Here is a 42,856-nt window from a genome sequence, read left to right as displayed (position 1 = left end):
GAGCCGACCACCCTACAAAACCCATCAACGCTGCGTGCGGAAAAAGCGCAGCATCTCCCGGCTCGCATCCGGCCCCTTCCCGTCCGTATAGCTGCCGCGCGCATTCCCGCCCGACCAGGCGTGGCCGGCGCCGTGGATCACCCAGTGCTCGGCGTGCACGCTGCCGTCGTCGTGGTGGTGCACGGTGCGCGTGAAGGCGTGGCCGTTCGGGACCTGGCCCGGTTCGACCGCGGTCTTTCGGGCGCGGCTGCGCGCCACCAGTTCCTCGCCGTTCGCGGGGTGGACCGTGGTGTCGCGGTCGCCGTGGAAGACGATGATCGGCAGGCTGCGTCCCGGCGCCTGGCTGCGCCGGAAGTCCCCTTTCATCGCGGCCAGCGCGGAGGGCAGGTCGTTCGCCGAGGCGAAGGGCAGGCCGGAATGCACGCCCACCGCCGCGTACAGCTCCGGATACAGGGTGCCCATGATGATGGCCATCGCGCCGCCGGCCGACAGGCCCGCCACATAGACCTGGCGCGAATCGACCGCATGGGTTTCCATGATGGCGCGGGTGATGCCGGCGATGATCGCGGGCTCGCCCTGGCCGCGGCGCTGGTCGCTTTCATTGAACCAGTTCCAGCAGCGCGAAGGATTGGCCGCCTGCGACTGGGCCGGGTAGACAACCAGGCAGCCCATCTCTTCCGCCAGCGCATTCATGCCGGTGCCGTGGGCGAAATCGTCCGGATCCTGGGTGCAGCCGTGCAGCATCACGATCAGGGGCGCGGCGATGCCATTTTCCTGGTACGTGCTCGGCACATAGAGCTTGTACTGGCGCGTGCCCGCCGGCGTGGTGTGGCTGCCTGCGGTGAAGCTGCCGGGCCAGGGCGTGGGCTGTTCCTGTCCGGGCAGGCCGCCGAACTGCTCGCGTACGGCGTCCATGCTGCGCTGGAGCTCGGCCAGCATGTCGGGCGCGGCCTTCGCCGCCGGGCCGCCGTGCTGGAAGGCGCTGGCCTGCTTCATCGCTTCCTTCACGATGGCGGCGGTGTCCACCGGCGTCTGCTTCAAGAGCTTGCGGGTGGCCTTGCGCATCTGTGACAGCAGGTGCAGGTTCATTTTCATGGGTTTTCCTTCAGCGGATACGTTCCGCGAGTGCGGTCTTGACGGCGCTGCTCGCATGCAGGGCGCCGAGGACGACGATCGATTCGATGGTCTCCAGCGCCAGCTCGGCCGGCACGTCGTTGGCGATGCTGGCCATGCCGAGCACCTGGATCTGCAGCCGCTCGCCGGCTGCGCGGGCGCGCTCGAGGTCGGCGCGCGTGTAATGGTGCATGCCCAGCACCAGGCTGCGCCGTGCGACAGTCTGGCGCACCACCTCGGCGTGCGCCTGCAGCTGGTTGCGGATCGCGGTGCGGATCAGGTCCGAACGGTTCGCATAAAAGCCTTCGCTCACCAAGAGGTCGATCTGGCCGAGGTCGATCGGCCCCAGGTTGATCGTGATCTTCTCGAGGTCCCCCGGCCGTATCAATTCCTGTTTCATGATGCCTTCCGATTCCTTACGCCACGCTTGCACCATCCAGCTGGATGGTCTCTGGAGTGTACGCCTGTGATTTCGCAGGTCAAGCGGAATCCACCCAAATGCGCCGGGCTGCGTTAATCTGCGCACATGCGTGCAGAAATACAACTCGGCCATTGCTTCGAATGGCAATACACCATCCCCGCACGGGCCACCGTGCCCGAGCTCTACCACGACACGCCCTTTTGCCGCGACATGCCGGAGGTGCTGGCCACCGGCTACCTGGTCGGCATGATGGAACTGGCCTGCCTGCATGGCCTGATGCCCTTCATGGACTGGCCGCGCGAGCAGAGCTTGGGCACCATGGTGAATTTCCGCCACCTGGCGCCCACGCCCCCGGGCATGCGCCTGACCATCCGCGGCGAGGTCCTGGCTGTCGAGGGCCAGCGGGTGCGTTTCCGGGTCGAGGCCTGGGACGAGGCGGAAAAGGTCTGCGAGGGCGAACACGAGCGCTGCCTGATCGATCCTGTCCGTTTCGCGGCACGGGTGGCGCGCAAGGCGGGCCCGTCGGAGGCCGCATAGGCAGGGCGACGCCGATCAGCGATAATGTTGACTTGTAGTTTCTTCAACCCAGAGCGAGCCAGCCATGCCGGATCCCCAACAGGCGAACCACGCGCCATCCACCTCGACCATCCCGCTGGTGGTCGACCTCGACGGCACCCTGACCCCGACCGACACCCTGGTCGAATCCGTGCTGCTGCTGGCCAAACACGATCCGCTCGCCCTGCTCAGGCTGCCCTTCTGGCTGCTGCGTGGGCGCGAGACGATGAAAAGCGAAATCGCGCGCCGCGTCACCATCAGGCCCGACGAGTTGCCCTACCGCGAGGACCTGCTCGACTACCTGCGCCATGAACGCGCCGGCGGACGCGAGCTGGTGCTGGCCACCGCCGCGCACCGCTCGATCGCCGAGGGCGTGGCGGGCCACCTGGGCCTGTTCGACCGCGTGCTCGCCACCGACGAAAGGCGCAACCTGAAGGGGCCGAACAAGCTGGCCGCGATCCGCGCAGAAGTCGGCCCCGATTTCGCCTATGCCGGCGACTGCGCGGCCGACCTGCCGGTATGGGGAGGAGCACAGGCCGCCGTGCTGGTGGGGGCGTCGAACGCCGTGGCGCGCACCGTGCGCGCCCGCCATCCGGTCGAACGCGAATTCGCGCAGCCCGCGGCCGGCCTGGCCGTGTGGCGAAAGGCGCTGCGCATGCACCAGTGGGCCAAGAACCTGCTGCTCTTCGTGCCGATGCTGACCGCGTTTTCCTTCCTGCCAGGGGACCTGGCTGTCATGGCGCTGGCTTTCCTGTGCTTCTCGCTCGCCGCCTCCGCCACCTATATCGCCAACGACCTGTGGGACCTCGGCAACGACCGCAAGCACCCGCGCAAGCGCCAGCGGCCCTTCGCCAGCGGCGCCCTGCCCATCACCGCGGGCGTGGCGGCGGCCGTGCTCCTGCTGGGAACGAGCTTCGCGCTGGCCTTTCTCGTGAAACCCGCTTTCGCCGCCATGCTGCTGGCCTACGTGGTGCTGACCACGGCCTACTCCTGGTCACTGAAGGAGCGCGTGCTGGTCGACGTGCTGGTGCTTTCGCTCCTGTACACGATGCGCATCGTCACCGGCTCGGTGGCGGTCGGCATCCACACGAGTTCCTGGCTGCTGGCCTTCTCGCTCTTCCTCTTCCTCAGCCTGGCGCTGGTCAAGCGCTGCTCCGAGCTGCAGCTGCTGCAGGCGCGCGGCCAGGCCAGTGCGCATGGACGCGACTACCGCGTGGTCGACCTGGCGGTGCTGTGGCCGATGGGACTGGCCTCGGCCTTGTGCGCGGTGGTGGTGCTGGGCCTCTTCATCAACGCGCCGGAAACGCAGGAGCGCTATGCCAGCCCGGCGCTGCTGTGGGGCCTGGTGGCCCTGATGATCTACTGGCTCGGCCGCCTGTGGATCAAGACCGCGCGCGGCGAGATGGACGACGATCCGGTACTGTATGCGCTGAAGGACCGCGGCAGCCGCTACGTCGTCGTGGCGATGGTCGGCGTCGCCCTCTGTGCTTATTTTTCCGGCATCGCCGCCCATCTTTGACCTCCTGCTTGATGAACCCCGAAGAACAGACTCCCGTCCCCTCGCCCTGCATCAACGTGTGCCGGATGGTCCCCGAAACCGGCCTGTGCCAGGGTTGCATGCGCACGATCGAGGAGATCGTCGCCTGGGGCAAGGCCGATGACGCCTACAAGCGCGCCGTCTGGGCCGAGATCCGCCGCCGCGAAGCCGAGATCGACTGGGGCTGAGATGACGATCCGGCTGCCCACTTCCATCCAGGTCTTCGAGCGCGGCTGGCTGTCGTCCAACAATGTGCTGTTCACCGGGCCGGACGAGACGGCGCTGGTCGACAGCGGCTACGTCACGCACGCGCCGCAGACGCTGGCGCTGCTGCGCCACGCCCTGCAGGGCCGGCCCCTCGGGCGCCTGCTCAACACCCACCTGCATTCCGACCACTGTGGCGGCAATGCGCTGCTGCAGGCCCATTACGGCTGCCACACCGCGATTCCCGCCCTGGATGCGCCCAAGGTCGCGGCCTGGGACGAGGAGGCGCTCAGCTACCGCGCCACCGGCCAGCAGTGCGCGCGTTTTACCTTCGACGCCACCTTGGCGCCCGGCGATGGCGTGCAGCTGGGCGGCCTGCGCTGGGATGTGCTGGCGGCGCCCGGCCACGACCCGCACGCGCTGCTGCTGTTCTGCGCGGAAGAGGGCATCCTGATCTCGGGCGACGCACTGTGGGAGAACGGCTTCGGCGTGATCTTCCCGGAACTGGCGGGGGAACCGGGCTTTCTCGAGGTCGGCGCGACCCTCGACCTGATCGCGGCCCTGGGGCCGCGCGTCGTGGTGCCCGGGCATGGCGCCGTGTTCGAGGACGTGGCCGGCGCCTTGGAACGGGCGCGCGCGCGGCTCGATTACCTCAGCAGCGACCCCGTGCGCAATGCCGAAAACGCGGTCAAGGTGCTGCTCAAGTTCCTGCTGCTGGAGCGGCGGGAACTCGCGCTGGAATCCCTGCCGGGCCTGCTGGGAGCGATTCCTCTGGTGGAGCGAGTGCGTACTCACTACCTCGGCCGGACCGCAGAGGAGCTGGCGCAGTGGCTTGTGGCCGTCCTGGTGCGCGCCGGCGCCGCCCGCATCGAGGGGAGGCTGCTGCGCGACGCTTAGGAGGAATTTAGAGGCCAGAATCTAGCACGATCGTTCTTTTTTCAGGGCTATAATGCCTGACAGACCGTTCACCAACCTGATCATCGAAAGCTGCCCATGACCTTGCCACCCGTGCTGCAAGACCTGACCCTTCCCGTCATCGCTTCGCCGATGTTCATCGCCAGCGGTCCCGCCCTGGTGGCGGCCCAGTGCAAGGCCGGCATCGTCGGTTCCTTCCCGGCCCTGAACGCGCGTCCGGCCGAGCTGCTCGACACCTGGCTCACCGATCTGCAGGCCGAGCTGGCCGACTACCAGGCCGCCAATCCGGGCAAGAAGGTCGGCCCGATCGCCGTGAACCAGATCGTGCACCAGTCGAACGACCGCCTGGCGCACGACGTCGAGGTCTGCGTGAAGCACCAGGTGCCGATCATCATCTCCTCGCTGCGCGCGCCGCCGAAAGAGATGCTGGACGCGGTGCACGCCTACGGCGGCATCGTGATGCACGACGTGGTCTCGATCCGCCACGCGGAAAAGGCATTGGAGGCGGGCGTGGACGGCCTGATCCTGGTGGCGGCCGGCGCCGGCGGCCATGCGGGCGCGCTGTCGCCCTTCGCCCTGGTCGGCGAGGTGCGCAAGTTCTTCAAGGGGCCGATCGCGCTGTCCGGTTCGATCGCCACCGGCGACGCCATCCTGGCGGCCCAGGCCATGGGCGCCGACTTCGCCTACATCGGCTCGCGCTGGCTGGCGACGAAGGAGTCGAACGTCAGCGACGCCTACCGCGACGCCATCGTCGACTCGACGGCGGCCGACGTGGTCTACACCAACCTGTTCACGGGCGTGCACGGCAACTACCTGAAGAAGTCGATCGTCGCGGCAGGCCTCGATCCGGACAACCTGCCGGAATCGGACAAGAGCAAGATGAGCTTCGGTTCCGGCAGCGCCAAGGCCTGGCGCGACATCTGGGGCGCCGGGCAGGGCGTGGGCCTGATGGACGACGTGCCGACCGTGGCGGAGATGGTGGAGCGGCTGAAGGCCGAATACGCCGCGGCGCGTGCGCGCCTCGGTTTGTAGGGTGGTCGGCTCTGCCGACCGCGCGTTCAAATCCTGTTTGAGCTCCCGCTGCGCTTCCGGGAGCTGAACGCGCGTTCGGCGAAGCCGAACACCCTACTTAATCGAGCTTCTTCGCGTCGGGGACGGGAAACTCCGGTTCCGGCTCGGCCGCGCTCAGGTCGGCCTGGCTGATCGACCACAGGCCCGGCAGGTTGCGCCAGTAGTTGTACACGTCCATGCCGAAGCCGACCACGAACTCGTTCGGCAGCGTGAGGCCGATGAGGTCGGCCTTGATCGGCTTGGCGCGCTTGAGGTCCTTGTCGGCGAATACCGCGATGATGACTTCGGCCGCGCCCATGTCCAGCAGGCGCTGCTTCACGTGCGCCAGGGTCTCGCCTTCGTCGAGGATGTCGTCGACGACCACGATGGTGCGGCCGGTGACGTCCTGGCGCGGGATGACCTTCCAGACGATCTGGCCGCCGCGGTCGGCGTCGCCGTAGCGGCTGACGTGGATGTAGTCGAATTCGAGCGGGAAGTCGAGCTGGGGCAGCAGGTTCCCGGTGAAGACGACGGCGCCGCCCATCACGCCCAGCACCAGCGGGAAGGATTTCTCCGCGTTGAAGCGGGTGTTGAGCTGCACGGCGACGCGCTTGACGGCGGCCTGCACTTCTTCCGGCGTGACGATCTGGGTGGCGTTGGCCAGCAGGGCGCGGGCACGGTCGTGGTGGTAGTCTTGCATGTTCACTCTTGGTTCAGGTTCTGAGGAAGGGCGGGTCGATTATGCGCCCGCCGAGCGGGCGGGGGTGTTCCGCTTGCAATCAGCCGGTGATCTCGCGCTGCAGCTTGCGGGTGAGCCTGGCGAAGACCAGCTCGTATGAGCGACGCAGCAGGGCGGCCAGCTCGTCGTCGTCGAGCCGGGCTTCTGGCGTCACATGGACCCACTTGGCGCGCGCCAGGTAGGGCGCGGGGATGATGCCGGGCCGGTCGGTCAGTTCGAGGAAGCGCTCATCGTCGACCTTGAAGCTGAAGCCCTGCGCGGGCAGGTCCTTGCTGGTCACGGCGAACATCCTGGCGCCCACCGAGAAGACGGTGTCGTTGTCCCACTTGGTATCTTCCGTGCAGCCGGGCAGGCTGCGGCAGATATCCTTGGCCGCTTCGAAATCCATGTCGGTCTCCTGTTCTTTCGAACATTGTAGCGGATGATGTCCTGGCGCAATATGTGGACGCGCCACGTTGGCGCATTGCGGCGTATCATACGTGGCTTGGAAAACAACCTGAACCACCAAGCCATGTCCTCTCCAGTATTCGAACAAGCCCCGGTTTCCACGATTGCCCAGCGGCTCGCCGCACTGCGCGGCGCGATGGCGCGCGCCGGCATCGACGCCTATGTCGTGCCCTCGAGCGACCCGCACCTGTCGGAATACCTGCCCGGCCACTGGAAGGGACGCGAGTGGCTGTCCGGCTTCACCGGCTCGGTCGGCACCTTCATCGCCACCGCGAACTTCGCGGGCGTGTGGACCGACGGCCGCTACTGGACGCAAGCCGAGACCGAACTGGCCGGCACCGACATCGCCCTGATGAAGATCCCGGGCGCCGCCAGCCAGCTGCACGTGGACTGGCTGGCCGCGAACCTGGCCGCAGGCCAGACCGTGGCGGTCGATGCGCGCGTGCTCGGCCTGGCCGGCGCCCGCCTGTTGGCGGACGCGCTGACGGCCAGGAACATCCGCCTGCGCACGGACATCGACCTGCTCGACGAAGTGTGGAGCGAGCGCCCGGGCCTGCCGGCCGACGCCGTCTTCGAACACCTGCCGCCCTATGCGACCATGGCGCGCGCCGACAAGCTGGCCGCCACCCGCGCCGCGATGGAGCAGCACGGCGCCGGTTTCCACTTCATCTCGACGCTGGACGACATCGCCTACCTGTTCAACCTGCGCGGCGCCGACGTCAGCTTCAACCCGGTGTTCCTGGCCCACGCCCTGATCGGCCGCGCCGATGCGACCCTCTTCGTCGGCGAGGGCAAGGTGCCGGCGGAGGTGCGCGCCCGCCTGGAAGCGGACGGCGTGCACCTGGCGCCGTATGCGAACGCCGCCACCGCGCTGTCCGCGCTGCCGGACGGCGCCACCCTGCTGCTCGACCCGCGCCGCGTCACCGCCGGGATGCGCGCCGCAGTAAGCGAGGGCGTGAACGTGGTCGAGGCGATCAACCCGACCACCTTCGCCAAGTCGAAGAAGCTCGATAGCGAAGCCGTCAACGTGCGCGCCGCCATGGAGCAGGACGGCGCGGCGCTGTGCGAATTCTTCTCCTGGCTCGAGCCCGAACTCGAGAACGCAGCCCGTGCTCCGCTCGACGAAGTCGCGATCGACACCCACATCACCGCAAGCCGTGCGCGCCGTCCGAACTTCATCAGCCCGAGCTTCTCGACCATCGCCGGTTTCAACGCGAACGGCGCGATCATGCACTACCGCGCCGCGCAAGAGACTTGCGCCACCATCGAAGGCGATGGCCTGCTGCTGATCGACTCCGGTGGCCAGTACCTGGGCGGCACCACCGACATCACCCGCGTGATCCCGGTCGGCACCCCATCGGAAGCGCAGAAGCGCGACTACACCCTGGTGCTCAAGGGCCTGATCAACCTATCCAGCACGCGCTTCCCGCGCGGCACCCGCGCGCCGCTGCTGGACGCCATCGCGCGCGCGCCGATCTGGGCCGCCGGCATCGACTACGGCCACGGCACCGGCCACGGCGTCGGCTACTTCCTGAACGTGCACGAAGGCCCGCAGACGATTTCCCCGGCCGTGCCGCCGGACCCGCACACCGCGATGGAGCCGGGCATGATCACCTCGATCGAGCCGGGCATCTATCGCCCGGGCCGCTGGGGTATCCGCATCGAGAACCTGGTGCTGAACCAGATCGTCGACAGCACCGAGTTCGGCGAGTACCTGGGCTTCGAAACGCTCACCCTGTGCCCGATCGATACCCGCCCGCTCGATCGCTCGCTGCTGCGCGAAGACGAAATCGCCTGGCTGAACGCCTACCACGCCACCGTCCGCGCACGCCTCGAGCCGCATGTAAACGGCGCGGCACGCGACTGGCTGATCAAACGCACGGAGGCAATCTAGTGGCCAGCTCACGTTCCACCCGCGCCAGTGCGGCGGTCGAGCGCCTCAAGAAGCGCACCGGGAATACCGGCTACTCGATGGCACGCACCGGCGACGGGCTGTTCTTCCTTTCCGAGGCGCCCGGCGCGCCGGCGCTGAATGCCCCGCTCGAGCTGGACGACTTCGTGGCTTTTGTCAACGGCCTCGGTCCCCAGGAGGTCAAGCGGATCAGCAAGAACGACGTCGAGTTCGAGAAGCAGCTGGTGCGCAAGAAGCCGGGAAGCTAGAAACACCCATGCCTTCGCACCACCTCTTCGCCACCTACTGGTCCGAGAACCAGCTCTACACCAACGGCCTGATCCTGCTGCACCTGGCCGGGGCGCTGGCGCTGGGCCTGCTGGTCGGCTACGAGCGCGCCTACCACGGCCGCGCGGCCGGCATGCGCACCTACGGGCTGGTGTGCATGGCCTCGGCGGCCCTGACGATCCTGGCCGGCTACCCGGACTTCTGGTACGGGGGCCATGGCGGCGTGCTGGCGCCGGTCGACCCGACCCGCATCATCCAGGGCGTGGTGACCGGCATCGGCTTCCTGGGCGCCGGCGTCATCATGCGCGAAGGCTTCAACATCAGCGGCCTGACCACCGCCGCGTCGATCTGGGCCTCGTCCGCGATCGGCATCCTGGTCGGCGTGGGCTTCTACATGGCGGCGATGGGCCTGGCCTTTTTCTCGGGCATGATCATGATCTACCTGAACCGGCTCGAATCCTTCCTGCCCTCGCGCCACGCGGTGGCGGTGCGGATGCGCTTCAAGCCCGAGGTCATGCCGCGCGAGGACGTGCTGCGCGCGGCGGCGCTCGAGCGCGGCTACGAGATCGCCGGCAGCTCGCTCACGATCAGCAGCGACGAAGGGCGCCAGGAATGGCGTTTCGTCGCGCTGGCGCTGTCCAGGAAGAGCGGGGCGCCGCTGTCCGAGCTGGCCGACGAGCTGGCCAAGTTCGAGGGACTGGAGGCTTTCCAGCTCTCCCACGCACGCAACTAACAACAACACGCTATCCAAAACGGGGTTGACCCATGCAAGCACAAGACGTACTCGATTTCTGGTTCCTGCCCGAAGGCAGCGAAGGACATGGCAAGCAGCGCATCGAATGGTTCAGGAAGGACGACGCCTTCGACGCGCAGATCCGCGAGCGCTTCGGCGCCCTGATCCACCAGGCCGTGGCCGGCGGCCTGCGCGAGTGGGACGAGATCGGCCCGCGCGGCACCCTGGCCCGCCTGCTGGTGCTCGACCAGTTCACCCGCAACGCCTTCCGCGGCAAGCCGGAATCCTTCGGCGGCGACTTGCTGGCCCTGGGCGCGGCGCGCCAGCTGGTGGAGTCCGGCGCCCACCTGACCCTGCTGCCGGTGGAACGCCAGTTCGTCTACATGCCCTTCGAGCATGCCGAGGACGCGCGCATGCAGGAGCAGGCCGTGACCCTGTTCACCGCGCTGGCGCAGGAACACGAGGGCTTCAACGAGGCCCTCGATTATGCGCACCGCCACCGCGGCGTGATCGCCCGCTTCGGCCGCTTCCCGCACCGTAACGCCATCCTGGGCCGCGCTTCGAACCCGGAAGAGCTGGCCTTCCTGGAACTGCCCGGCTCCAGTTTCTGAGGTGGCGCCTTCATTGAACCTGGTCGGCGCCGGCCACGTCGGCCGCGCGCTGGGGCGCCTGTTCGCCGCCACGAGCGCCCTGGTGGTCCAGGATGTCCTGACCCGCAGCCGGCGCAGCGCCATGGAGGCCATCGCCTTCATCGGCGCCGGCCGCGCCTGCGACGACATGGCGCAGATGCGCCCGTCCCGGGTCTGGATGGTGGCGGTGGGGGACGACGCCATCGCGCCCGCCTGCGCGGCCCTGGCAGCCAGCCAGCCGCTCGCAGGCAGCATCGTGTTCCACTGCAGCGGCGCCAAGGCATCCACCGAGCTCGCCGCCGCGCGCGCCGCCGGCGCCTTTGTCGCCAGCGTGCACCCGGTGCGCAGCTTCGCCGACCCGCAGGCGGTGGCCGGCGCCTTTGCCGGCACCTGGTGCGGCGTCGAGGGCGACCCCGAGGCGCTGGCCGTGCTCGAACCGGCGTTCGAAGCGATCGGGGCCCGGCCGGTGCGCATCGATCCGGCCGCCAAGACGGTCTACCACGCGGCGGCGGTGTTCGCCTCCAACTACCTGGTGACGGTGCTGGACGCCGCGCTGCGCGCCTATGCCGCGGCCGGGGTGCCGGAAAGCGTCGCGCGCGAGCTGGCGCGTCCGCTGGCGAGCGAAGCCCTGGCGAACGTGTTCCGCATCGGGCCCGAGGCGGCGCTGAGCGGCCCGGTGGCGCGCGGCGACTTCGCCACCGTGGCGCGCCAGCAGGATGCCGTCACACGCTGGGATCCCGCCACCGGGCGCCTGTACGAGGCGCTGGTGGCGCCCACCAGCGAGCTCGCGCGCCGCAAGCGCGGCGCCTGATCATCATGGAAGGAGTTCCAATGTTCTTTACCGCCTGGGCCACGCTGGCCGCCCTCGGCGTCTATTTCTGGACCGGCGTGAATGCCGGCCGTTCCCGCATCCGCCACAACATCCCCGCACCCTCGATGGACGGACCGGAAGCGTTCCAGCGCAGCCAGCGGGTGCAGGCCAATACCCTGGAGCAGCTGCCCCTGCTGCTGGTGCCCCTGTGGATGTGCGCCTGGTTCCTGGGCGACCTGTGGGCGGCGGCGGGCGGCATGCTGTGGTGCCTGGGCCGCATCGCTTATGCCCTCGGCTACTACCGCGATCCGGCGCGGCGCGAATTCGGCTTCATCACGGGCATGGTCGCCTGTGCGTTGTTAATTTGCGGCACTATTTTTGGTCTATTGCTGCGATAAACCAAAAAAAGTCAGACAAAGGGTGACAAAGTTCCCGGGTGGCAATAAGCTAGAAGTTGACCAGACAAGCACTCCGCCGCGCCTTCCTGCCGCGCCGCGCGGACAAGAGGAAAAAAGGAAAAACCATGCTGTTCCTGAAGAGCACCAGCGTCACCAAGGCCCCGGGTATCTATGAAGTGGACGTCGCCGCGAAACCGCCCGGCAAGACCTTTGGCGTCTTCCTGGCGACCGATCCGGACAATCCGCCGCAGACCGTGCTGGCGGGCCTTGCCGAACTCGGCTTCAAGAATACCCACCAGCAGGGCTATATCCACAAGGACAAGGGCAAAGTGCTGGACCTGCATTTCCAGAAGGACGGCACCGACCTGTTCAACGGCTGGAAGGCCGAAGAGTGCGCCGCCAACCTGGCCGCCATCGAGGCGCTGTTCGGCAACGTCGGCGTCACCGTGACGCCGCGCGTGATGAGCCTGGCCGAAGCCTACGCCTGAGGCGCCGATCCCACCCCAGCCTCAGGCCTGTACCTCGATGTGGTACAGCGCCCAGGGGCAGGCGCCGAAACGCTCTTTGACCGGCCGCGCCGCCATCTCCGGCACGCGGTCCGCATCGTAGACCGCCCACAAGGGACCCAGACCACCCAGCGCCATCGGCTGGCCGTCCAGGTGCGTCGCCACGATCATCTTCCACATGCGTACCTGCGCCATCGGAATGGCGGCCGCATAACCGTCCACCGCACGCAAGACCACCTTCGCCGCGTCCGGCGGCTGCGCGCCGGCGAGCGCCAGCACGTCCGCCAGCAGCGGGCCGCGCAGGGCATGCGGCTTGCCGTCGTATTCCAGGGTGGGCCGGATGGTGCGCGCCGGCAGCGCCGCGACCATTGCGAAATCGAGGGCAAAGGCGCGCGGGAAGCTTAGCTTCTGCTTGAACATCATCTGGTCGCGTACCGGATCCAGGGCCCCCCGGTTGCTGCGCCGGATCTCGCCGCTGATCGTCAGCAGGGCCGGACCGATTGGTGCTTTCGGTGGCGGGCCGGCCAGGGCCGGGAGACTGCCGGCAGCCAGCGCGGCGCCCAGGAAGTGACGTTTGTCCATGAGAAAATAAGATAACGGTGTAGCCGCCATCTTAGCCATGAAACTTGCACAATGGACTTATTTTCTTCAAGCACCAGCTTGACGCCGATTCCGGTCCGCGACGGTGAGCTCGGCTGGCTGGCGCAACTGCCCCTGCCCTGGCCGAACGAGGAGGTGCTGGCGCGCCTGGTCGCGGAAACGGACTGGCGCCAGGAGACCATCGTCGTCTATGGCAAGCGCCACCTGCAGCCGCGCCTGAGCGCCTGGCATGGCGAGAAGGGCTACCGTTATTCCGGCCTGCAGCTCGCCCCCTTGCCCTTCACCCCCTTGCTCGATACCCTCCGCCGCGCCGTGGAAAACGCCACCGGGCGCAGCTATAACAGCGTGCTGCTCAACTATTACCGCGACGGCCGCGACAGCATGGGCATGCACAGCGACGACGAGCCGGAGCTGGGCAAGGAGCCCGCCATCGCCTCGCTCAGCTTCGGCGCCACCCGTTCCTTCATCCTGCGCCACAAGGTCACGAAAGAGACCCTCAAATTGCCGCTCGGCGATGGCAGCCTGCTTTTCATGGCCGGCGCCCTGCAAACCCATTGGTTGCACGGAATCAATAAGTCGAGCCGCCCGCTCGGTGCGCGAATCAACCTAACTTTCCGTAAAATCGACTAATCAGCACGCTTTATTCGATATCTTTAGAGAAAATATCTAACCGATGAGTCATTAAGTTACACTTGCTTACAGTTCTTACGGCTTTGGGACGGTTTTTAGATTGCTTGAGTGCTATCTTGAGACATCGCGATTCACTGGGAATCGTGAACCAGTCAAGTAAAGGATTCACGCATGAACAAGCTCATCGTTGCACTGATCGCATCCGTCGCCGCCATGTCGGCAGCGCAGGCCCAGCAGACCGCACCGCGTGCCTATATCGGCGCCGGCATCGCCAGCGCCGACCATGATTACAAGCTCTCGGGCGCGTCGAACGTCGACACCGAAGGCTGGAAGGCTTCCGGCAAGATCTTCGGCGGCTACGAGTTCAACCAGACCTGGGGCGTCGAAGCCGGCTACACCGATTTCCGCAAGGCCGACGTCAACTACAGCATCGGCGGCGCCAATGTGCGTGGCGAAACCGAAGGCCATTCGGCCTACCTGGCCGCCAAGGCGACCCTGCCGGTGAACGAACAGTTCTCGGTGTACGGCAAGCTGGGCGCAGCCCGCAACAAGAGCGAGCTGCACCTCGTCAACGCTGCCGCGAGCATGAGCCGCAGCAAGACCGAAGCCTACGGCGCCGTGGGCGCGCAATACAATCTGAACCAGGACGTGGCCCTCGTCGCCGAGTATGAACGCTATGGCAAGAGCAAGGACTTCGGCCAGAAAGCCGACGTGCTGACCATCGGCGCGAAATACAGCTTCTAAGCGCTTTGCCCGTCAAAGACAAAAAGGCCCTGCGGGGCCTTTTTGCTTTCCTGGGACGCGCCGGCCGCTAGAGGCGGGCGAAACCCTGGGACTGGGGGCGGTGGACCCAGGGCGGCACGACCAGGCCGGGCCCGGGCACGGCATGGCCGGCGCTCACGAAGCGGTGCAGCGAGGACCAGGGCCAGTCGCCGGGATGGAGGCAATGGCCGTGGCGCACGGGGTCGGTATGGGTGTAGTCGACCAGGGCCGCGTATTCATCGTCGTCGCCGACCCGGTAGTGCTGGTAGTGGCGCTCCCAGATGGCGCCGTCGTTCGCATCCGGCACGCAGGCCTTGCGCAGCGCCTTGGAAAAGGCGATCTTGACGGCGCGCCAGCGGCTGGCGCAGTCATGGTCGCCCGGCGGCAGCGTCCACATCGCATGCGCATGGTCGGGCAGCACGGCCCAGGCATCGACGTGGAAGGGCTTGCGCACGCGCGCCAGGCGCATCGCTTCGCCGAAGGCGGCAAACTGGTCGGTCAACAGGGTGCTACCTCGTTCGAGCAGGCGCACCGTGAAAAAAAACGTCCCGCCCGGGACGCGGTTGTCGCGGTAATCTGTCATGTGGTCTAGCAGTCCGCGCCGCGTATGCGGCTAGGGACATCCCCGGCCTACCGGCCCAATCGGGACGATTCTACACACGACATCCGCCGGAGCGCGTTCCGTTTCCGCTAGAAAAAAGCCCCCGACTCGCGGGGGCTTTCCTTTACGAAACAAGTACTTAGTTCGACAGCGGCTTGTAGCGGATACGCTTCGGCTTGGCGCCTTCTTCGCCGAGACGCTTCTTCTTGTCGGCTTCGTATTCCTGGTAGTTACCGTCGAAGAAGGTGACCTGCGAATTGCCTTCGAAGGCCAGGATGTGGGTCGCGATGCGGTCCAGGAACCAGCGGTCGTGGGAGATCACCATCACGCTGCCGGCAAATTCCAGCAGGGCGTCTTCCAGCGCGCGCAGGGTTTCGACGTCGAGGTCGTTCGACGGTTCGTCCAGCAGCAGCACGTTGCCGCCCTGCAGCAGGGTCTTGGCCAGGTGCAGGCGGCCGCGTTCACCACCCGACAGGTTGCCGACGATCTTCTGCTGGTCCGCGCCCTTGAAGTTGAAGCGGCCGAGATAAGCGCGCGAAGGCATCTCGAAGCGGCCCACGCTCAGCATGTCGGCGCCGCCGGTGACGTCTTCGAACACGGTCTTGTTGTTGGCCAGCTCGTCGCGGCTCTGGTCGACCAGCGAGACCTTGGCGGTCTTGCCGATCACGACTTCGCCGCTGTCCGGCTGTTCCTTGCCGGCGATCATCTTGAACAGGGTCGACTTACCGGCGCCGTTCGGGCCGATGATGCCGACGATCGCGCCCGGCGGCACCGTGAAGGACAGGTTGTCGATCAGGAGGCGGTCGCCGAAAGCCTTGGAGACGTTCTTGAACTCGATGACTTCGTTGCCCAGGCGCTCGGCCACGGGGATGAAGATCTCCTGGGTCTCGTTGCGCTTCTGGTATTCGTATTCGCTCAGTTCGTTGAAGCGCGCCAGGCGGGCCTTGGACTTGGCCTGGCGTGCCTTCGGGTTCTGGCGCGCCCACTCGAGTTCCTTGGCCAGCGCCTTCTGGCGTGCCGACTCGGTCGCCTCTTCCTGCTTCAGGCGGGCTTCCTTTTGTTCCAGCCAGGACGAGTAATTGCCCTTCCAGGGGATGCCGTGGCCGCGGTCCAGTTCCAGGATCCATTCGGCGGCATTGTCGAGGAAGTAGCGGTCGTGGGTGATGCCCACCACGGTGCCCGGGAAGCGCAGCAGGAACTGCTCCAGCCACTCGACCGATTCGGCGTCCAGGTGGTTGGTCGGTTCGTCCAGCAGCAGCATGTCCGGCTTGGACAGCAGCAGCTTGCACAGCGCCACGCGGCGCTTCTCGCCGCCCGACAGCACGCCGATCTTCTGGTCCCAGGGCGGCAGGCGCAGCGCGTCGGCGGCCATTTCCATCTGCAGGTTCAGGTTGCCGCCATCGGCCGCGGCGATGATCGATTCGAGGCGCTCCTGCTCTTTCGCGAGGGCGTCGAAGTCCGCGTCTTCTTCCGCATAGGCGGCGTAGACGGCTTCCAGCTTGGCTTGCGCTTCAAAAGCTTCGCCCAGGCCCGATTCCACTTCCTGGCGCACGGTCTTTTCCGGGTCGAGCTGCGGTTCCTGCGGCAGGTAGCCGATGTTCAGGCCCGGCATCGGGCGTGCTTCGCCCTGGATGTCGGTGTCGATGCCGGCCATGATCTTCAGCAGGGTCGACTTGCCCGAGCCGTTCAGGCCCAGCACGCCGATCTTCGCACCCGGGAAGAAGGACAGCGAAATATCTTTCAGGATCTGACGTTTTGGCGGGACGATTTTGCCCACGCGGTTCATGGTATAGACGTAATTGGCCATGCTTTAACTCTGGTGTTGTTTAAGGTGCACAGGATACCCGGAACCCGCAGCGCGGGACACAGGTTTTTGTGTGCCGCGCCGGGTTCGCTCAGGTTTTGCTTGTCATGCGACTGCGCCACAGTCCTTCGCCGGCAAACAGCGCCAGTGCGGCCCAGATCATCAGGAAGCCGACCAGGCGGTCGCTGCTGAATGCTTCATGGAACAGCCACACACCCAGCAGGAACTGGATGGTCGGCGACAGGTATTGCAGCAGGCCGAGGATGGACAGCGGAATCTTGCGCGCGCCGGTCGCGAAGAGCAGCAGCGGGATCGCCGTGATCGGTCCGGCCGCGACCAGCAGGACGCGCGTCGTGTCGAGCGGTGCATTGACGAAGGCGTTGTCGCCATTCATGGTCAGCCAGCCGACGTAGGCGGCCGCGAAGGGGAACAGCACCATGGTCTCGAAGGACAGCCCCTCCAGTGCGCCGAGCGCCGCCGTCTTGCGCAGCAGGCCGTAGCCGCCGAAGGATGCGGCCAGGAAGAGGGCGATCCAGGGCACCGAGCCCGACTGCCAGGTAAGCCAGCTCACGCCCAGCGCGGCGATCGCGATCGCCCCCCATTGGGCCGGGCGCATGCGCTCCTTGAGCAGCAGGAATCCGAACATGATGTTCACCAGCGGATTGATGAAGTAGCCCAGGCTGGCCTCGATCACGTGGCCGTTCTTCACCGCCCAGATGTAGACCAGCCAGTTTGCCGAAAGCAGGAAGGCGGACGCGACGAAACTCCAGAACACGCGCGGCTGGCGTACCAGCGCCATCCATTTCCACTGGCGCCGCAAGGCCAGTATGACCAGCAGGAAAGCGAGCGACCACAGCACCCGGTGCGCCAGGATCTGCATCGGCGGGACCTCGCCGATGGCATGGAAATAAATGGGGAACAGGCCCCAGCACAGGAAGGCGAGGGCCGCGGACAGGATACCGGAACGCATGGGAAGACGGGGTGGATTGCTGGGTTGGCATTATCCCAGATGCGCAATTTCCCTGCTGGCGCTGGCCGATTTTGCGCAGGTGTATGATGGGATACGAAATGTTCTTGCAATTTTCTTGTTGTTATTTTATGGTGCGCCGCACCAGAACAGAACAATGGTGCAACCTTGAGTTCCGAAAACAAGAAGAGCAGCGTCGCGGCGCTGACGCTGGCAGCCATCGGCATCGTCTACGGCGACATCGGCACCAGCCCCCTCTATACGCTGCGCGCGATCTTCGACGACGAGCACGGCCTCCCCCTCACCACTCCCAACATCCTCGGCGTCATTTCCCTGATCTTCTGGGCGCTGACCATCATCGTCTCGCTCAAGTACGTCACCCTGGTGCTGCGCGCCGACAACCGCGGCGAGGGCGGCATCATGGCGCTGATGGCGCTGGCCACCAACTCCGTCACGAAACACTCGCGCTGGCACTTCCCGCTCCTGGTGATCGGCGTGCTGGGCGCGACCATGTTCTATGGCGACAGCGTGATCACGCCGGCGATCTCGGTGCTGGGCGCGATCGAGGGCCTGGAAGTGGCGGCCCCGGGCATGTCGCACTACGTGGTGCCGCTGGCCGTCGTGGTGCTGGTGGTCCTGTACAGCGTGCAGCGCCACGGCACCGCCGGCATCGGCCGCTTCTTCGGGCCCGTCATGCTGGTCTGGTTCCTGGCCCTGGCCGTGATGGGCATCATCAATATCATCGAGGCGCCGGTGATCCTGAACGCGCTGAACCCGTATTATGCGCTGCGCTTCATGCTGGAGAACAAGCTGCTCGCCTTCGTCGCCCTGGGCGCCGTGGTGCTGGCGATCACCGGCGCCGAAGCCCTCTACGCCGACATGGGCCACTTCGGCCGCAAGCCGATCCGCATGGCCTGGTTCATGATCGCCTTCCCGGCCCTGGTGCTGAACTACCTGGGCCAGGGCGGCCTGCTCATCATGCAGCCGGATGCCGTGGAAAATCCCTTCTTCCACCAGCTCGGCACCTGGAGCGTGATCCCGCTGGTGATCCTGTCGACCATGGCGGCGGTGATCGCCTCGCAGGCGACGATTTCCGGCACCTATTCGATGACCAAGCAGGCGATCGCCCTGGGCCTCCTGCCGCGCATGCGCATCCTGCACACCTCGGCAAGCGAGATCGGCCAGATCTACATCCCGGTCGTGAACTGGCTGCAGCTGGCCGTCGTGCTGATCGCCGTGATCGGCTTCGGCTCCTCGGACGAACTGGCCGGCGCCTACGGCATCGCCGTGACCGCCACCATGATGGCCACCACCATCCTGACCTTCTTCGTCACCCGCTACCGCTTCCGCCTGCCGCTGGCGGTCTGCCTGGGCGCGACCGGCTTCTTCCTGGTGATCGACATCATGCTGTTCGCGTCGACCACCCTGAAGCTCTTCCACGGCGGCTGGTTCCCGCTGCTGCTGGGCACCATCCTCCTGACCCTGATGCTGACCTGGAAGCGCGGCCGCGAACTGGTCTTCGAGAACCTGGAAAAGCATGCGATCCCGCTGGAAGCCTTCATGGAATCGCTGTTCGTGGCGCCGCCGGCGCGCGTTCCCGGCACGGCGCTGTTCCTGCGCGGCGAAAGCGACGGCGTGCCGCATGCCCTGCTGCACAATCTCTCGCACAACAAGGTCCTGCACGAACGCGTGGTCTTCCTCACGGTGCACATCCGCGAGGAACCCTGGGTGCCGGCGCAAGAGCAGGTCGAGGTGGTCGAGCTCGGCCACAACTGTTTCCAGGTGAATGTGCAGTACGGCTTCAAGGACGAGCCCGACATTCCGGGCATCCTGCACCAGTGCGCCGGCCTGGGCCTGCCTTTCGAGATGATGGAGACCTCCTTCTTCATCGCGCGCCAGACGGTGGTCTCGACGCCGGGCCGCGGCATGGCGCCGTGGCGCGAACACGTGTTTGCGATGTTGTCGCGCAATGCGCGCGCGGCGGCGGACTACTACCAGATCCCGCCGAACCGGGTCATCGAGCTCGGCACGCAGGTCGAGATCTGAATACAAAAAAATACAATCGCCGTACACATCTATACGGACGGCTGAGGTAAGGTGCGGGGTTACGTTGTATTAACTTTTTCCCCGTCACTTCCCGTATCTACCTCGCAAGGATTGTTCCATGAAGCTGAAGTTTCCCCTGATCGCCGCCTTCGTCGCCGTGTTGAGCCTGACCGCCTGCGGCGGTGGCGGCGGTGACGATTCCCCGGGCGGCAACACCTCGGTCAGCAGCCCGGCCACCCTGACCAAGACCGACAACACCGTCGGCACCGGCGCCGAAGCGGTGAGCGGCAAGACCGTCAACCTGACCTACACCCTGTGGCTGTACGACGCCTCCAAGAGCGACCACAAGGGCACCCAGATGGAATCCGGTCCCTACAGCTTCAAGCTGGGCACCAATGCCGTCATCCCGGGCTTCGAGCAGGGCGTGACCGGCATGAAGGTCGGCGGCAAGCGCACCGTCGAAGTGCCGTCGAGCCTGGGTTATGGCGTGGCCGGCAGCCCGCCGAAGATCCCGGGCAACTCGGGCCTGGTCTTCGAGATCGTCCTGAACAGCGTGCAGTAAGCGGATCCGCTTTACAGGAACCGGGGCCCAGCGCCCCGGTTTTTTTTCGCGCATACGCCTGCGCTGGCGCAGGCGCTGCAGGGTCCGGATGGCCGATGCTGCGAGGTTCCGACCATCCGACCTCCCTGCCATGCGTGCCTTTCTACTACTCATTGTTTTTGCGACCAATGCCGCCAGCGTGACACCGCCGAACGCCATGCCTGGAAGCTGCCAGGCGGCCGAGATCCGGCCGCAGCAGCCAATCGACCCGGACGGCTGGCTCCTGCTGGCCGCGCTCGTCGTGTGCGCGGCCGGACGCTGGTCGCGCCAGGGCGGGTACTGAACTTCAGCGCAGCATGTCGATGTGCATGATGCCGTCTTCGTCGTAGGGCGCGGAGACGGTCTCGAAGCCGAAGCTCTGGTAGAACTTTTCCAGGTACTGCTGGGCGCCGATGCGGATGCGGTGGCCCGGATGCAGGCGTTCGGCGCAGGCGATGCCCTCCGCCAGCAGGGCGCGGCCCGCGCCGCTGCCGCGTGCGGCGCTCGTGGTGATGACGCGCCCCAGCGACATCTCCTCGTATTTCACCCCGGGTCCGAGGATGCGCAGGTAGGCCGCCAGCTGGCGCCTGCCGTCGACCGTGCGCCAGCCGAGCAGGTGGTGCGCCACCGGGTCGAGGCCGTCGATGTCGGGATAGAGGCAGGTCTGCTCGAGGATGAAGACGTCCTGGCGCTGGGCCAGGACCTCGTACAGGTCGGCGGGAGTGAGGTCGTTGAAATGGGAGAGCTGCCAGTCGATCATGATGCTTGTGGATGGGTTGCGGGCGCCGCGCGCGATAGGCTAGGCGGCGGTTTCGAAGCCTTCGAGGACGTTCACCAGGTGGGTGCCGGCGGCGGCATCCACGTGGTCAAGGCCCTCGAAGACGAAGACGGCCGGCAGGCCGAGGTGGGCGATGCGTTCGCCGATGCGCAGGAAGTCGCCGCCGTCGAGGGCGAAATGGGCGGCCAGCTCGCCGCCCAGCGAGACTACCAGGGCTTCGGGACGGAACATGGCCAGCTTGACGCAGCCCGTTTCGAGCGCGGCGAACCACTGGGCGCCGCCCGTCCCTTCGGCCAGCGGCAGGTTCATGGTGTGATGCAGGCCCGCTCCGGCGCCGGTTTCATTGGCGTAGCCGGCGTACCAGGGCCAGGCGGCCTGCGGGTCGAGGTGGATGGACGCGAACAGCACGTCGGCGCGGTGGTAGAAAATGTGCTGGGTGCCGTGGCCGTGATGGGGCCCCAGGTCGAGGATGGCGACGCGCTGCAGGCCGTCGTCCAGCAGGTGCTGGGCCGCCAGCGCGGCATTGTTCAGGTAGCCGCCGCCGCCGCACCAGTCGGCGCCCGCGTGGCGTCCCGGCGGCTGGGTCAGGGCGAAGCTGCCGCGTTCGCCCACGCGCAGCGCATGGGCGGCATTCACCGCGCAGTCGGCGCCGGTCTTGGCGGCGGTCCAGCTGCCTGCCGTGAGCGGGGTGCGGGTATCCGAGCAATACAGCCCGGCGCGGGCGCCTAGGTCGAGCGGCTCGACGTCCTCGCGCATGCCGCGCAGCGGCCAGTGTGAAGGCAGCAGCTCGCGGCCGGCGTTCCGGGGATCGCGCGCCAGCCACTCGCTCCAGGCCGTGCGGAGAAAATGCAGGTAGCGCGGCGTGTGCACCCGCTCGAGCGACACCAGCGGCACGCCGTGCGGGGTGACGATGCGTCCCAGGCCGCGCCGCTCGAGGGCGGACAGCACCGGGGCAAGCGCACCCGCGTGCTCGCGGCCGGCCAGCGCGTGGTGTTCGTTGTAGAAGGTGAGCACGGGCTCCCCGGTCGGCGCAGGATTAGTGGTGGTTACCGCACAGGGTGCTGCTGTTGTAGGCCGCGACGAAGTCGTCGAAGCTGCCGGTATCCGTTTTCTCGATTCGATCCTGCTCGGCCAGCGAATTCGCGGCCATCTCTTCGAACAGCGCTTCCTCGGCCGGCATCAGGGGGCTGTCGCGGAAGCTAGCCGCATGCAGCTCGCTCTGGCGCAGGCCGAAGGCGCTGGCCGAACCGAGCGCGCGGATCTCTTCCAGCACGCGCGCCGACGGGGTGAGGGCGGGGTTGTCGATCTTGGCCTTCTGCAGGCCGAGCGAACTTGCGTGCACGCCGCCTTCGTTGTGCTCCACGTCCAGCAGCTCGGCCACCGGACGGATGCGCTCGATCAGTTCCAGCGCCCAGTCCTTGAGCAGGACTTCGGCGCCATCGCGGGTCAGCGTCAGGTCCGGGCGGCGGCCTTCCTTGACGGTGCGCGCGAAGTTGCGGGCGTGGACCTGGCCTTCATGGGCGCTGATCATCGGGCTTTCCTCCAGCGCGCAGAAGAGCAGGAAGGCGTCGAGGAAGCGGCCGGTTTCCAGGCTGATGCCGACCGGCTCGAAGGGGTCGACGTCCAGGCAGCGCACCTCGATGTACTGCACGCCGCGGTTGCACAGGGCCTGCACCGGACGCTCGCCGGTGCGGATCACGCGCTTCGGGCGGATCGTCGAGTAGTACTCGTTCTCGATCTGCAGCACATTGGTGGACAGCTGCACCCACTCGCCATCCTTCTTGGTGCCGATCGCCTGGTAGGGCTCGTAGGGCGTGTTCACGGCCGTCATCAGGCTGGTGACGTAGCTTTCCAGGCTGTTCTCGTGGGGGCGCAGGCCGGCCTGGGCGTCGTTCTGGTAGCCCAGGTCGCTCATGCGCAGGCTGGTGGCGTACGGCAGGTAGAGCGTGTCGCTTGATAACGTCTCCAGCCCGTGCGGGCGGCCGCGCAGGAAGCTGGTGGTCAGGGCCGGGGTGGCGCCGAACAGGTACATCAGGAGCCAGCTGTAGCGGCGGAAATTGCGGATGGTCGCGATATAGCTCTCGGACTGGAAGTCGCGCAGGGCGTTGCGGCGCTCTTCGACGATGCCTTCGCTGGCGGCGACCAGCTGCCACAGCTTTTCCGGCAGCGAGTAGTTGTAGTGGATGCCCGAGATGCACTGCATCGCCTTCCCGTAGCGCAGCGCCAGGCCGCGGCGATAGACGTGCTTGAGCATGCCGATATTGGATTTGCCATACCAGGCGATCTCGATGTCTTCTTCCGAAGGCAGCTCGCCCGGCATCGACACGCTCCACAGGATTTCATCGGGCATGCGCGCATGGGCGAAGCGGTGGATGGCGTCCAGGCGGTTCAGGGCCAGCGAGATGTCGTGCTCGGCCGGGGTGATGAATTCCAGCAGGGCTTCGGCATAGTCGGTGGTGATGAGCGGATGGGTCAGTGCCGAACCGAGCTTGACCGGGTGCGGGGTGCGCGCCAGGTGGCCCTGCCGGTCCACGCGCAGGGTTTCGCGTTCGATGCCACGCAGGCCCTGGCCGAGCAGGGCGCGGTGGTCGTCGTCGTCGAGCAGGGCGAGGCGGCGTTGTAGTTGATTCGACACGGGTGTTTCCTTTCTTATACTGCCAATGCGGATTGGAGCAGAGAGTAACCGAAAAACGCGGAGCGCGTCGGGGACCCCCTCATTCCTGCCCGGCAGCGACGGCAGCTGCAGTTGCCTCTTTTTCGCGCACGATCCAGGCCTCGACCCGGCGTCCCAGCAGGTCCAGCGGCAGTGCGCCGCCCCCGAGGATCACGTCGTGGAAGCGGCGCAGGTCGAAGCGCGCCCCCAGGCGCTTTTGCGCCATCTCGCGCAGCTCCACGATGCGCAGCTGGCCGATCTTGTAGGCGAGCGCCTGCGCCGGCCGCGCGATGTAGCGGTCGACCTCGGCCTCGTTGTCCTGCGGCGGATTGGCCGTGTTGGCGTTCAGGTAGTCGATCGCCTGGCGCCGCGTCCAGCCCTGCGCGTGGATGCCGGTGTCGACCACCAGGCGCGCGGCGCGCAGCATCTCTTCGTTGAGCCGGCCGAAGCGCGAGAAGGGATCGCCGAAGAAGCCGAGCGCCTCGCCCAGCCCTTCGGCATAGGTGGCCCAGCCTTCGCCGTAGGCATCGAACCAGCCGTGGCGGCGGAAGGCCGGCAGGTTCAGGATCTGCGCGCGCGCCACCTGCAGGTGGTGGCCGGGCAGGCCTTCGTGCAGGGCCACGCTGTCGACCTGCCACAGCGGCCGCGTGGCGAGCTGCGACACGTTCACCACCAGCGCGGCCGTGCGTTCGTCGCTGCCGGCCTCGTAATAGGCGACCGGCTGGCCCGGGCCTTCCTGCGACATCGGCTTGACCGCGAGGCCCGCTTCGGGAATCGCCGTGACGACCCGCGGCAGTTTGGCCCGGGCGCGCGCCACGGCCTTGGCGTAGCGCGCCAGCAGGCTTTCTGCGTCCTTCGGGAACAGGCGCGGGTCGCTGCGCGCGAACACCAGGAAGCGCGCCAGGTCGCCGCGAAAGCCGGTGCGCGGCACCAGGCTTGCCATCTGGGCGCGGATGCGCGCGACTTCCTTCAGTCCGATCGCATGGACCTCGCCTGGCGTGAGCGCCGTGCCGGTGCTGGTGCGCACCAGGAAGGCATACCAGTCGGCGCCGTTCGGCAGCTGGGCCGCGCCGATGCTGTCGCGCGCGGCGGGCAGGTATTCCTCGCGCAGGAAGCTGTCGAGCCGGTGCAGGCTGTCGGCCGCCCTGGCCAGGGACGAGATGCCGTCCACGACGAGCGCTTCGCGGGTGTCCGCATCGATCGTGGCGGGCATGCGGAGAAACGGCGCGAACAGGGGACCTGTCGCGATGTTCTCGTGCAGGCTGTGCAGGGCGATCGGGACCGGCTCGAGCACGACTTTCGGCACCGTCCAGCCGGCGCGCATCCCCGCGCGCATCTGTTCGATCAGGCCGTCGACGTGGGCGGGCAGGGCGTCCACGCGGCCGAGGTAGTTGCGGTAGTCGGCCTCGCTCATGAACGGCATCTGGGCGACCAGGCGCGGCAGGCGCAGCTGCAGGCCGTCCCAGGCGCTGATCGGCTGGGGATCGAAGGCGGTGAAGGCGCCGGCCGCCAGCTGGCGCTCGCGGGCGGCAATGAAGAGGTCCAGGGACAGCTGTTCTTCTTCGGCGAGCTGGCTGCGGTCGATGCCGCGCGCATCGAGCAGCGCCTGGCGCGCATGCTCGAGCATGGCGCTTCTCGCCTCCAGCGAGGTATCGGAAAGAATGGCGTCGTAGCGGTGCTCGCCGATGGCGGTCGCATACTCGGGTTGCCGGCGCAACTGCCACTGCCACTCGCGCTCGAACAGGCGGCGCGCCTCGAGCGAGGCGGTGTCGGCGGCGCCGCACACGAGGGGGGCAAGCAGGACGATCGAGGCGAACAGTTTACGCATGCGGCGCACGCAGGGCGGGTAAAAGTTGGCAGACTGGCCATTTTAGCAAGGCCACCCGATACGCCGCGCAGGCTAGGAGAGCCGTCCGCCGCTGACCCGTTCGATGCCGGGCAGGTCGCGCCAGCTCTGCACCTCGGTGAAGCCGCGCGCCGCCAGCAGGGCGCGCACCGCCGCGGCCTGGTCGTAGCCGTGTTCGAGCAGCAGCCAGCCGCCGGGCAGCAGGTGGGCGGGGGCGCCGTCGACGATGGCGCGCAGGGCCGCCAGGCCGTCGGCATGGTCGGTCAGGGCGCCGGCGGGCTCGAAGCGCAGGTCGCCCTGGGACAGGTGTTCGTCGTGCGAGGCGATGTAGGGCGGGTTGGAGGCGATCAGCGCGAAGCGCTCGTCGCCGACCGCGCCGAACCAGTCGCTGCGCAGGAAGCGCACTTGCACGCCGTTGGCGGCGGCATTGGCGCGCGCGATCTCGAGCGCGTCTTCGCTCACGTCGAGGGCGGTCACGCTCGCGTCCCGGCGGCTGTGCGCGCAGGCGACCGCGATGGCGCCGCTGCCGGTGCCCATGTCGAGCATGCGGCCGCCCTGCGGCAGGCGCTCGAGGGCCAGTTCGACGATCAGTTCGGTGTCCGGGCGCGGGATCAGCACGGCCGGGGAGACCTTGAAGGGCAGGCCGAAGAACTCGCGTTCGCCGACGATGTAGGCGATCGGCTCGCCGTCCAAACGACGCTGCACCAGCGCAGCCAACCGCTGCGCTTCGTCGGCACTGAGGACGCGTTCGGACTGGGTGATCAGGCCGACGCGCGAGATGCCGAGCGCGTGGCAGAGCAGGATGCGGTTTTCCAGCGCATCGAGGGGCAGCGTGGCCTGCAGCCGGCCTATGCTGGCGCCGGCGTCGACGGAAAAGCTCATGCGGGCTTCTTGCGCAGCAGGACGAAGACCAGCAGCAGGGTCAGGATCACGAACCAGACCGCCGACCATTGCGGGATCGCGAGGCCCAGCAGCGAATCGGTGGCGCCTTCGCACAGGCCGTTGGCGCGGAACAGCCAGGGCAGGTATTCGGCGGTCGGGATCTTGTTGAGGAAGGTCTCCATCGGGTCGATGCCGCAGCTGAAGCCCGGGTTGGCGATCACGTACAGGTGCTTGCCGACCGTGACCAGGCCGCCGATCGCCGCCAGCAGGGCGAGGATGCTGCCTTCGCGGACCTTGCCGCTGATCGCCGCCACCAGGGTGCACACGCCGATGGCCAGGAACATGTAGCGCTGGATCACGCACAGCGGGCAGGGCATCATGTCCTGGATGTGCTGGAGGTAGAGGGCGACCGCGATCAGCGCGAAGCTGATCGAGGAGATGGCGAACAGGATCTGGCGGGTGGAGGGCAGCATCGTCGGGTTCTTATGGGTGTTGTTCGGAACGGGTCATTCTCGCATGAAGGGCGAATTGCCACTTAATCCATGCTTAACCCCGCACATCAATCGCCCAGCGCCGCCAGCAGCTCGGCCTGGTGCTCGGCCGCCAGCGCATTGGTCAGCTCCGACAAATCCCCGTCCATGATGAAGTCCAGCTTGTACAAGGTCAGGTTGATGCGGTGGTCGGTCAGGCGCCCCTGCGGGAAGTTGTAGGTGCGGATCCGTTCGCTGCGGTCGCCCGAGCCGATCAGGCTCTTGCGGGTGGCCGCCTCCTTCGATTGCTGCTCGCGCAGCTGCACGTCCTTGATGCGCGCGGCCAGCACCTTCAGGGCCTGGGCCTTGTTCTTGTGCTGGCTGCGGTCGTCCTGGCATTCGACCACGATGCCGGTCGGGAGGTGGGTGATGCGCACCGCCGAATCGGTCTTGTTGATGTGCTGGCCGCCGGCGCCGGAAGCGCGGTAGGTGTCGATGCGCAGGTCGGCCGGGTTGATGTTCACGTCCTCGACCTCGTCGGCTTCCGGCATCACGGCGACCGTGCAGGCCGAGGTGTGGATGCGGCCCTGGGTTTCGGTGGCCGGCACGCGCTGCACGCGGTGGCCGCCGGACTCGAACTTCAGCTTCGAGTACACGCCGTTGCCGATGATGCGCACGATGACTTCGCGGTAGCCGCCCAGGTCCGAGGGCGACTCCGACACCACCTCGACCTGCCAGCGGTTGCGTTCGGCGAAACGGGTGTACATGCGCAGCAGGTCGCCGGCGAACAGGGCCGATTCGTCGCCGCCGGTGCCGGCGCGGATCTCGAGGAAGATGTTGCGCTCGTCGTTGGCGTCCTTCGGCAGCAGCATCTTCTGCAGCTCGAGGTCGAGGGCGGCCAGGCGCGCTTTCGCATCCTCGATCTCTTCCTGCGCAAACTCCTTCATTTCCGGATCCTGCGCCATCTCCTGGGCGGCCAGGATGTCGTCCTGCGCCGTGCCGTACTGCCTGTACAGGGCGACCAGGGGCGAGAGCTCGGCGTGCTCGCGCGTCATCTTGCGGTAGCTGTCCATATTCGCGGTCGCGCCTTCGGACATCAGGAGTTCGTCCAGTTCGACGAGTCGGTTGGCCAGTTGGTCCAGCTTGGCCAGCATGGATGGTTTCATGGGGTGCTCGGTAGATTCGGGTAGCCGCAATGCGGCCGGGACACGCTTTTCGAAAAAAGCGTACGACGGAAGGGGAAGGGCCGCTAACGGCGGCCGCGGAACAGCTGCGGCAGCAGGGCTGCCAGGCGGGCGCGCTCGTCGCCCTGGGCATGGTGCAGGGCCTGTTGCGGGCCGTGCAGGAACTTGGCGGCGAGGCCTTTGGACAGCGCTTCGAGCACGGCGTCGATGTCGTCGCCGCGCGCTAGGAGCTTACGGGCGCGTCCGAGTTCGGCCAGGCGCAGGGCCTCGCTGGATTCGTGCAGCTCGCGGATGACCGGCACCATGGCGCGGTCGCCGACCCAGCTCATGAAGGATTGCACGCGCGCGTCGATGATGGCTTCGGCCTGGGCCACGGCGGCCTGGCGGCTTTCCATGCCGGTCTGGACCACCTGCGCGAGGTCGTCCACGGTGTAGAGGAAGACGTCGTCCAGGCGCGCGACTTCCGGTTCGATATCGCGCGGCACGGCCAGGTCGACCATGAACATCGGACGGTGGCGGCGCGCCTTCACGGCGCGTTCCACGAGACCGAGGCCGATCAGGGGCAGGGTCGAGGCGGTGCAGGAGATGACGATGTCGAACCCGTGCAGGCGATCCGGCAGCTCGGCCAGGCGGATCGCGCTGCCGTTGTAGCGGGTGGCCAGCAGCTCGCCGCGCTCCATGGTGCGGTTGGCGATGGTGACCGACTTCGGATTCTGGGCCGCGAAGTGGGCCGCGCACAGCTCGATCATCTCGCCGGCGCCGATGAAGAGCACGTGCTGGTCGGCGATGCGGTCGAAAATCCGCTGCGACAGGCGCACCGCGGCGGCGGCCATGGAGACGCTGTGGGCCCCGATCTCGGTGGTGCTGCGCACCTCTTTTGCGACCGCGAAGCTGCGCTGGAACAGCTGGTGCAGGTAGGTGCCCAGGCCGCCGGCTTCTTCGGCGGTGCGCACCGCATCCTTCATCTGCCCCAGGATCTGCGGCTCGCCCAGCACCATCGAATCGAGCCCGGAGGCGACGCGGAAGGCGTGGCGCACGGCGCTGTCCTGCGGCAGCATGTACAGGTGCGGGCGCAGCTCGGCGAAATTCAGGGCGTGGTAGTGGGCCAGGAACTGGGCCGAGGCGTCGAGCGGATTGGCGATGTCGCTGGCCGCGTACATCTCGGTGCGGTTGCAGGTCGAGAGGATGGCGGCTTCGTCGCTGCCACCGGCGCCCTGGCGGGCGAACCAGCCGCGCGCCGCCTGCACCGCGCGTCCGAGCTGGTCGGGCGCGAGCGCCAGCTGCTCGCGCAGCGAGACCGGAGCGGTCGTGTGATTCAGGCCAACGGCGAGCAGTTGCATTGGGAAAGTCGGTTCAACGGGTGAGCGTATGCACCCATTATACCCTTCTGCGGAAAGGGTTTCAGCGGACCGCCGGGGCCGGCGGCCACTGTTGTCAAGCGCCCAGCTTCTCGAGGCGGTAGCCGTAGCTGTAGACCGGCACCAGGCGGAAGCCGTTTTCCGGACGCAGGCTCAGCTTGTTGCGCACGCGCGAGACATGGGTGTCCATGGTGCGCGAGGGCACGTCGGTGTCGCGGACCCACACGGATTCGTGGATATAGGCGCGCGACAGCGGGCGGCCGATGTTACGGAAGAACAGCAGCGCCAGCGAGAATTCCTTCTGGGTCACGTCGATGATCGAGCCATCCTTGAGCAGGCGCCCAGGACGGGTCTCGAACGTGAAAGGACCGAACTGCAGCTGTTCGGCGCTGTTCTGGGACGGATAGGCGCGGCGCAGCAGGGCCGAGACGCGGGCCACCAGCTCGCCACGGCGCAGCGGCTTGACCAGGTAATCGTCGGCGCCGGCCGTGACGCCTTCGATGATGTCGTCCTCGGCATTGCTGCCGACCAGGAAGACCGTGGGCGCGTTGGAGGCCAGCTTTTCCTTGGCGCGGCGCAGTACTTCCGCACCCTCCATGTCCGGCACATTCCAGTCCATGATCAACATGTCCGCGTTTTCCTTGCGCAGCTGGGCCAGGCATTCCTTGGCGCTGTCGAAGGGTTGGCAGCTGTGGCCGGTAGCGGTCAGCACCTGGCAGATCAATTCTGCCTGGCTACGGTCTTGTTCCAGAACGGCAATCTTCATGGGGCATCTACTGGTCAGGTTGCCTATGTAGGAACACTCCTACAAGGTGAAACCGAATATATCAGACTTTCACAAAATAATGCTATGGAAAAACTTAGAATTTACAATTGGAACTAATGTTCTGTTGTGTTAATGGGACCGGCAGGCTCTTGCTACACTGTGTGAAACGGTCAAGCGGGAGGCGTGTGATGTTGTTTCGACGCAAAAAGAAGGAAGTTGCCCCGGCGGAGCCGCCCCTGGTTCCGGTGAGCGGTCCCGCAATCGACGCGGCGCGCGAGCGTTGCCGCGAAATGGTGCGCCAGCGTGCCCTGGTCTCGGCCGGCGTGGCGGCGGTGCCGCTGCCCGGTGTCGACATCCTGTCCGACCTGACCACCTTCACGGTGCTGGTCGAGGAAGTGAACCGGGAGTTCGGCCTGAGCCAGCAGCAGATCGAGCGACTGCATCCGCGTTTGCGTGTACTCGCTTACCAGGCCGCGGCCTCGGTGGGCGGCATGCTGGTCGGGAAGCTGGTCACGCGCAACCTGGTGCTGCAGGTGTTCAAACGGGCCGGGATCAAGATCGCAGCCAAGACAGCGGCCAAGGTGGTGCCGATCGCGGGGCAGGTGGCCTCGGCGGCGATCGGCTTCGCCCTGTTCCGGCGCATGGGCTACCAGCACGTGGAAGCCTGCGCACAGGTGGCGCGCGAACTGCAGAAGGTGAAGATCGTGGATGAGGGAGGGGTCGCGCCCGCTGTATAAACAAATGCCCGCTTGAAGCGGGCATTTGTTTGTCCGGGTGGCCGGATTCAGGCGTCGGGCAGGACCACGTTCACGTCGAGCACCTCGAGGTTGCCCTGGCGGTCGAGCGAGATCTTGATGTCGTCGGCGCTGACCCTAGTGTACTTCGAGATCACCTCGATCAGCTCGCGGTGCAGGGCCGGCAGGAAGTCGGGACCGGTGACACTGCTGCGCTCGCGGGCGATGATGATCTGCAGGCGCTCCTTGGCGGCTGAGGCGCTCTTCTTTTTTTCCGGAAATAGGAAGTTGAGCAGTGCCATATCACTTGGCTCCAAAGATGCGCTGGAAGAGACCCGGCTTTTCGTAGTTGGTGAAACGCAGCGGACGGTCTTCGCCCAGGAAGCGGGCGATCACGTCCTCGTACGCCTCGGCCACGTCGGTTCCCTTGAAGTGGATCGCCGGGTTGCCCTGGTTCGAGGCGTGCAGCACCGATTCCGATTCCGGAATGATGCCGATCAGCGGGATGCGCAGGATTTCCTGCACGTCCTGGTAGGAGAGCATTTCGTCCGCTTCCACGCGCTTCGGCGAGTAGCGGGTGATCAGGAGGTGTTCCTTGACCGGCTCCGAGCCGCTCTGGGCGCGGCGCGACTTGGCCTGGATGATGCCGAGGATGCGGTCGGAGTCGCGCACCGAGGACACTTCCGGGTTGGTGACGATGATCGCTTCGTCGGCAAAGGTCAGCGCCATCAGGGCGCCATGCTCGATGCCGGCCGGCGAATCGCAGATGATGAACTCGAAGCCCATCTTGACCAGCTCGTTGAGCACGCGCTCGACGCCGTCTTCGCTCAGCGCATCCTTGTCGCGGGTCTGGGAGGCCGGCAGGATGAACAGGTTGTCGGTGTGCTTGTCCTTGATCAGCGCCTGGTTCAGGGTCGCCTCGCCATTGATCACGTTGATCAGGTCGTAGACCACGCGGCGTTCGCAGCCCATGATCAGGTCGAGGTTACGCAGGCCGACGTCGAAGTCGATGACCGCGGTCTTGTGGCCGCGCAGGGCCAGGCCGCTGGAAAAGCTCGCGCTCGAAGTGGTCTTGCCCACACCGCCCTTGCCGGACGTCACAACAATAATTCGTGCCACAAATAGGTCCTTTACAAATTCAAGCGGGTCGGCGGATTACGCGCGGGACGTAGCCGGAGCCAGCGATGATATATCAAGCCGGTCGCCGACCAGCCGGATTTGCGCCGGCTGGCGCGCCAGGTCGTTCGGGAAACCGTCGTCGAAAGTACGGTACACGCCGGCGATCGACACCAGTTCCGGCTGCATGGCCAGGGCGAAGATGCGCGCCTCGGGATTGCCCGACGCACCCGCCAGGGCCCGGCCGTTCAGCGGCGCGTACACATGGATGCTGCCGTCGGCAATGATTTCCGCACCATTGTTCACAACGGCGGTAATGATCAGGTCGCCGCCACGCGCATAGATGCGCTGGCCGGCGCGCACCGGCGTGTCGATCACCATGGTCGACACAGGCAGGGGAGCAGGCGCCGGGGCAGGAGCCGGAACAGCCGGAGCGGGTTCGGGCGCCGGAGCCGGTTCGGGCGCGGCCGGCGCTGCCGCCTGCTCGCGTTCCGGCGTGCGCGCCCCGCTCGAGCCGTCGTCCAGCGACAGGCCGTGGGCGCGGACCGCTTCCGCCAGCTCCGGGCCGGCGCCGCGCACGGCGACCGCGTTCAGCCGGTATTTCTTGAGCAGCGCCACCAGGGCCGGCCAGTCGATCGATGGGGCCTCATGGGCGATGGCGGCGATGTCGATGACGGCGAACTCGTCCTCGAAGAAATCCGACACCCCGCCGGTCATCTGGTGCAATGCCGCGTCGATCACGGCCGGATCGGCCGAATGCAGGATCGTCGAGATGGCGACGACCGTGGAGATCTTGATTTCGATGGGCAGCGAGGTGCGGGTTTTGAGCATATGCGGTCTGGTTGGCGTTGCGCCCGTGCATTCTACTGTGAAATTTGACCGAAAGGACAGCCGCGTACGCATCATTCCTAGTAGAAACGAGTATTACCCGGCTGTTCAAAATATGTGCAACAACATGGGCGCAGTCCGCAGCAATGTGTGAATTAGCTGATAAGATTGACTTTGCTCAAACGAAGGGGCCGTGCTGACCTTAAGATGCATGGTTTCACGGCCTTGCCGTCTCAACAATCCCCGGCCAAAGCCGGAACTAGGGAGATCTGTTATGGAAGACGTCGTCATCGTCGCCGCCGGCCGCACCGCGGTCGGCAAATTCGGCGGCACCCTGGCCAAGATTCCTGCCGCCGAACTCGGCGCGCACGTGATCCGCCACCTGCTGGCCAAGACCGGCATCGACCCCGCCGCCGTGAGCGAGGTCATCATGGGCCAGGTGCTCACCGCCGGCGCCGGCCAGAATCCGGCGCGCCAGGCCGTCATCAAGGGCGGCCTGCCCGACATGGTGCCGGCGCAGACCATCAATATGGTCTGCGGCAGCGGCCTCAAGGCCACCCACCTGGCGGCCCAGGCCATCAAGTGCGGCGACGCCGACATCGTCATCGCCGGCGGCCAGGAAAACATGAGCGCCTCGCCGCACGTGCTCAACGGCTCGCGCGACGGCTTCCGCATGGGCGACGCCAAGCTGGTCGACACCATGATCGTCGACGGCCTGTGGGACGTCTACAACCAGTACCACATGGGCGTGACCGCCGAGAACGTCGCCCGCAAGTACGAGGTCTCGCGCGCCGAACAGGACGAATTCGCGCTGCAGTCCCAGCTCAAGGCCGAGGCTGCACAAAAAGAAGGCAAATTCAAGGGCGAGATCATCCCGCTCGAGATCCCGTCCAAGAAGGGCCCCATCGTGTTCGACACCGACGAGTATCCGAAGCACGGCTCGACCCTGGAGGCCCTGTCCGGCCTGCGCCCGGCCTTCAACAAGGAAGGCACCGTCACCGCCGGCAACGCATCCGGCCTCAACGACGGCGCCGCGGCCGTCATCATGATGAGCGCCTCGAAGGCGAAAGAACTCGGCCTGACCCCGCTGGCCCGCATCAAGGCCTACTCCTCGGCCGGCCTGGATCCGTCGATCATGGGCATGGGCCCGGTCTCGGCCACCCGCCTGTGCCTGCAGAAGGCCGGCTGGACCCACGAAGACGTGGACCTGATGGAGATCAACGAGGCCTTCGCGGCCCAGGCCGTCGCGGTCAACAAGGAAATGGGCTGGGATACCTCGAAGATCAACGTGAACGGCGGCGCGATCGCGCTGGGCCACCCGATCGGCGCCTCCGGCTGCCGCGTGCTGGTGACCCTGCTGCACGAGATGGTGCGTCGCGACGCCAAGCGCGGCCTGGCCAGCCTGTGCATCGGCGGCGGCATGGGCGTGGCGCTGGCGGTGGAACGCGACTGACGGCGCGCCTGAAGCATTGCCCGGACGGCCGGCGGGCGGTCCGGGATGTACGAAGCAGTGACTGACAATAAACTGGAGAAGACAATGGCACGAGTAGCATTGGTGACGGGTGGCATGGGCGGCCTGGGCGAAGCGGTGTGCATCAAGCTGGCCGCGTTGGGTTACAAGGTCGTCACTACGTATTCGCCGGGGAACAAGAAGGCAGAGAGCTGGCTCGGCCAGATGAAAGAGCAGGGCTACGACTTCAAGGCCTATCCCTGCGATGTGTCCGATTACGATTCCGCCCAGGCCTGCGTGCGCCAGGTCGAGCAGGAAGTCGGCCCGGTGGACGTGCTGGTCAACAACGCCGGCATCACCCGCGACATGACCTTCAAGAAGATGGACAAGCCGAACTGGGACGCGGTCATGAAGACCAACCTGGATTCCGTCTTCAACATGACCAAGCCGGTCTGCGACGGCATGGTCGACCGCGGCTGGGGCCGCATCATCAACATCTCCTCGGTGAACGGCCAGAAGGGCGCCTTCGGCCAGACCAACTACTCGGCGGCCAAGGCCGGCATGCACGGCTTCACCAAGGCCCTGGCCCTGGAAGTGGCGCGCAAGGGCGTGACCGTCAACACCATCTCGCCGGGCTATATCGGCACCAAGATGGTCATGGACATCCCGAGCGAAGTGCTGGAAACCAAGATCATTCCGCAGATCCCGATGGGGCGCCTGGGCAAGCCGGAAGAAGTGGCCGGCCTGGTGGCCTATCTGTCGTCGGAAGAGGCGGCATTCGTGACGGGCGCGAATATCGCGATCAACGGCGGCCAGCACATGCAGTAAGCGCTGCGCCCGACGAAAGCAAGAGCACCGCTGCGGCGGTGCTTTTTTTTCGCGGCGGTGCTTCGCTACAATGACTGCAACCTTTCATTCAACGGAAACGCCCATGCACACCTTGCCTCGCGACGGCCTCGCCCTGTCCAGCCTCGACGAACAGTTGCTCCTGCCGGGCACCAAGGGCCTGCCCCTGACGGAAGCCCTGCGCCAGGGCGCCATCGGCCTGCAGGGCTGGAACGTCCTGCGCGGCGATACCTCCTTCCCGGTCGCCGTGCTCAAGGAATCGGCACTGCTGCACAACCTCGCCTGGATGCGCGACTTCTGCGCGCGCCATGGCGCCACCCTGGCGCCGCACGGCAAGACCACGATGAGCCCGCAACTGTTCGCGGCCCAGCTGGCCAATGGCGCCTGGGGCATCACGCTGGCCAGCGCCACGCAGGTCCAGGTGGCGCACCGCTTCAATGTGCGCCGCGTGCTGCTGGCCAACCAGCTGGTGGCGCGCGCCGACATCGAGGCCGTGCTGGCGCTGCTGCATGATGACCCGGATTTCGAATGCTTCGTGCTGGCCGATTCGCCGGAAGGCGTGGCACGACTGTCGCAGGCGGTAATGGGACGCAGGCTGCTGCGCCCGCTGCCGGTGCTGGTCGAGCTCGGAATCGAGGGCAAGCGCGCGGGCTGCCGCACACCTGAGGAGGCGCTGCAGGTGGCGCGTGAAATTGCAAGAGCCGATGGCCTGGTGCTGGCCGGCATCGAAGGCTACGAAGGCCTGCTGGTGACGCAGGATCGGGAAGCCGACATCCGCGCCGTGAACGCCTTCCTGTCCCGGCTGGTGGAACTGGTGAAAGCGGCCGACGCGGAAGGCCTCTTCGACCATCAGGAGATCCTGCTGTCGGCCGGCGGCTCATCCTATTTCGACCTGGTCGCCCGCGGCTTCGGCGGCTTGCACGGCCTGTCGCGCCCGGTACGCGCCGTGCTGCGAAGCGGCTGCTATCTCACCAGCGACCACGGCTCGTATAAACGCCTGCTGGCCCAGCTCGATGCGCGCGAAGCCGTTGGGGAAGGCCTGCGCCCGGCGCTCGAGGTCTGGAGCATGGTGCAGTCGCGCCCGGAACCGGGCCTGGCCATCCTCACCATGGGCAAGCGCGACGCGTCCTACGACGAGGCGCTGCCCATCCCCGTCTACACGCACCGCCCGGGCAGCGACGCCAGGGGGCCGGCCGAACTGCCACCCGGCTGCGAGATCGTCAAGATGAACGACCAGCACGCCTACCTGCGCCTGCCGGAAGGCCCTGTCCGTGACGAGTTGACAGTCGGCGACCTGGTCGGCTGCGGCATCTCCCATCCCTGCACCACCTTCGACAAGTGGCAGGTACTGCTGGCCGTGGACGACGACTACACCGTGAAGGAAGCGCTCAACACCTTCTTCTGAAAGGGCGGGGCAGTAGGCTACAATCGGCTCCTAGCCTGCTCAAAGAGTCCCGTATGCCCGCCACACCACCGTCGCTGTTCCCGCCGATCCAGCCCATCCGCCACGGCATGCTCGCCGTCGACGAGCTGCACACGATCTACTGGGAAGAAGTCGGGAATCCCGACGGTATCCCGGTGCTGTTCCTGCACGGCGGCCCGGGTGCCGGCCTGTCGCCGCAGCACCGCCGCTTCTTCGACCCGAGCGCCTACCGCGTGATCCTGTTCGACCAGCGCGGCGCCGGCAAGTCCACGCCGCTGGGCGAGTGGCGCAACAACACGACAGGACTGCTGATCGAGGACATCGAGCGCCTGCGCGCCATGTTCGGCATCTCGCAGTGGCTGGTGTTCGGCGGTTCCTGGGGCTCGACCCTGGCGCTGGCCTACGGCGAAGCGCATCCCGAGCGCTGCCTGGGCTTCGTGCTGCGCGGGATCTTCCTGTGCACGAAGGCGGAAGTCGACTGGTTCATCAACGGCGTGAAGTGGTTCTACCCCGAGCTGTACGAAGAGTTCGTGGCGCCGATTCCCGTCGAGGAACGCGACGACCTGCTGCAGGCCTACACCAGGCGCCTGCTGTGCGGCGATCCGGAAGTTTACTGGCCCGCCGCGCGCGCCTGGAGCCGCTTCGAAGGCCGCCGCGTCTTCCTGCTGCCGCAGCCAGAGGAAGCCTCGTCGGACGCGCTCGACCTCGGCGTTGGCCGCCTCGAGTCGCACTACATGCTGCACGGGGCCTTCATGGAAGAGGACCAGCTGGTGCGCGACATTGGCCGTATCGCCCACCTGCCGGCCGTGATCGTGCAGGGTCGCTACGACGTGATCTGCCCGCCGCTGTCGGCCTGGCGCCTGCACCAGGCCTGGCCGGGCGCGAAGCTGCACATGATCCCGGACGGCGGCCACGGCGCGCTGGAGACCGGCATCGCGCGCGCCCTGGTGACGGCCACCGAGCAGTTCAAGCGCCACCGCCGCTTCGATTGAGTGCGGCGGCCGCGTGCCGGCTGCTACACTTAGGCCATAACGACAACAACTACGCTACCGTGCCCATGAATATCCAGATCAGCGACATCGGCCACGTCATCCAGCTGGCGATCGCGCCGGTCTTCCTGCTGACCGGCGTGGCGACCAAGCTGACCGTGCTGACCAACCGCCTGGCGCGCATCATCGACCGCACCCGGGTGCTGGAAGACCGCCTCAAGGTCAGCCCGAACGCCGAGTTCTCCGCCGAACTCGAAACGCTCTATACGCGCTCGCACCTGGTCAACACGGCCATCGCCTCCAGTACCGCCTGCGGTCTGCTGGTCTGCCTGGTGATTGCGATGCTGTTCCTGGGCGATACCACCAACCTGCCGCTGGACCAGTACATCGCCGGCCTCTTCGTGTTCGCGATGATTGGCCTGATCAGCAGCTTCGTCTACTTCCTGCGCGAGGTCTTCATCGCCTCGCGCTTCATGCGCATGCAGCACCTGCTGTCGCTGCAGCAGCCGCGCTAGCGCACACCGCACACCGCACACATTATCGAAACGGTTTCATCCATGCACGACTATCAACGCCCCCCAACCCTGTACCGCTACGGACCGCAGGACGAACTCGAAGCCGCGCTGCGCGGCCAGTTCCGCCTGCTGCCCGACGGCGGCTTCCTGGCCCTGTCGTTCTCGACCGCCTGGGACAAGTCCCTGTTCGACGTGTTCAGCCGCGCGGAACGCTGCCTGGTGATCCACAACACCGAGGAGTTCGGCGAACGCATCCACCGCGCGGTGCAGCGCACCCTGCCCAACTGGGCCGGCATCGACGGCGAGGTCGCCTATGGCGTGCGCTCGCCGCTGGGCGCGGCCTTCTCGAAAAGCCTGGGCCTGTCGCGCGAGAAGGAGTGGCAGTTCGCCTGGCGCTCGATGTCGCCGAACGCGAGCCTCAATCCGGTCGTCATCAACATCGGCAACATCGAAGGTTTCGCCGAACTGCGCGGCCGCGAAAGCCACCTGGCCTGACAGTTTAGAAACACGCCTCCACGAAATCACGGTGTAATGCCGTGATGACGTCTACCACTTACCCCAATCTCCTCGCACCGCTCGACCTGGGTTTCACGACCCTGAAGAACCGCGTGCTCATGGGCTCGATGCACACCGGGCTCGAAGACCGTTTCTACAACTACGGCAAGCTGGCCGCCTTCTATCGGGAACGCGCGCGCGGCGGCGCCGGCCTGATCGTCACCGGCGGCATCTCGCCGAACCGGCAGGGCTGGCTGCTGCCCTTCGGCGGCACCCTGAACTTCATCGGCGACGTGCCGAACCACAGGAAGGTCACGCGCGCCGTGCACGAGGAGGGCGGCAAGATCCTGCTGCAGATCCTGCATGCGGGCCGCTACGGCTACCAGCCCTTCGTGGTGTCGGCGTCCAGCGTGAAGTCGCCGATCTCGAAGTTCAGGCCGAAGGCGCTGGATGCCGCCGGCATCGAATCCACCATTCGCGCCTATGCGCGCTGCGCGAAGCTGGCCAAGATGGCCGGTTACGACGGCGTCGAGGTGATGGGCAGCGAAGGCTACCTGCTCAACCAGTTCCTGTGCGCGCGCACCAACAAGCGCACGGACGAGTGGGGCGGCTCGATCGAGAACCGCATGCGCCTGCCCGTCGAGGTGGTGCGCCGCATCCGCGCCGCCGTCGGTCCCGACTTCATCCTGATGTACCGTCACTCGGTGCTCGACCTGGTCGAGGGCGGCAATACCTGGGAAGAAGTGGCGGCCGTGGCCAAAGCCCTCGAGGGGGCCGGCGTGACCATCCTGAACACCGGCTACGGCTGGCACGAGGCCCGCATTCCCACCATCGTCACCTCGGTGCCGCGCGCGGCCTTCGCCGAAGTGGCGGGGCGCCTGCGCAAGGAGGTCAGGATTCCGGTGGTGGCCTCGAACCGCATCAACATGCCGGATGACGCGGAAGCGCTGCTGGCGCGCGGCGATGCCGACATGGTGTCGATGGCGCGGCCCTTCCTGGCGGATGCGGACTGGGTCGCGAAGGCCGCGAGCGGACGCGTGGACGAGATCAACACCTGCATCGCCTGCAACCAGGCCTGCCTCGACCACACCTTCTCGAACAAGCGCGCCAGCTGCCTGGTGAACCCGCGCGCCTGCCACGAGACCGAACTCGTGTACAGGAAGAGCGCGCGGCCGCGCCGCGTGGCCGTGGTCGGCGCCGGACCGGCCGGCCTGTCGGCCGCCACGGTGGCGGCCGAATGCGGCCACCAGGTGACGCTGTTCGAAGGCAGCGGGAGCATCGGCGGCCAGTTCAAGGTGGCCATGCAGGTGCCCGGCAAGGAGGAATTCGCCGAGACCATCCGCTACTTCGGGCGCAAGCTGGCATTGACGGGGGTGGACGTGCGCCTGAACCGGCGCGTCACGCGCGACGAGCTGCTGGCGGAAGGTTTCGACGAGGTCATCGTCGCCACCGGCATCACTACCCGCAAGCCGAAGATCACCGGCATCGACCACTCGAAGGTGCTGAGCTACCTGGACGTGCTGCGTGATCGCAAGCCGGTCGGCCGGCGCGTGGCCATCATCGGCGCCGGCGGCATCGGCTTCGACATGGGCGAATTCCTGGTGCACGATCCCGCGGTACCGCTGCCGGTGCCGAAGGCGCACTGGATGGGCGAGTGGGGCGTCGATCCCGCATCGTCGGCGCCGGGCGGCCTGGCGCCGGCCGCGCCGCCGCATCCGCCGCGCCAGGTCTGGCTCCTGCAGCGCAAGAGCACCCGTCCCGGCGCCGGCCTGGGCAAGACCTCGGGCTGGGTGCATCGCGCGACCCTGGTGAGGAACGGCGTGCAGATGCTCGCCGGCGTGCAGTACGAGCGCATCGACGACGCGGGCCTGCACATCACGGTCGGCGGCGAACAGCGCCTGCTGGAAGTGGACAATGTGGTGATCTGCGCGGGGCAGGAGAGCCTGGCGGAGCTGATGCCGGCGGAAGGAACGAGCGGCGGGCCGCGCTTCCACAAGATCGGTGGGGCGGCGCTGGCGGCGGAGCTGGATGCGAAGCGGGCGATTCGGGAAGGCGCGGAGCTGGCGGCGCGTCTATGATCTTGTAGGGTGGGCAGGTCTCCTGCCCACGCGTTCAACTAAAGAATGCGTCATCGCATTGCGTCCGTGAGTTGAACGCGTGGGCGGCATAGCCGCCCACCCTACGAAAACCACATTACTTCTTGCGCACCACCACGCAGCCGATCGAGTAACCCGCGCCAAACGAACAGATCACGCCATTCGCGCCGCTCGGCAGGTCGTCCTGGTACTTGTGGAAAGCGATGATCGAGCCCGCCGACGAGGTGTTGGCATAGGTGTCGAGGATCACCGGCGCCTCTTCCGGCGTTGCGTCGCGGCCGAGCAGGGTACGGGCGATCAGCAGGTTCATGTTCAGGTTGGCCTGGTGCAGCCAGTAGCGCGACACGTCCGCGACTTCCAGGCCGGCGTTCTTCACGGTGGCGGCAATCGTCTCGGCAGCCATCGGGCAGACTTCCTTGAACACCTTGCGGCCCTGCTGGCGGAACAGCTTGTCCGGCGCGCCGATGCCGGCTTCGTCGAAGCGGTTCATGAAGCCGAAGTTGTTGCGGATGTTGTTCGAGAACTTGGTCTTCAGTTGGCTGTCCAGGATTTCCCACTGGTGGCGGCTGGTCGCGGTCTCCGCCGCTTCCACGACGACGGCGGTGCAGGCGTCGCCGAAGATGAAGTGGCTGTCGCGGTCGCGGAAGTTCAGGTGGCCGCTGGTGATCTCCGGGTTCAGCATCAGGACCGCGCGCGCGCGGCCGCTGCGCACCGCGTCCACCGCCGTCTGGATGCCGAAGGTGGCCGAGGAGCAGGCCACGTTCATGTCGAAGCCGAAGCCCTCGATGCCGAGCGCATCCTGCACCTCGACCGCCATGGCCGGGTAGGGGCGCTGCATGTTCGAGCAGGCCACCAGCACCATGTCGATATCGGACGCCTGCTTGCCGGCGCGGTCCAAAGCCTCGCGGGCGGCGGCCACGCACATCTCGGCCTGCAGCGAGACCTGTTCGTCGGCGCGCTCCGGGATGCGGGCCGTCATGTGGGTCGGATCGAGGATGCCCTCTTTTTCCATCACGTAGCGCGACTTGATGCCCGAGGCTTTTTCGATGAAGGCGCTGCTCGAGGGTTCCAGCGCGGTGGTGTCGCCCGCGGCGATGGCGGCGGCGTGTTCCTGGTTGTACAGTTCGACGTAGGCGTTGTAGGCCGTCACCAGCTCGTCGTTGGAGATGGAATACGGCGGCGTAAACAGGCCGGTGCCGCTGATCACGACAGGTTTCATGTTCGGACTTTCAAAGGAAATAAGGGGCAACAAGAGGGACATAGCCCGGAGATGCGGCGATTCTACACCCTCGCACCCGGCCTGGGAATTGGCGGTAATAACAAGCTTATAAACCCGTCAATCCCGCCTCAACGCCCGTGCTGGGCCAGGGTGGTATCCGCCTTGAGGGCGCGCTTGGACAATTGGACCTTTTCGCCCTTCAGGTGGCGCAGGGCCTGGACCAGCTGGAAGTCGTCCGCGCTGCCGTAGTCGAGGGGTTTGCGCAGGCGCGCTTCCGCCAGGAGACGCATCTGCTCCTCGATGTCGTCGGCGCGCGTCGCTTCTTCCTTGTCGCGGTCGTTCGACAGGTGCCGTTCGAGGTCGGCTTCGCGCATGCGCAGGGCGTTCAGGCCGTCGCCCTCGAGGGTTTCGTCGACCGGCAGGTCGGGCAGGATGCCGCGCGCCTGGATCGAGCGCCCGGCCGGTGTGTAGTAGCGCGCCGTGGTCAGCTTGACGGCGGCGTCGCGGCCGATCGGGCGGATGGTCTGCACCGAGCCCTTGCCGAAGGTCCGGCTGCCCATGATGGTGGCGCGCTTGTAGTCCTGCAGGGCGCCGGCCACGATCTCGGACGCCGAGGCCGAGCCGGTGTTCACCAGCACCACCATCGGCATGCTCTTGAAGGCGGGCGGCAGGGTCGACAGGGGGTCGGCGCCGCTGCGCAGCATGTAGAACTCGGGACGGCCGTAGAAGCGCTGGCGCTGTTCGACCAGCTGGCCATTGGTCGAGACGATTTCGGCATCCTTCGGCAAAAAGGCCGCGGCCACGCCGATGGCGCCCTGCAGCAGGCCGCCGGGATCGTTGCGCAGGTCGAGCACCAGGCCCTTCATGTCCGGGTTGTCGCGGTACAGGGCCTTGAGCTTGGCCGCCATGTCGTCCACGGTCGGCTCCTGGAACTGCGCCACGCGCAGCCAGGCGTAGCCCGGTTCGACCATCTTCGCCTTG

The 42,856-nt window shown here is 66.7% G+C and carries 47 protein-coding genes (1 of these 47 running past the window's edge); 25 read left to right on the top strand and 22 right to left on the bottom strand.

Annotation, left to right across the window (positions count from 1 at the left end):
* Positions 1-24: 24 nt before the first annotated feature.
* Both NX780_RS05020 and NX780_RS05015 read right to left on the bottom strand, forming a co-directional pair.
* Positions 25-1,095: an extracellular catalytic domain type 1 short-chain-length polyhydroxyalkanoate depolymerase gene (locus tag NX780_RS05020; RefSeq protein WP_258826751.1), complete on the bottom strand. Its 1,071-nt coding sequence runs from the start codon at positions 1,093-1,095 to the stop codon at positions 25-27.
* A 10-nt stretch (positions 1,096-1,105) separates the two neighbouring features.
* A complete protein-coding gene (locus NX780_RS05015; RefSeq protein ID WP_258826750.1) occupies positions 1,106-1,513 on the bottom strand; it encodes a ribbon-helix-helix domain-containing protein in 408 nt (135 codons plus the stop codon).
* A 126-nt stretch (positions 1,514-1,639) separates the two neighbouring features.
* Between NX780_RS05015 and NX780_RS05010 the strand changes: the two genes are divergently transcribed.
* The 5 genes from NX780_RS05010 (at position 1,640) to NX780_RS04990 (ending at position 5,777) form a co-directional block, all read left to right on the top strand.
* The gene (locus NX780_RS05010; RefSeq protein ID WP_258826749.1) at positions 1,640-2,071 is read left to right on the top strand and encodes a thioesterase family protein; all 432 of its coding nucleotides are present in this window, start codon (positions 1,640-1,642) and stop codon (positions 2,069-2,071) included.
* Positions 2,072-2,135: 64 nt separating this feature from the next.
* Positions 2,136-3,608 carry a UbiA family prenyltransferase gene (locus tag NX780_RS05005; RefSeq protein ID WP_258826748.1) on the top strand — a complete coding sequence of 491 codons (1,473 nt, stop codon included), beginning with the start codon at positions 2,136-2,138 and terminating at the stop codon, positions 3,606-3,608.
* Positions 3,609-3,619: 11 nt separating this feature from the next.
* Positions 3,620-3,814 carry a DUF1289 domain-containing protein gene (locus NX780_RS05000; protein WP_258826747.1) on the top strand — a complete coding sequence of 65 codons (195 nt, stop codon included), beginning with the start codon at positions 3,620-3,622 and terminating at the stop codon, positions 3,812-3,814.
* Position 3,815: 1 nt separating this feature from the next.
* Entirely contained in the window at positions 3,816-4,727 is a 912-nt protein-coding gene (locus tag NX780_RS04995) for an MBL fold metallo-hydrolase (RefSeq protein WP_258826746.1), read from the top strand.
* Positions 4,728-4,823: 96 nt separating this feature from the next.
* The gene (locus NX780_RS04990; protein WP_258826745.1) at positions 4,824-5,777 is read left to right on the top strand and encodes an NAD(P)H-dependent flavin oxidoreductase; all 954 of its coding nucleotides are present in this window, start codon (positions 4,824-4,826) and stop codon (positions 5,775-5,777) included.
* Positions 5,778-5,874: 97 nt separating this feature from the next.
* Here the strand turns inward: NX780_RS04990 and NX780_RS04985 are convergent, their stop codons facing one another.
* Positions 5,875-6,495, bottom strand: coding sequence for a hypoxanthine-guanine phosphoribosyltransferase (locus NX780_RS04985; RefSeq protein ID WP_258826744.1), 621 nt, complete (start codon positions 6,493-6,495; stop codon positions 5,875-5,877).
* Between the two features lie 79 nt (positions 6,496-6,574).
* On the bottom strand, positions 6,575-6,922 hold the full coding sequence (locus NX780_RS04980; protein WP_258826743.1) for an MmcQ/YjbR family DNA-binding protein: 348 nt from the start codon (positions 6,920-6,922) through the stop codon (positions 6,575-6,577).
* 123 nt (positions 6,923-7,045) lie between these two features.
* On the opposite strand from NX780_RS04980, the gene NX780_RS04975 reads away from it, so the two are divergent.
* From NX780_RS04975 to NX780_RS04945, 7 genes are all read left to right on the top strand, one after another.
* Positions 7,046-8,875 (top strand): aminopeptidase P family protein, encoded by a 1,830-nt coding sequence (locus NX780_RS04975; protein WP_258826742.1) that lies wholly within the window; start codon positions 7,046-7,048, stop codon positions 8,873-8,875.
* A complete protein-coding gene (locus tag NX780_RS04970) occupies positions 8,875-9,141 on the top strand; it encodes a hypothetical protein (protein ID WP_258826741.1) in 267 nt (88 codons plus the stop codon). Before NX780_RS04975 ends, NX780_RS04970 begins: the two co-directional genes overlap by 1 nt.
* 8 nt (positions 9,142-9,149) lie before the next feature.
* Positions 9,150-9,893, top strand: coding sequence for an MgtC/SapB family protein (locus NX780_RS04965; RefSeq protein WP_258826740.1), 744 nt, complete (start codon positions 9,150-9,152; stop codon positions 9,891-9,893).
* A 32-nt stretch (positions 9,894-9,925) separates the two neighbouring features.
* On the top strand, positions 9,926-10,504 hold the full coding sequence (locus NX780_RS04960; protein WP_258826739.1) for a DUF924 family protein: 579 nt from the start codon (positions 9,926-9,928) through the stop codon (positions 10,502-10,504).
* 1 nt (position 10,505) lies between these two features.
* Positions 10,506-11,333 (top strand): Rossmann-like and DUF2520 domain-containing protein, encoded by an 828-nt coding sequence (locus tag NX780_RS04955; RefSeq protein WP_258826738.1) that lies wholly within the window; start codon positions 10,506-10,508, stop codon positions 11,331-11,333.
* A gap of 20 nt (positions 11,334-11,353) precedes the next feature.
* Positions 11,354-11,731, top strand: coding sequence for an MAPEG family protein (locus tag NX780_RS04950; protein ID WP_258826737.1), 378 nt, complete (start codon positions 11,354-11,356; stop codon positions 11,729-11,731).
* A gap of 125 nt (positions 11,732-11,856) precedes the next feature.
* Positions 11,857-12,219, top strand: coding sequence for a hypothetical protein (locus NX780_RS04945; protein ID WP_258826736.1), 363 nt, complete (start codon positions 11,857-11,859; stop codon positions 12,217-12,219).
* A gap of 21 nt (positions 12,220-12,240) precedes the next feature.
* Here NX780_RS04945 and NX780_RS04940 read toward each other — a convergent pair whose 3' ends face one another.
* Positions 12,241-12,819 carry a putative pterin-binding protein gene (locus NX780_RS04940; RefSeq protein ID WP_258826735.1) on the bottom strand — a complete coding sequence of 193 codons (579 nt, stop codon included), beginning with the start codon at positions 12,817-12,819 and terminating at the stop codon, positions 12,241-12,243.
* A 51-nt stretch (positions 12,820-12,870) separates the two neighbouring features.
* Between NX780_RS04940 and NX780_RS04935 the strand changes: the two genes are divergently transcribed.
* On the top strand, positions 12,871-13,467 hold the full coding sequence (locus NX780_RS04935; protein ID WP_258826734.1) for an alpha-ketoglutarate-dependent dioxygenase AlkB family protein: 597 nt from the start codon (positions 12,871-12,873) through the stop codon (positions 13,465-13,467).
* A 171-nt stretch (positions 13,468-13,638) separates the two neighbouring features.
* On the top strand, positions 13,639-14,211 hold the full coding sequence (locus NX780_RS04930) for an outer membrane beta-barrel protein (RefSeq protein ID WP_258826733.1): 573 nt from the start codon (positions 13,639-13,641) through the stop codon (positions 14,209-14,211).
* Between the two features lie 67 nt (positions 14,212-14,278).
* On the opposite strand, the gene NX780_RS04925 is transcribed toward NX780_RS04930, so the two are convergent.
* From NX780_RS04925 to rarD, 3 genes are all read right to left on the bottom strand, one after another.
* Positions 14,279-14,812, bottom strand: a complete 534-nt coding sequence (locus NX780_RS04925) for an REP-associated tyrosine transposase (protein WP_258826732.1) — start codon at positions 14,810-14,812, stop codon at positions 14,279-14,281.
* A 157-nt stretch (positions 14,813-14,969) separates the two neighbouring features.
* Positions 14,970-16,637: an energy-dependent translational throttle protein EttA gene (ettA, locus tag NX780_RS04920; RefSeq protein ID WP_258826731.1), complete on the bottom strand. Its 1,668-nt coding sequence runs from the start codon at positions 16,635-16,637 to the stop codon at positions 14,970-14,972.
* 88 nt (positions 16,638-16,725) lie between these two features.
* The gene (gene rarD / locus NX780_RS04915) at positions 16,726-17,604 is read right to left on the bottom strand and encodes an EamA family transporter RarD (protein WP_258826730.1); all 879 of its coding nucleotides are present in this window, start codon (positions 17,602-17,604) and stop codon (positions 16,726-16,728) included.
* 165 nt (positions 17,605-17,769) lie between these two features.
* On the opposite strand from rarD, the gene NX780_RS04910 reads away from it, so the two are divergent.
* The 3 genes from NX780_RS04910 (at position 17,770) to NX780_RS04900 (ending at position 20,531) form a co-directional block, all read left to right on the top strand.
* A complete protein-coding gene (locus tag NX780_RS04910) occupies positions 17,770-19,647 on the top strand; it encodes a potassium transporter Kup (RefSeq protein WP_258826729.1) in 1,878 nt (625 codons plus the stop codon).
* 118 nt (positions 19,648-19,765) lie between these two features.
* On the top strand, positions 19,766-20,209 hold the full coding sequence (locus NX780_RS04905; protein WP_258826728.1) for an FKBP-type peptidyl-prolyl cis-trans isomerase: 444 nt from the start codon (positions 19,766-19,768) through the stop codon (positions 20,207-20,209).
* Between the two features lie 196 nt (positions 20,210-20,405).
* Positions 20,406-20,531, top strand: coding sequence for a hypothetical protein (locus NX780_RS04900; protein ID WP_258826727.1), 126 nt, complete (start codon positions 20,406-20,408; stop codon positions 20,529-20,531).
* 3 nt (positions 20,532-20,534) lie between these two features.
* On the opposite strand, the gene NX780_RS04895 is transcribed toward NX780_RS04900, so the two are convergent.
* The 9 genes from NX780_RS04895 to NX780_RS04855 form a co-directional block, all read right to left on the bottom strand.
* Positions 20,535-20,987, bottom strand: coding sequence for a GNAT family N-acetyltransferase (locus NX780_RS04895; protein ID WP_258826726.1), 453 nt, complete (start codon positions 20,985-20,987; stop codon positions 20,535-20,537).
* Between the two features lie 39 nt (positions 20,988-21,026).
* Positions 21,027-22,019 (bottom strand): arginase family protein, encoded by a 993-nt coding sequence (locus NX780_RS04890; protein ID WP_370663576.1) that lies wholly within the window; start codon positions 22,017-22,019, stop codon positions 21,027-21,029.
* A gap of 22 nt (positions 22,020-22,041) precedes the next feature.
* Positions 22,042-23,640, bottom strand: coding sequence for a glutamate--cysteine ligase (gene gshA, locus NX780_RS04885; RefSeq protein WP_258826725.1), 1,599 nt, complete (start codon positions 23,638-23,640; stop codon positions 22,042-22,044).
* A 79-nt stretch (positions 23,641-23,719) separates the two neighbouring features.
* Positions 23,720-25,486 (bottom strand): DUF885 domain-containing protein, encoded by a 1,767-nt coding sequence (locus tag NX780_RS04880; protein ID WP_258826724.1) that lies wholly within the window; start codon positions 25,484-25,486, stop codon positions 23,720-23,722.
* A 72-nt stretch (positions 25,487-25,558) separates the two neighbouring features.
* Positions 25,559-26,386 carry a peptide chain release factor N(5)-glutamine methyltransferase gene (prmC, locus tag NX780_RS04875; RefSeq protein ID WP_258826723.1) on the bottom strand — a complete coding sequence of 276 codons (828 nt, stop codon included), beginning with the start codon at positions 26,384-26,386 and terminating at the stop codon, positions 25,559-25,561.
* Positions 26,383-26,859, bottom strand: coding sequence for a disulfide bond formation protein B (locus NX780_RS04870; protein ID WP_370663575.1), 477 nt, complete (start codon positions 26,857-26,859; stop codon positions 26,383-26,385). The genes prmC and NX780_RS04870 overlap by 4 nt, the downstream gene beginning before the upstream one ends.
* 86 nt (positions 26,860-26,945) lie before the next feature.
* Complete coding sequence (gene prfA, locus NX780_RS04865; protein ID WP_258826722.1) at positions 26,946-28,022, bottom strand: peptide chain release factor 1; 1,077 nt, start codon at positions 28,020-28,022, stop codon at positions 26,946-26,948.
* 83 nt (positions 28,023-28,105) lie between these two features.
* Positions 28,106-29,380, bottom strand: a complete 1,275-nt coding sequence (hemA, locus tag NX780_RS04860) for a glutamyl-tRNA reductase (RefSeq protein WP_258826721.1) — start codon at positions 29,378-29,380, stop codon at positions 28,106-28,108.
* 94 nt (positions 29,381-29,474) lie between these two features.
* The gene (locus tag NX780_RS04855; RefSeq protein ID WP_258826720.1) at positions 29,475-30,164 is read right to left on the bottom strand and encodes a response regulator transcription factor; all 690 of its coding nucleotides are present in this window, start codon (positions 30,162-30,164) and stop codon (positions 29,475-29,477) included.
* A 188-nt stretch (positions 30,165-30,352) separates the two neighbouring features.
* On the opposite strand from NX780_RS04855, the gene NX780_RS04850 reads away from it, so the two are divergent.
* Entirely contained in the window at positions 30,353-30,901 is a 549-nt protein-coding gene (locus tag NX780_RS04850; RefSeq protein WP_258826719.1) for a hypothetical protein, read from the top strand.
* 47 nt (positions 30,902-30,948) lie between these two features.
* On the opposite strand, the gene minE is transcribed toward NX780_RS04850, so the two are convergent.
* Genes minE through minC form a run of 3 tightly spaced genes read right to left on the bottom strand, consistent with a single transcriptional unit; the run spans position 30,949 to position 32,845 of the window.
* Positions 30,949-31,200 carry a cell division topological specificity factor MinE gene (gene minE, locus NX780_RS04845; protein WP_258826718.1) on the bottom strand — a complete coding sequence of 84 codons (252 nt, stop codon included), beginning with the start codon at positions 31,198-31,200 and terminating at the stop codon, positions 30,949-30,951.
* A gap of 1 nt (position 31,201) precedes the next feature.
* Positions 31,202-32,017, bottom strand: a complete 816-nt coding sequence (gene minD, locus NX780_RS04840) for a septum site-determining protein MinD (RefSeq protein WP_258826717.1) — start codon at positions 32,015-32,017, stop codon at positions 31,202-31,204.
* A 36-nt stretch (positions 32,018-32,053) separates the two neighbouring features.
* The gene (minC, locus tag NX780_RS04835; RefSeq protein ID WP_258826716.1) at positions 32,054-32,845 is read right to left on the bottom strand and encodes a septum site-determining protein MinC; all 792 of its coding nucleotides are present in this window, start codon (positions 32,843-32,845) and stop codon (positions 32,054-32,056) included.
* A 271-nt stretch (positions 32,846-33,116) separates the two neighbouring features.
* Between minC and NX780_RS04830 the strand changes: the two genes are divergently transcribed.
* From NX780_RS04830 to NX780_RS04800, 7 genes are all read left to right on the top strand, one after another.
* On the top strand, positions 33,117-34,295 hold the full coding sequence (locus NX780_RS04830) for an acetyl-CoA C-acetyltransferase (protein WP_258826715.1): 1,179 nt from the start codon (positions 33,117-33,119) through the stop codon (positions 34,293-34,295).
* A gap of 84 nt (positions 34,296-34,379) precedes the next feature.
* Positions 34,380-35,120: a beta-ketoacyl-ACP reductase gene (locus NX780_RS04825; RefSeq protein WP_258826714.1), complete on the top strand. Its 741-nt coding sequence runs from the start codon at positions 34,380-34,382 to the stop codon at positions 35,118-35,120.
* 103 nt (positions 35,121-35,223) lie between these two features.
* Positions 35,224-36,543: an amino acid deaminase gene (locus NX780_RS04820; protein WP_258826713.1), complete on the top strand. Its 1,320-nt coding sequence runs from the start codon at positions 35,224-35,226 to the stop codon at positions 36,541-36,543.
* Between the two features lie 53 nt (positions 36,544-36,596).
* Positions 36,597-37,553, top strand: coding sequence for a prolyl aminopeptidase (gene pip, locus NX780_RS04815; RefSeq protein WP_258826712.1), 957 nt, complete (start codon positions 36,597-36,599; stop codon positions 37,551-37,553).
* A gap of 65 nt (positions 37,554-37,618) precedes the next feature.
* A complete protein-coding gene (locus NX780_RS04810) occupies positions 37,619-38,065 on the top strand; it encodes a DUF2721 domain-containing protein (protein ID WP_258826711.1) in 447 nt (148 codons plus the stop codon).
* A gap of 42 nt (positions 38,066-38,107) precedes the next feature.
* Positions 38,108-38,560 (top strand): hypothetical protein, encoded by a 453-nt coding sequence (locus NX780_RS04805; protein ID WP_258826710.1) that lies wholly within the window; start codon positions 38,108-38,110, stop codon positions 38,558-38,560.
* A gap of 44 nt (positions 38,561-38,604) precedes the next feature.
* Positions 38,605-40,638 (top strand): NADPH-dependent 2,4-dienoyl-CoA reductase, encoded by a 2,034-nt coding sequence (locus NX780_RS04800; RefSeq protein WP_258826709.1) that lies wholly within the window; start codon positions 38,605-38,607, stop codon positions 40,636-40,638.
* Positions 40,639-40,753: 115 nt separating this feature from the next.
* Here the strand turns inward: NX780_RS04800 and NX780_RS04795 are convergent, their stop codons facing one another.
* Positions 40,754-41,875 carry a beta-ketoacyl-ACP synthase III gene (locus tag NX780_RS04795; RefSeq protein ID WP_258826708.1) on the bottom strand — a complete coding sequence of 374 codons (1,122 nt, stop codon included), beginning with the start codon at positions 41,873-41,875 and terminating at the stop codon, positions 40,754-40,756.
* Positions 41,876-42,003: 128 nt separating this feature from the next.
* A protein-coding gene (locus tag NX780_RS04790) for a S41 family peptidase (protein WP_258826707.1) crosses the window boundary here: on the bottom strand, positions 42,004-42,856 show its 3' portion. 575 nt of this gene lie beyond the right edge of the window; 853 of the gene's 1,428 nt are visible here — the last part of the coding sequence; the start codon falls outside the window, past its right edge; the stop codon is at positions 42,004-42,006.

The sequence above is a fragment of the Massilia agri genome, from assembly GCF_024753255.1.
Taxonomy (GTDB): domain Bacteria; phylum Pseudomonadota; class Gammaproteobacteria; order Burkholderiales; family Burkholderiaceae_D; genus Telluria; species Telluria agri.
Note: the sequence above shows the minus strand (reverse complement) of the source record. Positions and strands in the feature narration are given on the sequence as shown.

Bases quoted from the DNA above. Each gene is read 5' to 3' on its own strand.
- NX780_RS05020 (WP_258826751.1), bottom strand. From the start codon at position 1,095: ATGAAAATGAACCTGCACCTGCTGTCACAGATGCGCAAGGCCACCCGC.
- NX780_RS05015 (WP_258826750.1), bottom strand. From the start codon at position 1,513: ATGAAACAGGAATTGATACGGCCGGGGGACCTCGAGAAGATCACGATC.
- NX780_RS05010 (WP_258826749.1), top strand. From the start codon at position 1,640: ATGCGTGCAGAAATACAACTCGGCCATTGCTTCGAATGGCAATACACC.
- NX780_RS05005 (WP_258826748.1), top strand. From the start codon at position 2,136: ATGCCGGATCCCCAACAGGCGAACCACGCGCCATCCACCTCGACCATC.
- NX780_RS05000 (WP_258826747.1), top strand. From the start codon at position 3,620: ATGAACCCCGAAGAACAGACTCCCGTCCCCTCGCCCTGCATCAACGTG.
- NX780_RS04995 (WP_258826746.1), top strand. From the start codon at position 3,816: ATGACGATCCGGCTGCCCACTTCCATCCAGGTCTTCGAGCGCGGCTGG.
- NX780_RS04990 (WP_258826745.1), top strand. From the start codon at position 4,824: ATGACCTTGCCACCCGTGCTGCAAGACCTGACCCTTCCCGTCATCGCT.
- NX780_RS04985 (WP_258826744.1), bottom strand. From the start codon at position 6,495: ATGCAAGACTACCACCACGACCGTGCCCGCGCCCTGCTGGCCAACGCC.
- NX780_RS04980 (WP_258826743.1), bottom strand. From the start codon at position 6,922: ATGGATTTCGAAGCGGCCAAGGATATCTGCCGCAGCCTGCCCGGCTGC.
- NX780_RS04975 (WP_258826742.1), top strand. From the start codon at position 7,046: ATGTCCTCTCCAGTATTCGAACAAGCCCCGGTTTCCACGATTGCCCAG.
- NX780_RS04965 (WP_258826740.1), top strand. From the start codon at position 9,150: ATGCCTTCGCACCACCTCTTCGCCACCTACTGGTCCGAGAACCAGCTC.
- NX780_RS04960 (WP_258826739.1), top strand. From the start codon at position 9,926: ATGCAAGCACAAGACGTACTCGATTTCTGGTTCCTGCCCGAAGGCAGC.
- NX780_RS04950 (WP_258826737.1), top strand. From the start codon at position 11,354: ATGTTCTTTACCGCCTGGGCCACGCTGGCCGCCCTCGGCGTCTATTTC.
- NX780_RS04945 (WP_258826736.1), top strand. From the start codon at position 11,857: ATGCTGTTCCTGAAGAGCACCAGCGTCACCAAGGCCCCGGGTATCTAT.
- NX780_RS04940 (WP_258826735.1), bottom strand. From the start codon at position 12,819: ATGGACAAACGTCACTTCCTGGGCGCCGCGCTGGCTGCCGGCAGTCTC.
- NX780_RS04935 (WP_258826734.1), top strand. From the start codon at position 12,871: ATGGACTTATTTTCTTCAAGCACCAGCTTGACGCCGATTCCGGTCCGC.
- NX780_RS04930 (WP_258826733.1), top strand. From the start codon at position 13,639: ATGAACAAGCTCATCGTTGCACTGATCGCATCCGTCGCCGCCATGTCG.
- NX780_RS04925 (WP_258826732.1), bottom strand. From the start codon at position 14,812: ATGACAGATTACCGCGACAACCGCGTCCCGGGCGGGACGTTTTTTTTC.
- ettA (WP_258826731.1), bottom strand. From the start codon at position 16,637: ATGGCCAATTACGTCTATACCATGAACCGCGTGGGCAAAATCGTCCCG.
- rarD (WP_258826730.1), bottom strand. From the start codon at position 17,604: ATGCGTTCCGGTATCCTGTCCGCGGCCCTCGCCTTCCTGTGCTGGGGC.
- NX780_RS04905 (WP_258826728.1), top strand. From the start codon at position 19,766: ATGAAGCTGAAGTTTCCCCTGATCGCCGCCTTCGTCGCCGTGTTGAGC.
- NX780_RS04900 (WP_258826727.1), top strand. From the start codon at position 20,406: ATGCCTGGAAGCTGCCAGGCGGCCGAGATCCGGCCGCAGCAGCCAATC.
- NX780_RS04895 (WP_258826726.1), bottom strand. From the start codon at position 20,987: ATGATCGACTGGCAGCTCTCCCATTTCAACGACCTCACTCCCGCCGAC.
- NX780_RS04880 (WP_258826724.1), bottom strand. From the start codon at position 25,486: ATGCGTAAACTGTTCGCCTCGATCGTCCTGCTTGCCCCCCTCGTGTGC.
- prmC (WP_258826723.1), bottom strand. From the start codon at position 26,386: ATGAGCTTTTCCGTCGACGCCGGCGCCAGCATAGGCCGGCTGCAGGCC.
- NX780_RS04870 (WP_370663575.1), bottom strand. From the start codon at position 26,859: ATGCTGCCCTCCACCCGCCAGATCCTGTTCGCCATCTCCTCGATCAGC.
- prfA (WP_258826722.1), bottom strand. From the start codon at position 28,022: ATGAAACCATCCATGCTGGCCAAGCTGGACCAACTGGCCAACCGACTC.
- hemA (WP_258826721.1), bottom strand. From the start codon at position 29,380: ATGCAACTGCTCGCCGTTGGCCTGAATCACACGACCGCTCCGGTCTCG.
- NX780_RS04855 (WP_258826720.1), bottom strand. From the start codon at position 30,164: ATGAAGATTGCCGTTCTGGAACAAGACCGTAGCCAGGCAGAATTGATC.
- NX780_RS04850 (WP_258826719.1), top strand. From the start codon at position 30,353: ATGTTGTTTCGACGCAAAAAGAAGGAAGTTGCCCCGGCGGAGCCGCCC.
- minE (WP_258826718.1), bottom strand. From the start codon at position 31,200: ATGGCACTGCTCAACTTCCTATTTCCGGAAAAAAAGAAGAGCGCCTCA.
- minC (WP_258826716.1), bottom strand. From the start codon at position 32,845: ATGCTCAAAACCCGCACCTCGCTGCCCATCGAAATCAAGATCTCCACG.
- NX780_RS04830 (WP_258826715.1), top strand. From the start codon at position 33,117: ATGGAAGACGTCGTCATCGTCGCCGCCGGCCGCACCGCGGTCGGCAAA.
- NX780_RS04825 (WP_258826714.1), top strand. From the start codon at position 34,380: ATGGCACGAGTAGCATTGGTGACGGGTGGCATGGGCGGCCTGGGCGAA.
- NX780_RS04820 (WP_258826713.1), top strand. From the start codon at position 35,224: ATGCACACCTTGCCTCGCGACGGCCTCGCCCTGTCCAGCCTCGACGAA.
- pip (WP_258826712.1), top strand. From the start codon at position 36,597: ATGCCCGCCACACCACCGTCGCTGTTCCCGCCGATCCAGCCCATCCGC.
- NX780_RS04810 (WP_258826711.1), top strand. From the start codon at position 37,619: ATGAATATCCAGATCAGCGACATCGGCCACGTCATCCAGCTGGCGATC.
- NX780_RS04805 (WP_258826710.1), top strand. From the start codon at position 38,108: ATGCACGACTATCAACGCCCCCCAACCCTGTACCGCTACGGACCGCAG.
- NX780_RS04800 (WP_258826709.1), top strand. From the start codon at position 38,605: ATGACGTCTACCACTTACCCCAATCTCCTCGCACCGCTCGACCTGGGT.
- NX780_RS04795 (WP_258826708.1), bottom strand. From the start codon at position 41,875: ATGAAACCTGTCGTGATCAGCGGCACCGGCCTGTTTACGCCGCCGTAT.